At 60.7% G+C, this 57671-nt stretch carries 53 protein-coding genes (1 of these 53 running past the window's edge); 26 read left to right on the top strand and 27 right to left on the bottom strand.

The window, feature by feature from the left end; all coding sequences use genetic code 11:
• The 6 genes from NSE01_RS18270 to NSE01_RS18295 form a co-directional block, all read left to right on the top strand.
• Nucleotides 1-234: zincin-like metallopeptidase domain-containing protein (locus NSE01_RS18270; protein WP_246135287.1), on the top strand; the 234-nt coding region annotated here is incomplete at its 5' end.
• An 11-nt stretch (nt 235-245) separates the two neighbouring features.
• Nucleotides 246-668: a hypothetical protein gene (locus NSE01_RS18275; protein WP_147161107.1), complete on the top strand. Its 423-nt coding sequence runs from the start codon at nt 246-248 to the stop codon at nt 666-668.
• Between the two features lie 301 nt (nt 669-969).
• Nucleotides 970-1923, top strand: coding sequence for a DUF2493 domain-containing protein (locus NSE01_RS18280; RefSeq protein WP_147161108.1), 954 nt, complete (start codon nt 970-972; stop codon nt 1921-1923).
• 117 nt (nt 1924-2040) lie between these two features.
• Nucleotides 2041-2502: a DUF6878 family protein gene (locus NSE01_RS18285; protein WP_147161109.1), complete on the top strand. Its 462-nt coding sequence runs from the start codon at nt 2041-2043 to the stop codon at nt 2500-2502.
• A 10-nt stretch (nt 2503-2512) separates the two neighbouring features.
• The gene (locus NSE01_RS18290; RefSeq protein WP_147161110.1) at nt 2513-2941 is read left to right on the top strand and encodes a DUF6915 family protein; all 429 of its coding nucleotides are present in this window, start codon (nt 2513-2515) and stop codon (nt 2939-2941) included.
• A gap of 302 nt (nt 2942-3243) precedes the next feature.
• Nucleotides 3244-3633, top strand: coding sequence for a single-stranded DNA-binding protein (locus NSE01_RS18295; protein ID WP_147161111.1), 390 nt, complete (start codon nt 3244-3246; stop codon nt 3631-3633).
• A 114-nt stretch (nt 3634-3747) separates the two neighbouring features.
• Here the strand turns inward: NSE01_RS18295 and NSE01_RS21800 are convergent, their stop codons facing one another.
• Nucleotides 3748-3978 (bottom strand): DUF6437 family protein, encoded by a 231-nt coding sequence (locus NSE01_RS21800; protein ID WP_246135288.1) that lies wholly within the window; start codon nt 3976-3978, stop codon nt 3748-3750.
• 323 nt (nt 3979-4301) lie between these two features.
• Here NSE01_RS21800 and NSE01_RS18305 point away from each other — a divergent pair, with 323 nt between their 5' ends.
• Complete coding sequence (locus NSE01_RS18305) at nt 4302-4538, top strand: hypothetical protein (protein WP_062770814.1); 237 nt, start codon at nt 4302-4304, stop codon at nt 4536-4538.
• A 102-nt stretch (nt 4539-4640) separates the two neighbouring features.
• On the opposite strand, the gene NSE01_RS18310 is transcribed toward NSE01_RS18305, so the two are convergent.
• The gene (locus tag NSE01_RS18310) at nt 4641-4835 is read right to left on the bottom strand and encodes a hypothetical protein (RefSeq protein ID WP_147161113.1); all 195 of its coding nucleotides are present in this window, start codon (nt 4833-4835) and stop codon (nt 4641-4643) included.
• Nucleotides 4836-5100: 265 nt separating this feature from the next.
• Here NSE01_RS18310 and NSE01_RS18315 point away from each other — a divergent pair, with 265 nt between their 5' ends.
• Entirely contained in the window at nt 5101-6345 is a 1245-nt protein-coding gene (locus NSE01_RS18315) for a tyrosine-type recombinase/integrase (protein WP_246135289.1), read from the top strand.
• Complete coding sequence (locus NSE01_RS18320; RefSeq protein WP_147161114.1) at nt 6342-7604, top strand: tyrosine-type recombinase/integrase; 1263 nt, start codon at nt 6342-6344, stop codon at nt 7602-7604. The genes NSE01_RS18315 and NSE01_RS18320 overlap by 4 nt, the downstream gene beginning before the upstream one ends.
• Nucleotides 7605-8091: 487 nt before the next feature.
• On the opposite strand, the gene NSE01_RS18325 is transcribed toward NSE01_RS18320, so the two are convergent.
• Nucleotides 8092-9990: a UvrD-helicase domain-containing protein gene (locus NSE01_RS18325; RefSeq protein ID WP_147161115.1), complete on the bottom strand. Its 1899-nt coding sequence runs from the start codon at nt 9988-9990 to the stop codon at nt 8092-8094.
• Nucleotides 9972-12179 (bottom strand): ATP-dependent nuclease, encoded by a 2208-nt coding sequence (locus NSE01_RS18330; protein WP_147161116.1) that lies wholly within the window; start codon nt 12177-12179, stop codon nt 9972-9974. The genes NSE01_RS18325 and NSE01_RS18330 overlap by 19 nt, the downstream gene beginning before the upstream one ends.
• Before the next feature lie 690 nt (nt 12180-12869).
• On the opposite strand from NSE01_RS18330, the gene NSE01_RS18335 reads away from it, so the two are divergent.
• From NSE01_RS18335 to NSE01_RS18365, 7 genes are all read left to right on the top strand, one after another.
• Nucleotides 12870-14321, top strand: coding sequence for a type I restriction-modification system subunit M (locus NSE01_RS18335; RefSeq protein WP_147161117.1), 1452 nt, complete (start codon nt 12870-12872; stop codon nt 14319-14321).
• Entirely contained in the window at nt 14318-15676 is a 1359-nt protein-coding gene (locus NSE01_RS18340) for a restriction endonuclease subunit S (RefSeq protein ID WP_147161118.1), read from the top strand. Before NSE01_RS18335 ends, NSE01_RS18340 begins: the two co-directional genes overlap by 4 nt.
• Nucleotides 15677-15680: 4 nt before the next feature.
• Nucleotides 15681-18005 (top strand): EcoAI/FtnUII family type I restriction enzme subunit R, encoded by a 2325-nt coding sequence (gene hsdR, locus NSE01_RS18345; protein WP_147161119.1) that lies wholly within the window; start codon nt 15681-15683, stop codon nt 18003-18005.
• 649 nt (nt 18006-18654) lie between these two features.
• The gene (locus tag NSE01_RS18350) at nt 18655-18987 is read left to right on the top strand and encodes a YlcI/YnfO family protein (protein ID WP_147161120.1); all 333 of its coding nucleotides are present in this window, start codon (nt 18655-18657) and stop codon (nt 18985-18987) included.
• Nucleotides 18977-21373: a type IV secretion system DNA-binding domain-containing protein gene (locus NSE01_RS18355; protein ID WP_147161121.1), complete on the top strand. Its 2397-nt coding sequence runs from the start codon at nt 18977-18979 to the stop codon at nt 21371-21373. The genes NSE01_RS18350 and NSE01_RS18355 overlap by 11 nt, the downstream gene beginning before the upstream one ends.
• Before the next feature lie 37 nt (nt 21374-21410).
• Complete coding sequence (mobF, locus tag NSE01_RS18360; protein WP_147161122.1) at nt 21411-24338, top strand: MobF family relaxase; 2928 nt, start codon at nt 21411-21413, stop codon at nt 24336-24338.
• Between the two features lie 70 nt (nt 24339-24408).
• Entirely contained in the window at nt 24409-24648 is a 240-nt protein-coding gene (locus NSE01_RS18365; protein WP_147161123.1) for a hypothetical protein, read from the top strand.
• A gap of 23 nt (nt 24649-24671) precedes the next feature.
• Here the strand turns inward: NSE01_RS18365 and NSE01_RS21805 are convergent, their stop codons facing one another.
• From NSE01_RS21805 to NSE01_RS18385, 4 genes are read right to left on the bottom strand one after another with little or no spacing between them, the layout of a single operon-like run.
• A complete protein-coding gene (locus NSE01_RS21805; RefSeq protein ID WP_147161124.1) occupies nt 24672-24869 on the bottom strand; it encodes a DUF6961 family protein in 198 nt (65 codons plus the stop codon).
• Nucleotides 24869-25180: a DUF5818 domain-containing protein gene (locus tag NSE01_RS18375; RefSeq protein ID WP_147161125.1), complete on the bottom strand. Its 312-nt coding sequence runs from the start codon at nt 25178-25180 to the stop codon at nt 24869-24871. The genes NSE01_RS21805 and NSE01_RS18375 overlap by 1 nt, the downstream gene beginning before the upstream one ends.
• A complete protein-coding gene (locus NSE01_RS18380) occupies nt 25171-25596 on the bottom strand; it encodes a thermonuclease family protein (protein ID WP_147161126.1) in 426 nt (141 codons plus the stop codon). The genes NSE01_RS18375 and NSE01_RS18380 overlap by 10 nt, the downstream gene beginning before the upstream one ends.
• A gap of 12 nt (nt 25597-25608) precedes the next feature.
• A complete protein-coding gene (locus tag NSE01_RS18385; protein ID WP_147161127.1) occupies nt 25609-26250 on the bottom strand; it encodes a S24 family peptidase in 642 nt (213 codons plus the stop codon).
• 407 nt (nt 26251-26657) lie between these two features.
• Here NSE01_RS18385 and NSE01_RS18395 point away from each other — a divergent pair, with 407 nt between their 5' ends.
• The 7 genes from NSE01_RS18395 to NSE01_RS18425 all read left to right on the top strand — a co-directional run bounded on the left by NSE01_RS18395 (nt 26658) and on the right by NSE01_RS18425 (nt 35976).
• A complete protein-coding gene (locus NSE01_RS18395) occupies nt 26658-27554 on the top strand; it encodes a BrxR family helix-turn-helix transcriptional regulator (RefSeq protein ID WP_147161129.1) in 897 nt (298 codons plus the stop codon).
• The gene (brxF, locus tag NSE01_RS18400; RefSeq protein WP_170233902.1) at nt 27547-28005 is read left to right on the top strand and encodes a BREX-3 system P-loop-containing protein BrxF; all 459 of its coding nucleotides are present in this window, start codon (nt 27547-27549) and stop codon (nt 28003-28005) included. The genes NSE01_RS18395 and brxF overlap by 8 nt, the downstream gene beginning before the upstream one ends.
• Before the next feature lie 21 nt (nt 28006-28026).
• On the top strand, nt 28027-31758 hold the full coding sequence (locus NSE01_RS18405; protein WP_218033304.1) for a DUF6079 family protein: 3732 nt from the start codon (nt 28027-28029) through the stop codon (nt 31756-31758).
• Between the two features lie 31 nt (nt 31759-31789).
• Nucleotides 31790-32653, top strand: a complete 864-nt coding sequence (locus NSE01_RS18410) for a DNA methyltransferase (RefSeq protein ID WP_147161131.1) — start codon at nt 31790-31792, stop codon at nt 32651-32653.
• 44 nt (nt 32654-32697) lie between these two features.
• Nucleotides 32698-34064 (top strand): IS3 family transposase gene (locus NSE01_RS18415; RefSeq protein ID WP_120222458.1). Its coding sequence is split into 2 segments (ribosomal slippage): nt 32698-33049 and nt 33049-34064, totalling 1368 coding nucleotides; the frame shifts between segments, so codons are not numbered across the junction.
• A gap of 123 nt (nt 34065-34187) precedes the next feature.
• Complete coding sequence (locus tag NSE01_RS18420; RefSeq protein ID WP_147161132.1) at nt 34188-35645, top strand: C-terminal helicase domain-containing protein; 1458 nt, start codon at nt 34188-34190, stop codon at nt 35643-35645.
• Between the two features lie 100 nt (nt 35646-35745).
• Nucleotides 35746-35976 carry a hypothetical protein gene (locus NSE01_RS18425; RefSeq protein WP_147161133.1) on the top strand — a complete coding sequence of 77 codons (231 nt, stop codon included), beginning with the start codon at nt 35746-35748 and terminating at the stop codon, nt 35974-35976.
• A gap of 10 nt (nt 35977-35986) precedes the next feature.
• Here the strand turns inward: NSE01_RS18425 and NSE01_RS18430 are convergent, their stop codons facing one another.
• From NSE01_RS18430 to NSE01_RS18515, 18 genes are read right to left on the bottom strand one after another with little or no spacing between them, the layout of a single operon-like run.
• Nucleotides 35987-38689: a conjugal transfer protein TraG N-terminal domain-containing protein gene (locus NSE01_RS18430; RefSeq protein ID WP_147161134.1), complete on the bottom strand. Its 2703-nt coding sequence runs from the start codon at nt 38687-38689 to the stop codon at nt 35987-35989.
• Between the two features lie 33 nt (nt 38690-38722).
• Nucleotides 38723-40159 (bottom strand): conjugal transfer protein TraH, encoded by a 1437-nt coding sequence (locus NSE01_RS18435; RefSeq protein WP_147161135.1) that lies wholly within the window; start codon nt 40157-40159, stop codon nt 38723-38725.
• A 1-nt stretch (nt 40160) separates the two neighbouring features.
• Complete coding sequence (locus NSE01_RS18440; protein ID WP_147161136.1) at nt 40161-41006, bottom strand: conjugal transfer protein TraF; 846 nt, start codon at nt 41004-41006, stop codon at nt 40161-40163.
• Entirely contained in the window at nt 40987-42714 is a 1728-nt protein-coding gene (locus tag NSE01_RS18445) for a conjugal transfer protein TraN (RefSeq protein WP_147161137.1), read from the bottom strand. Before NSE01_RS18445 ends, NSE01_RS18440 begins: the two co-directional genes overlap by 20 nt.
• Nucleotides 42711-43475, bottom strand: coding sequence for a type-F conjugative transfer system pilin assembly protein TrbC (trbC, locus tag NSE01_RS18450; RefSeq protein ID WP_147161138.1), 765 nt, complete (start codon nt 43473-43475; stop codon nt 42711-42713). Before trbC ends, NSE01_RS18445 begins: the two co-directional genes overlap by 4 nt.
• The gene (gene traU, locus NSE01_RS18455; protein ID WP_291549028.1) at nt 43472-44443 is read right to left on the bottom strand and encodes a conjugal transfer pilus assembly protein TraU; all 972 of its coding nucleotides are present in this window, start codon (nt 44441-44443) and stop codon (nt 43472-43474) included. The genes trbC and traU overlap by 4 nt, the downstream gene beginning before the upstream one ends.
• 53 nt (nt 44444-44496) lie before the next feature.
• Entirely contained in the window at nt 44497-45144 is a 648-nt protein-coding gene (gene traW, locus NSE01_RS18460; RefSeq protein ID WP_218033305.1) for a type-F conjugative transfer system protein TraW, read from the bottom strand.
• Complete coding sequence (locus NSE01_RS18465) at nt 45141-45677, bottom strand: S26 family signal peptidase (protein WP_147161140.1); 537 nt, start codon at nt 45675-45677, stop codon at nt 45141-45143. The genes traW and NSE01_RS18465 overlap by 4 nt, the downstream gene beginning before the upstream one ends.
• On the bottom strand, nt 45664-46071 hold the full coding sequence (locus tag NSE01_RS18470) for a type-F conjugative transfer system protein TrbI (protein WP_147161141.1): 408 nt from the start codon (nt 46069-46071) through the stop codon (nt 45664-45666). Before NSE01_RS18470 ends, NSE01_RS18465 begins: the two co-directional genes overlap by 14 nt.
• On the bottom strand, nt 46068-46460 hold the full coding sequence (locus NSE01_RS18475) for a hypothetical protein (protein ID WP_147161142.1): 393 nt from the start codon (nt 46458-46460) through the stop codon (nt 46068-46070). The genes NSE01_RS18470 and NSE01_RS18475 overlap by 4 nt, the downstream gene beginning before the upstream one ends.
• 29 nt (nt 46461-46489) lie before the next feature.
• Nucleotides 46490-49033, bottom strand: coding sequence for a type IV secretion system protein TraC (gene traC, locus NSE01_RS18480; RefSeq protein WP_147161143.1), 2544 nt, complete (start codon nt 49031-49033; stop codon nt 46490-46492).
• Nucleotides 49033-49842, bottom strand: a complete 810-nt coding sequence (locus NSE01_RS18485; protein WP_147161144.1) for a TraV family lipoprotein — start codon at nt 49840-49842, stop codon at nt 49033-49035. The genes traC and NSE01_RS18485 overlap by 1 nt, the downstream gene beginning before the upstream one ends.
• A gap of 4 nt (nt 49843-49846) precedes the next feature.
• Complete coding sequence (locus NSE01_RS18490; protein WP_147161145.1) at nt 49847-50749, bottom strand: DsbC family protein; 903 nt, start codon at nt 50747-50749, stop codon at nt 49847-49849.
• The gene (locus tag NSE01_RS18495) at nt 50746-52086 is read right to left on the bottom strand and encodes a TrbI/VirB10 family protein (protein ID WP_147161146.1); all 1341 of its coding nucleotides are present in this window, start codon (nt 52084-52086) and stop codon (nt 50746-50748) included. The genes NSE01_RS18490 and NSE01_RS18495 overlap by 4 nt, the downstream gene beginning before the upstream one ends.
• Entirely contained in the window at nt 52079-52837 is a 759-nt protein-coding gene (locus NSE01_RS18500) for a type-F conjugative transfer system secretin TraK (RefSeq protein ID WP_147161147.1), read from the bottom strand. The genes NSE01_RS18495 and NSE01_RS18500 overlap by 8 nt, the downstream gene beginning before the upstream one ends.
• Nucleotides 52837-53409, bottom strand: coding sequence for a type IV conjugative transfer system protein TraE (locus NSE01_RS18505; RefSeq protein WP_147161148.1), 573 nt, complete (start codon nt 53407-53409; stop codon nt 52837-52839). The genes NSE01_RS18500 and NSE01_RS18505 overlap by 1 nt, the downstream gene beginning before the upstream one ends.
• A gap of 10 nt (nt 53410-53419) precedes the next feature.
• The gene (gene traL, locus NSE01_RS18510; protein WP_020819170.1) at nt 53420-53707 is read right to left on the bottom strand and encodes a type IV conjugative transfer system protein TraL; all 288 of its coding nucleotides are present in this window, start codon (nt 53705-53707) and stop codon (nt 53420-53422) included.
• Between the two features lie 27 nt (nt 53708-53734).
• On the bottom strand, nt 53735-54079 hold the full coding sequence (locus NSE01_RS18515) for a hypothetical protein (RefSeq protein WP_147161149.1): 345 nt from the start codon (nt 54077-54079) through the stop codon (nt 53735-53737).
• A 350-nt stretch (nt 54080-54429) separates the two neighbouring features.
• Here NSE01_RS18515 and NSE01_RS18520 point away from each other — a divergent pair, with 350 nt between their 5' ends.
• From NSE01_RS18520 to NSE01_RS18530, 3 genes are read left to right on the top strand one after another with little or no spacing between them, the layout of a single operon-like run.
• Entirely contained in the window at nt 54430-54891 is a 462-nt protein-coding gene (locus NSE01_RS18520) for a transcriptional regulator (RefSeq protein WP_124809554.1), read from the top strand.
• A gap of 45 nt (nt 54892-54936) precedes the next feature.
• Nucleotides 54937-55176 (top strand): AlpA family transcriptional regulator, encoded by a 240-nt coding sequence (locus tag NSE01_RS18525; RefSeq protein WP_202393053.1) that lies wholly within the window; start codon nt 54937-54939, stop codon nt 55174-55176.
• A 48-nt stretch (nt 55177-55224) separates the two neighbouring features.
• A complete protein-coding gene (locus NSE01_RS18530) occupies nt 55225-55917 on the top strand; it encodes a HEPN domain-containing protein (protein ID WP_147161150.1) in 693 nt (230 codons plus the stop codon).
• 22 nt (nt 55918-55939) lie between these two features.
• On the opposite strand, the gene NSE01_RS18535 is transcribed toward NSE01_RS18530, so the two are convergent.
• Nucleotides 55940-57671, bottom strand: the 3' portion of a protein-coding gene (locus NSE01_RS18535) for an AAA family ATPase (protein ID WP_170233903.1). The gene runs 344 nt beyond the window's last position; 1732 of the gene's 2076 nt are visible here — the last part of the coding sequence; the start codon falls outside the window, past its right edge; its stop codon occupies nt 55940-55942.

Genomic DNA, 57671 nt, shown 5'->3' on the forward strand with positions numbered 1-57671 from the left:
GCCGAACTCTCCAGCGCCATGCTGGGCGCCGAGCTGGGGCTGCCGGTCACGCATCTCGACAGCCACGCGAGCTATATCGAGCACTGGCTCAAGCTTCTGAAGCACGACGACCGCGCCATCCTTACCGCTGCGGCCAAGGCCGAAGAAGCTGCGAGCCTGCTGCTGAAGCTCGGCGGGAGAGTCACTCCTGAGCAGTTTGACGACGTGTCAGACGACGCTGCGCTTGCGGCCTGAGGGAGGATGTCATGGGCCGATCCGTCAGCTATCCCAGCGGCGCTATAGTCGCCTTCACGGTGCTCGAGGTCGAAAGCGAGGACGACTGGGAATTTGAGTACGAATGGCTGCGCGACGATCTACGCGAACGGGCATCCAGAGCCTTTCCGTCCCTGATCCCGCATGACGCCTGGCGAGGTCGGGAGGACCGGACCCTCATGCGCAATGCCTACGCCGATTTCGGCGTATCGGTCTATGGCCTGCTGGTGGCCGTCTGGATCGTAGAACGCGATGACGGGGCCTATTGGGACGCCGATTGGCGCACGGCCCGTTCACCCCGCGCACAGCGCTGGCTGTCCCAGATCGCATCCCGTTTCGATGCCACATTCGGCGACTATGATTGCCTCGGGCACATGTCGAACGGCGAGGGGGTCTACACCAAGCGCGCAGCTTGAGCTCCGCGAGTTGGTCACGCCCAAAGCTTTGGGTTGCCATCCCTGACTGAGCTTTGCCGGCCGCACATGGTCTGTCGCCATGCGAGAGAGGCCCTGGGCCAGCCGCCAGCCTTGCGCAACCCGGCTTGGCGGGCCCGTGTTGGCCTTCGCCCTTCAGGCTCAAGGCCTGCCCGCGCCAGCCCGCCAAGCCGGGTTTCCCCTGACGGGTGCGCAATCCTGCCTGAATGCTGGCCCTGACGGGCTCTCGCTGGCGCAGCCATGAACGGATGCGCCCGTGTCACGTCAGTCAGGAGGATATCCCATGCACACGTCATTTGCCGACCAACTCGCCGGGCTCGATCTTGCCGGTTTCTCGATCGGACCCGCTCCCGTATCGACAAGCGATTTCCCGGTCCGGGAGGCGGTCGTCCAAACTCTCGAAGCGGTCTGGTCCGATCTTTTCGCCATGGTGTCCGGGACAGCTCTCGAAGCCGACGCCGAGGATCTTGGCTGGGCTTTCGTCAACATCTTTCACCGCTCGGCCGAACGTAAATCAACTGCCGTCGACCGGGCGACCGACGAGGTCCGCGCGCTGATTTCTACGGCCGATGGATCCGAGGTCCACACACATGAACTCGAGACGCAGGTCGAGCGGGCGCAGTGCGCCGAAAGTGCGATGCTGGCGCTCGAGGAGATGCGCGAGGTTGCAGCAGCTCTTTACCTCAACGAGTTCGGTTCCTCTTGGAAGCCGGTCTCCAGTTCGCGTTTCAATCACAGCGTCATGCTCACCTCGGCGCTCGTCGAAGGGCGCGACTTCCTGCGTGCCCGTGCCGAGGCCAAGCGTCGTGCGGCGGTGCCCGAAGGAACCCCGGTCGTCTTCGCTGGCGGGCGCACCCGTCATGCGACCGAAGACGATGCGCTGACCTTCGGCAACAATGTCTGGGCAACGCTCGACAAGGTTCGTGACCGTGTGCCCGACATGGTGCTCATCCATGGCGGCGACACCAAGGGAGTCGACCGCCTGGCATCTAGCTGGGCTGAACGTCGCGGCATCCCGCAGGTCACGTTTTCGCTCGACATGCGTCTGGGCGCCCGTGCCGGCTTCAAGCGCAACGAGCGGATGCTCTCCCTCGATCCGCGCTACGTCATCGCCTTTCCGGGCAATGGCGTACTCGAACGTTTGGTGATCGAGGCCAAGGCTCGGCGGATCACCGTTGTCGATCGCCGCGGGCCCCTTGGCACCAATCCAAAGAGCAGTTCGGCAGGGACTGACTAAGGTCATGCCTCGCGCCAGCGCCCAATCGGCGCTGGCGTCATCCATCAGAGGAAAGGCGAGCGCCTGTCGTTTGGAGCCAGCGAATGGCCGTTGGCGTCATTCACCAGGAGGTATTCCATGATCGATATCGAGGCCCTGATGGCCGACTTTGCCGTCCGGCAGGCGGAGCGGCAGATGCAAGTGGCCGAAGAAATCCAGCAGCTTAAATCAGCCATTCTTCCGCGGTTGCTGGAGGCTGACATCGCACGCGTCGAGATCCGCTTTGACGGCTGCGGCGATAGCGGTGCCGTTGAAGAATGTGCATGCCTCGATGCAGCCGGCGCGGCGATCCCGTGCCCGGAAGTCTCCCTCATGGAAGGCGAAGCAGACAGCGTTGATCTTACCGGTTCCGAAGAGCTGCAATCACTAGGGCAGGCACTCGAGCAGCTGACCTACCTGGCGCTCGAATGCCACCATCCGGGCTGGGAGATCAATGACGGTGCATGCGGTGAACTGGTGATCGATGTGGCCGAGGCGACCTTCGTGCTCGACTGCAGTCTGCGCTTCACCGCGACCGATGATCACTCGACCGAGCTCTAGGAGAACTGGCATGGCACATTGTTACTACCACGCCCTCTCGTCGGTCCGAAAGTGGGGCGGCACGGTCGATGACTATCTCCCTCTGCACCAGTGGTTCGACCAGTCGAAGGCTATTCTCGCAGACCCCCGTCACCGCGCGCTGCGGCACCATGCCGAGGGGATATTCATGCTCGAAACACTCTTCGGCGAGACCCTCGTCAATGCCGATAGCCGGGTCGTTCCGGTACGTCTGGTCGGCGAACAGCACGTACGTGAAGACCTGGGCTCGATCCCTTCCTTTGCTGATTGGGCGCGCTTGATCACGCCGCAGGCCTGGATGCTTCGAGGCAACCCTCTGGACGGCGCTGAAGGGGTGACTATCGACATGCCTCTCCCTGGCGAAGCAGATGCGTCCAAGAATGAGCCACCTGTTGGAGGAGCGGTCAGTACGATGATCTAAGAAGTGGTTCTCCGGTGGAAGGTCAGCAGGGATGATCCGGCCAAGACCGGAGGGAAACGAGGCAGGGCAAACCTGTTCAAGGCATCCAGCTCCACCCGGCTTCGATGCAAACCTGTCCCTGAATCACCCCCCGTCGAGACGCGCAACCCGGATCAGGTCCGGCCGAGTTGCCGGGCTGTGCCCGGCTGCCCGCACCACCCGAACCAGTTCCGGGTTCCCCTTCGGTGCGCTTCGCCATGGGGCGCTTCTGCTCGGGTTTTGCAGCCGGGATGGACCCGGAATGCTCGATCAGGAGAAAGCCCATGACCAATCTCGTTATCCTCGTTGGCCGCATCGCTCGCGACCCCGAGACCCGCACCACCCAGGGTGGAACCAGCATCACCTCGATCTCGGTCGTGACCGACCGTCCCGCGCGCAAGGATGGCAAGACCTACAAGGACGAAAACGGCTACACCGCCAAGGAGAGCGAATTCCACCGGATCACTTGCTTCAACGGCCTGGGCCAGAACGTCGCCAAGTATTGCACCAAGGGTCAGCTCGTGACGGTCGAAGGGCGCATCCACTACACCCAGTGGGAAGATCAGAGCGGCGCCAAGCGCTACGGCTGCGAGATCATCGCCGACAAGGTCGACTTCCTCACCAAGGGCCGCTCCGGCAGCAACGAAGGTGCTCCCGATATCGACGAGGACTGAATGTCCTCACCCTGCGACAAGGCCCCGGTGGCAGACGCCATCGGGGCCTTTTCTTGTCCACGCCGGCGATGCGGCGGCGCGGGGGATCGAACCCCTTGCCGCCGCCGGGTTGGGCTACGCGGGAGCTATCCGCTTCAGCGTTTCCTCGATCCCGAGTGTCAATGCTCCTCGGACGATTTGACGCAGCTGGGCTGGTTCGATCGTCTCGGCGCCGCACTCGATCAGCATCCTGCCGAGTTCGATTGCTGCCTCCTCGCGGAGACGCGCCTCCTCGTTTTCGAGTTGGGCACGCTGTTCACGCAGCTTCCTCAGCGCATCGCGTGCAGTAGGTTTGGACCTGGCCATAGTGCTTCCTTCTTGCTGGCCGTTGGTCCCCTCCGCTCTCGATCTTGGCACTGCGAGGTCATGTAGGAAAATGGTTTGTGGGGCAGACGTTGCACTTCTTCGCTGACGTTGGAGAGGTCTCTCTCGCAGAAAGACCAAGTCTGATGCGGGCTTTGGGGCTGCGTCAAGGACGACGGGGCCCCACCATTTTTACCGGGCAAGCCCGGCAAAAATCGTTGCCCCCATCGCCGCTTTGCGGCCGCTATCGCGGTCCCTGACCCAGCCCGTCACCCACATCCTTCGCAGCTCCTGATGCGACGCATCGAACATCAGGAGGGAAGAACATGTACGCTTCACTGAACATTGCCGCTGCAGGTTGCCAAGCAGATCAGGCAGCCTTCGTTGCAGCTCTCGATCAGGCCCATGCCCGGTCCTATCACAGCTACTACACGCAGTACGTCCTGACCGATAACGAGGCAGGATACATCGCGGTCGACGAAGGAGATTACGGCGCCTTGCCCAAGGCCATGCTGGACCGTGTCATCGACACTGTGCCGGGCCGTCTCAGCGATGAATTCTGACCCGCCGGTTTGGGAGGAAGTCCGTCAGGGCTTCCTCCTTTCTTTTTGCTCGTAGACCGTTTCGGCATCCCTCAGCCGGTACGGGAAGGCGGGTCGCCAGCGTCAGTCGGGGGTATCGGTACGGTCGAGATCGGCGAGCCGCTCCGGCATGCCCAGGACCTTCAACGCCGCGGCCTCGATTGCCTCTGCCTGCGTCGGGAAAGCCTCGGAAGAACTGATCGACACACCGTTCGGGTAGGTGACCGTCGCCTGGAAACCGTTGCCCTTCGGTGTCGCACTCAACGTGACCTGGCCCATGCCGCGCTTCCTTGCTGCCATCATTAGTGCCTGCAGCATAGGCATCGATACCGTCTGTGCCTATCAGGATCCGAGGGGCGGCAACCTGTTAAGCGCCGTCGATTCTCGGGGTCACAAACCGCATCATCCGTTACAGGCTCAATAGCTGGTTCCTGTCCTCGCAGCTGGGGACTTAGGAGCACACCCTACGCGGAATTTCCGCAAGAGTGCGATGTAAGCATCTGAAAGTCAGTGGATTTGCTCCATATAACGAGGGGCAAAATCAGTGTCAAGAAATGGCTATTCGGTTCCGCACGAGGCGGAGTTGGAACCCGCTTTCAGGACGAATCTTGAAGCGAAATCCGGCGTACTCAACAGCGCCCATGTGCACCTGAACGGCAATGTCGCTCGGCGGGTCGTGAAGGACCGCGAGTTCTTCTGGTGGGACACGGAGCTGCGTGGCTTCGGCCTTCGCTCCTATCGCAGCGGGAGGAAATGCTGGTTCGTGCAGTTGCGCCAGCGTGGGAAGCAGAAGCGGATCACACTGGGCCGTCCTGGCAACATGAATGCCGAGCAGGCCCGTGCCGCGGCGCGTACGGAGCTTGCGAAGGCTGCTCTAGACGGGCTGCCCGCAGCATCGGTGTCAGCGCGAAAGTCGTCCGGTGTAATTCGTTTCAGGGACTATGCTCCACAGTTCTGGAATGACTATTCGCGCCACTGGAAACCATCAACAAGAGCGAGGAGTCACGGCGTGATCTTCGGAGAGCTCGTTACCACGTTCGGGAGTTTACGAGTGGATGCGATACGGCGCGCAGATATTCTCCGCTGGCGGGATAGTTGCGCGGAGCGGGGAGGGGCCTTCAACCGCAGCATCCCGGTAATGTCGGCGATGATGGGTTATGCGGAACAGCTTGGCCTGCGTCCGCGTGGATCCAACCCCTGCAAGGGGACACCGCGATACAAGCGCAGGGCGGTGGAGCGTTTCCTTAGCGCCAGAGAGTTCGAGCGGCTGGGCAACAGGCTGAGGGCGCACGAGGAGCTATTCCCGCTCGCCGTGCAGGCGATCAGGCTCATCATCTACACCGGTGCTAGGCGCGGCGAGATCGAGACCTTGCGCTGGGAGTGGATACAGCCGCCTCGCCTCATGTTGCCCGACAGCAAGACCGGGCCGAAGATCATCTATCTCAATAAGCAAGCACTCGCCGTGATCGACGCCATTCCCGATCGCAGGGAGACTGGGCTGGTCTTCCCGGCCCAGCGCAAACCTGGTGCGGGTATCAATCTCAACCCTGCTTGGGCCGCAATCAGGAAGCATGCCGCACTGCCGGATGTTCGCCTGCATGACCTGCGGCACAGCTTTGCCTCGATCGCTATTGCCGAGGGTATTTCGCTGGTCGTGATCGGCAAGCTTTTGGGGCACGCCTTGGCCGAGACCACCGAACGCTATGCGCACCTTGCCGACGAAGCGATCTCGGATGCGGCGCGCCGGGTGTCCGGATCGCTGGCGCGTTGTCTGGGGCTGGCAGCATGAGTCGGCTCGCATTGGCACGGATCGTTGCCGAGGAGCTGGCAACGGTCCGCGAGTTCGAGCAGGGCTCCGCCATCAGGGGGCGTCCTCGCCGGACCGAGTGGTCGGAGCGTCTCCCGGGCTTTGGCATCCGCTTCTACAGCACCGGGCGAAGCGTCTACATCGTGCAGGCACTGATGAGCGGCGCCACCCGGACCGTCACGCTGGGAAGCACGAACGTCTTGAGCAAGCATGAGGCTCTCAAGGTTGCGCGGCGCGTGTTGCTTCGCGCGCAGATTGGCGACGACCCGGCAAGTGAGCGCATGCGCATACGCGGGGCGCCCAGCTTCGCCGACTTTCTTGACCTCTACTGGAAGCGCGCCTCGCCGAAGTGGAAGGCGCGTACGCTCGACACGCAAACCAACTATTGTCGCCTGTATCTCGGCAACGCCTTTCCCGGTAAATTCATCGACGAGATCGATCAGGCCGATGTGCTGGCGTGGTTCAACCGCGTCTCGAATACTGGCGGGCCTGGCGCGGGCAACCGCTGCTTCGACATCCTGCGATCTATGTTCAACTGCGCAGAGCGATGGGCCTATCGGCCGGAAGGCAGCAACCCGTGCGCCTTTGTCAGGCCCAACAAGCGCCGGAAGTGTGAGCGATTCCTATCTGATCAGGAAATAGCTCGTCTTGGCAAGGTGCTCGACGCAAGACGACAAACCGACCCATTGCGGGCGATCATTATCTACATGCTGCTTCTGACTGGTTGCCGCCGCTCGGAGATCACCGATTTAAGGTGGGGGGAAGTGAAGGGGAGCAGGCTCCTGCTTCACGACAGCAAGACCGGTCCTCGCACGGTCTGGCTGGGCGAAGAAGCGCGCATATTGCTCTCGTCACTGGAGAGGCGCGGCCCCGCTGACCACGTGTTTTGGAGCAACCTCACAAAACGGCCTGTGCGCGACATCGAAGGTTTCTGGACGCAGGTCAAAGCCGAGGCCGGACTGCCCGGTGTCAGGTTGCACGATCTCCGCCATAGCTTTGCCAGCCATGCTGCCGTCCGATCGGAAACCCTGCCCATGATCGGCAAGCTGCTAGGCCATGCCAAGCTGCAATCGGCCGCGCGGTATGCCCATCTTGATGACGCGCCGCTGCTCGATGCCGCCGAGCGGATCGGTGAGCTCATTGGCGAGGCTATGGGCGAATGCTGCTCAGCAAACGGTCACGCAGAGTTAAATGATTGTGGCATCATCCATTCGGCATTGCCTATGCTACCAGCGAATTAATCGAAGAGGTGATGGCGTAGGCTTCGTGAGCCGATCCAAGGTTGTGGTCGCTTTGCGCTTCTATCTTGTTGACAAGGGCCCAAGGCGCTCGGCTGGAAGCCACCAGCCGGCTCACCGTGTTGTGCTGGGCTTTTTTGGTTCCGACGGGACGTATTGTACGGCAGGTCTGGACACAAGCGGACGTCCGATGCAGCCTGACCGGCACCGCAGAGTGACGAAGCTCGGGCCGCTTACAGAATGGCAGAATTCGGGATGTGTCCGGCAGATAATTGACGTTCTGGTATGCCGCTCGTCGGGTAGCTGCCGCAAACATAGCCGCCTTTCACGACGCCTTGCTTGGCCGTCGAAACCGGCTCCTTTGAGCATGCGCCCCCCGGCGATACAGCCATAAGCTTCTCAATATATATATTCGATTACGATCAAGCTTCGAGACTCGCCGCGCGGCAGGGCTGCACTGGAACCAGCACCGGTTGATCAAGAGATCATTTCACATTGGTACGCAATTATCGGCGCCAAACCATGCCTCAGCCTGACTGAGGGCCTTGGGCGATGGATTATGAAAATATACGGCAAGTTCCTCCTTGGCCCGTGTGCAACAGACGTAGAAGAGCTTCTGCGTGCGAGCGAAAACGCTCGGATTGCCATTGCCTTCAAAAAGATAGTTAAAATTATAGTTGTTCCAGCCCCCTGAATCCATCACAACAAGAATCCGGTCGAACTCTCGACCCTTTATCTTGTGCTGTGTCGAGAAGGTGGTTCGTCCTTCGAGATAATCATAAAGATTTTTGAATGAACGAAATGGAACGTCCTTTACACGATCGTAAAGATAACCCTTTGTTTCGGTGAAATTTCTGTAGCGATCATCATTGACGCACAATCCGGTTTCATGGGCAAAACGTATGACCTCCGATGCAGGTGCATCGCCCATCGCACAGATTGCCTCGATGCGCTCCTTCAATCGCGCTTTGTCATCTGAACGAGCGAGCCTGTATTCAGTGTGGCGAAGAAACTCGTTGTATCGACGCTGCTGGTAAAGGTGAACTACCTTTTGTATCTTAAAGACATGTCTAATAAAATCGCAGCGGTTCGAACCCTTGCGCGCGATCTCATCCTCGCTCTGTTTTTTGTCATCGACCAGTTGCTCCTTGTCGACATACATGCGCCGAAATTCACGGAAGTTTCGCGCTTCGGCATTCATCATGAGATCTGGTCGCTCTTCGATAAAACTTCTCATGCCGGCCGTTGGCGAAACAGCATTTAGGGCAGGCCCCGACTTGCCTTTCTGTAGCAACGCAACCGTCTCTCCGAATGTTAGGCCATCATAGTTATTCAGATCGTCAGACTTCTTAATGAAGGCGACGATTCGATCGCGGAAGCTTAGCACTCCATCTCGGTCGTAGATGGCCATTAGGTCGCCAAATCCGGCCTGAGGTGCGATCAGGTTGTGCGTAAGATTAAGCTCTTTCGTTTCCAAAACATCCGAGAAATCCCAGCCGAGATGATTTTTGACATCCTGAAGCCGACTGTCGCCACCCATGGTATAGTAGAAGCAAATATGTCCGTCCCTAACGCTTCCCCCGCGCATGTTGGGCGCGGTGAGATCCTTCGAAGCGTGCTGGACGATTCCATCGGCTCGAAGCTTGTTCGCGAGTTCAAAAACTAGTCGAGGATTGCGTCGGTTCTGCTCCTTCTTGACCTCCGCGACCGCACCAGTCGCGACATAGGATTGTATGTCGCCGACCCCATCTTCATAGATCGACTGCATAGCATCGCCGAAAAAGCCGCAGACTCCCTTGCGTGTGCTTTGCGTGAGATAGTCGAGGAGTATCATGACGACCTGTGGCGCGGTGTCCTGATACTCATCCACAAGAATATATCTGAAGCGATCACGAAGAATGTCGCGCAGCTTTGGATAATTTTCAAACATCGCAGCTGCCAACTTTATAATTTCGTCGTGGGAAATGATGCCTTCGCTGAGTAGCATGTACTCTTTGTACTGGATATCTTTGTGAGCGAACATATCGGCCGACACCAACGTACTGCCAGGCCTTATCATTGGATCATCCCCGCTCAGCAGCTTGATCAGCGTAACCTTAAGCTCCGTTTGGTAGGGACGAATTGTTCCCCAAAGAAAATCGTGGATCGTACTCACGAATAGCCGCGCATTTGACACGCGCGATTCAATTTCGTGCACAGCTGCATTCGTATAGGTAATACATGCGATAAATGCGCTCGGGTCTGTTCGCAGCAGCTCGCCGATCACCTGAACCAGCGAATAAGTCTTTCCGCTACCAGCGCCTCCACTGAGCAGGAAGTTCTGGTTTTCCGCAATATGGGCAAGGACTGACTCGACAGCCGACTCCAATTTCAGTCCTGTTTGATCCACGCTAGGCCTTCCTCGATGTATTTAGGAGTCTTCCAATTGTGGAATTCAATGTCGAACGTTTTCTCTTTCCCTTCAGGATTCTTGATCACCTGTTGGACAGTTTCGCTGTTTAGAAGAATGTCAATTGCGAGCGCTGGTTTTTTGATAATACCGTTCTTCGCCATTTCGAAGGATGAACCATTTTTATCAAGATAATTCCTCAAATGGCGGTCGACGAGACTGGGAAAACCGACTCGGTCTTCGTCAACTTTGCTTGCGGCCTGCATGAACGCTCTGTTGATGTGGAAGAATGCGTCCTCGAAGCTACGTGCGTGATAACTCGTGCCTGCCTCGTCCGCCTCAGCCACCTGGAAAACGCACATCACGCAGCCATCGGGATGTGGACCCCATTTCCCGGTTGCACCGTCTTTCAGTACGGTTTTCTGCGCGAGTGTGAGCCCGATAAAATAGGCGATTTCGGACCCCTTGCCGTGGTAGAATCGAAGGGCAAAGTTGGAGGTATGTGTGGCGCCATCGATCGGATGTGCAGAAACAACCTTTTGCGGTTCTTTATCCGACCTCTCGACGACCTCTTCCTTCCCAGAGTCGATATCGGTGACAATCAGTGTCTTCACACCGATAAAATCGAGAAATATCTCGTAAATATGTGAATGTGCACCGACTTCGATGACCGAGATGTTCTGCGACAACAGGGCGAGAGCCGGGGCCTTACCAGAAGCCCAGGCCGCGCAGGCGTCAGCCTGATCCATCTTGCGCATCATGGCCGGCAGAAGGATACGCTCGGTATCCCCCTCAACTAGGATGGCTTTGTCCGCGAAGAATAGCTGGGAGCGATGGAGGGTAAGATACTGCTTCAGAAAACGATAGTGTCCGGGCTCACCCGAAGAGTCGTAAAGCGCGCGAAGATCTTTGATGCTTCTAGAGCTGGTCTTGGCGGCGTGCTTTCGAAAATATTTGATATCGTCGAAATCACATTCGGCCACAATGTGGGCTGAATGCGTAGATACGATTGTTTGTAGGGGGCGGCTGACACCATCGGCATTGACGATTGTGAGGCCGACAAGTTCCTTAATGTTCTTGATAAACACCGCTTGCATTTGCGGGTGAGTGTGGGCTTCGGGTTCCTCTATGAACAACAGGTTGATATCTGCCGGGCGCGGGGCCGTAACCCGCTTGAACTCATTAAGAAGAATTTTAATCTCGAAAATCATACTGATTAAATTGAGGTAGCCGAGCCCGTTATAGCTTTCGGGCAGTACAGGTAAATCTTCCCCATGCCCGTACATCACGGTCGTATTCTCCTCGAGCAGGTCCCTATGCCGAAGAGTGGATGTGATCCTAATCTGCGTATCACCCTCCCGGATACCGCCGAACTGCCTCACATCCGCAATTACGTCCTTAAATAAGCCGGCGTAGATTGCATCGAGTTGCACGTCGGTGTCCCTGAGCGCAGCCTTATAAGTCTCAATTACGTCGCCGTCACCGGAGTCCGCCGACATCGCTTTATAGATCTTGGCGGACATCGCCGAAAGGCCTCGATCCGAATCCCGGTTGGACACAGATCGGCGCGCATTGATCCGCTTGAAAGAAATTATGTCATCGACCGCGATCTTTTCTTTGATAAGATCGACATAATTCTCCTCTACGACACTGTTTTTTACGTGATCGAACTGAACGCTGCGACGTGCAATATTGAAATAGCGGTGATGCTCCGCGCGCAGGAAATTTGCAGCCGTCACGGCCTTCTCACCCCTTCTAGCCTTCTGCACAGCGAACTCGCGCCGCATAGCAACCAGATTTTCTTGGGTGAGATGATAATGGAAGTCGAGAACGATAGTCCGGTTCGCAGGATCGAGATCCATGATGACCTTGTTTCCGACGTTGGCAAGATCATCGTTCGGCTCGTAGTTGATGAAGAGGCGCAGAGAGATGCCGCAGATATGGGGAGGATCCGCCGCTTCGGCTTCTCCCACCAGAACTTTCGCCAAATAAATTTGGAAATCTAGATTGAAGTCATCGAATTCGAAGCGGGGCGTGACGCCACCGCCGAGGAAACGTTCCAAGGCAAGCAGTAACGAAGTTTTTCCCGAGTTGTTTTTGCCGACAACAACCGAGAGATATTTTTCAAGATCAACTTCGAGGTCGTTCAACGACCGGAAGTTCAAAATCCGAAGCTTTTCTATCCGCACGCCGCCGCCCCGCTAAATCAGAAGTCGTGTCACCCTAATTTGCGACCTTCAAAATGTGAAGTGGGCTGCGCAAAACATCGTCAAAAATGAACCGGTTGCGGCCCATAGATTGGGCGCGGAGGGACCTATTCTCGAAAATTTCCGTGCTTGCCGTTCGGTGCCATGATGGCCGACCGTTGGATGCAAGGAGCATCCGCTCGCCAGTCATCTTGGCAAGGTGATCGAGGACATGACCAACGAATCGAACTGGATTCTGCGACGCCCGCAATGTCGTGCTAGATGCGAGAAGATTTCCTCGAGTGGCAGCTAAGGGGGGAAGCGAAAATGCCGAAAATGATCGAATTGGGCGAGCGCATAGCTGTCGCGTCCTGAGACCTGCCACTGTGGGTAACCGCATCGAAGGGAAGCTATCCGAAAGCTCCGCCCAAGAACCAGCGTTCCGGACTGTCCTATATAGCGGGCTAATCAATCCCGCCGATGCGATGACCCCTTTCAGGCAGTCATCGGTGAAGCTTTGATAACCGAGATCAGGGCGCCTAGCGGACTTTCAACATGAGCTTAGCCTGCCCCATATGACCGAACGCGTGTGGGAGCTGCTAACTCCCTCAACCAGTTTTCATTTGACCGAAGTGCTCCGATCGTCGGAGGAATCGGATTGGCGAGCGTCGAAAATCCCGATACGCCTCACCCATGTTCGAAAACGCTTTCAACAACATCGACCGGGCCATGCGCAACGACGAGGGTCTCGCGTCTGAGCTCGATTACGCCGAGCAGACCAGCTGGCTCCTGTTCCTGAAATACCTCGACGACTTCGAAGCAGCGCAGGAAGACGAGGCCGAGCTTGAAGGCCGCGAATACCAGCCGATCCTCGATCCCGAATACCGCTGGGATGTGTGGGCCGCGCCCAAGCGGGATGATGGCGAGATCGATCATCAAATCGCCATGACCGGGCAGGACCTGATCGACTTCGTCAACGGCGACCTGTTCCCCTACCTGAAAACCTTCAGCGCCGACGCGGACGATCCCGATACGATCGAATACAAGATCGGCGAGATCTTCAACGAGATCATCAACCGCTTCCGCTCCGGCTATTCCCTGCGCGAGGTGATCGACATCGTCGACACGCTCGATTTCGGCAGCAGCAAGGCCAAGCACGAGCTGTCCGACCTCTACGAGACCCGCATCAAGCGCATGGGCAATGCGGGGCGCAACGGCGGCGAATACTACACCCCGCGCCCGCTGATCCGCGCCATGATCAAGGTGGTCGATCCCAAGATCGGCGAGACCATCTATGACGGTGCGGCTGGCTCCGCCGGGTTCTTGTGCGAAGCGTTTGAATACCTGCGCCGGCCGGACCTGTCCGCTGCCGAGTGGGACATTCTCCAGCGCAAAACCTTCTACGGGCAGGAGAAGAAGTCGCTCGCCTACGTGCTGGGCGTCATGAACATGATCCTGCACGGGATCGAGGCGCCGCAGATCCGCCACACCAACACGCTCACCGAGAACGTGATGGACATCCAGCAGGCCGACCGTCACGACATCGTGCTGGCCAACCCGCCGTTCGGCGGGGGGGAGCGCAAGGAGGTGCAGCAGAACTTCCCGATCAAGTCGGGGGAGACCGCCTACCTCTTCATGCAGCACTTCATCCGCAAGCTGAAGGCGGGCGGGCGCGGGGCGGTGGTGATCAAGAACACCTTCCTCAGCAACACCGATAATGCCAGCGTCGAACTGCGCAAGGAACTGCTGACTAGCTGCAACCTGCACACCGTGCTCGATTGCCCCGGTGGCACCTTCCAGGGCGCGGGGGTGAAGACGGTGGTGCTGTTCTTCGAGAAGGGCGCGCCTACCCGGCAGGTATGGTATTACCAGCTCGATCCGGGCCGCTCGATGGGCAAAACCAACGCACTCAACGACGACGACCTCGCCGAGTTCGTCGCCCTTCAGCCGGACAAGGCGGACAGCGCCAAGAGCTGGTCGGTGAGCGTCGATGATCTCGACAAGGCGACGTGGGATCTGTCGGTCCGCAATCCCACTGCACCAGAGCAAGCGCCGCTGCGTGCGACCGAGCAGATCATTGCCGATATACTCGCCCGCGACGAGGAGACGCGGCAGATCCTCGAAGAAATCCGGGGGATGCTGTGAGCGCAAGCCCATTTCCCGAAGTCGCATTGAGTGAACTGGCATCGATCAAATACGGCTACACGGAGAGCGCCTCATCTCAACCGATTGGACCGAAGTTTCTTCGGATCACCGACATTCAGGATGGCTCGGTCGATTGGGAGAGCGTTCCTTACTGCGCGATCGATGTAGCAGATGCGAAGAAGCACCAGCTCGAGGACGGCGATATCGTTTTCGCAAGGACAGGCGCGACAACCGGTAAGAGCTTCTTGATCAAGGAACCGCCGAACGCTGTGCCTGCATCTTATCTCATAAGGTTGCGACTGACTGGGAAGAAACTCCTACCAGAGTTTCTTTCGTTATTCTTTCAAACCGAAGCCTATTGGCATTCGATCGAGAAAGGCTCGTCGGGAAGTGCGCAAGGCGGCTTCAACGCGTCCAAGCTTGGTCAGCTAAAGGTTCCCGTACCCCCACTGGAGGAGCAGAAGCGGATTGTAGCGGTGCTGGGTCAGGCCTTCACCGCCCTTGACCGCGCCCGCGCCTTCGCCGAGGCCAATCTGTCGGATGCGGAGGAAGTCTTTCCAAGCATACTCCGAGCCACTTTCTCGAACACGTCAGAAAGGTGGCTTTCCCAGCTTCCGCCTGAAAAGCCCGAAACTGGTTTGGTCGGGCGTTCGTCTGGGCGTTCGAAGATCGCCACACAAACAGGAGGGCGATCTGCAACCACAAGGCCGATTCAGGGCGACTATGGTCTTTGCGTTCTGAAGCCTGAGGTAGCGGCTAGGAAGGGTTGGGCTTGGACGCCACTAACGGCATTAGCGCGCTTAGAAAGCGGTCACACTCCCAGCAGAAAGCGGTCAGAGTATTGGGGCGGCGAGATCGGCTGGATCGGCATCAAAGATGCTCGGGACCATCACGGTGGCGTCGTTTATGAAACGCGCGAACAGACAAACCCACTCGGCATCGAGAAATCTAGTGCGCGCGTTTTGCCTGCCGGGACAGTATGTTTGTCCAGGACCGCTTCGGTGGGCTATGTCGTAATCATGGGGCGCGATATGGCGACAAGCCAAGACTTCGTAAATTGGATCTGCCGGGCTGCGCTAAGCCCAAATTTTCTCAAATATCTACTACTTGCACAAGGCGAAGAAATACGACGTTTCGCTAGCGGATCGGTGCACCAGACTATCTATTTCCCGGAGGTGAAAGGCTTCTATATTTGCCATCCGACGCGCGAAGTGCAGGATGAGATTTGTACGAGTCTCGACCGAGCATGTGCCGAGGCTAAGAAGCTGACCGCGTTCTATCAAGAAAAAGTGAAAGACATTGCCGACCTCCGCCAATCCCTCCTTCAGAGAGCTTTCGCCGGGGAGCTGACCTGAGCCGATGCAGGAAACCGAAGCCGATACCCGCGCCAACCGCATCGATCCCGCGCTGCGCGCGGCTGGCTGGGGCGTGGTCGAGGGCGCGCATATCCGGCGGGAGGCGATCTGCCCCGGTCGCATCATGCCCGGCGGCCAGCGTGGGGCTCCGCTCTCGGCCGACTATGTCTTCGAATACCGCGGCCACAAGCTCGCCACGATGGAGGCCAAGCGCCACGGCAAAGGGGCAGCCGCGGGCGTCGGTCAGGCCAAGGATTATTCGACTCGGCTGAAAGCCCGTTTCGCCTACGCCTCCGACGGGGCCGAGTGGTATGAAGTCGACATGCACACGGGCAAGGAAGGGGCCATCGCCCCGCCTTTCCCAACGCCCGACGAGCTGTGGCAACGCTGCTTTCCGACCGGCAATGCCTGGCGCGAACGCTTCGGCGCGGTTCCCTTCGAGACCGGCGGCGGCAAGTGGCAGCCGCGCTATTACCAGCACAACGCCATCACCGCTGTACTCGAGGTGATTGCCAAGGATCAGCAGCGCATTCTGTTGACGCTCGCCACGGGCACGGGCAAGACCTCGATCGCGTTCCAGATCGCGTGGAAGCTGTTCCAGTCACGCTGGAACCTGACCCGCGAGCCGACCCGCCGCCCGCGCATCCTGTTCCTCGCCGATCGCAACATCCTCGCCGATCAGGCCTATAACGCCTTCAGCGCGTTCCCGCCCGATGCGCTGTGCCGGATCAGCCCCGAGGAAATCCGCAAGCAGGGCAAGGTGCCCACCAATGCGAGCGTGTTCTTCACGATCTTCCAGACCTTCATGACGGACGGGAAGAGCATTGAGGGCGGTCTGACCTTCGAAGGCTACCAGCCGGACTTCTTCGACTTCATCGTGATCGACGAATGCCACCGCGGCGGTGCACGGGATGAGAGCACGTGGCGCGGGATCCTCGAATACTTTGCGCCCGCCGTGCAGCTGGGCCTCACCGCCACGCCCAAGCGGGACGTGAACGCCGATACCTACCGCTATTTCGGCGACCCGGTTTACACCTATGCGCTGAAGGAGGGGATCGGCGACGGCTTCCTCACCCCGTTCAAGGTGCGTCAGATGGCGAGCACGATCGACACCTACACCTTCAGCGACGAGGACGAGGTGGTGAGCGGGGAGATCGACCCCGACAAGGAATACACCGAGGCCGATTTCAACACGAAGCTGATCATCGACGAGCGCGAGATGAGCCGCGTGTGCGAGTTCATGGATCAGATCGATCAGCGCCAGAAGACGCTGGTTTTCTGCGCAACGCAGGACCACGCGGCCCGGGTGCGCAACTTCATCAACCAGGTGAAGACCAACCCCGACCCGCACTACTGCGAGCGGGTGACGGCGGACGATGGCAAGCTGGGCGAGCTGCACCTGCGCGAGTTCCAGGACAACGAGAAGACGCTGCCGACGATCCTTACCACGTCGCAGAAACTGTCGACTGGGGTCGACGCGCGCAACGTCCGCAACATCGTGCTGCTGCGTCCGGTGAAGTCGATGATCGAGTTCAAGCAGATCATCGGCCGGGGCACCCGGACCTTCGACGGGAAGGACTTCTTCACGATCTACGACTTCGTGAAGGCGTATGAGCACTTCAAGGATCCGGCGTGGGATGGTGAGCCGGAGGAGCCGGTCGAAGGGTCGACCGGCCCGCGACCGCCGATGCCGCCTGAGCCGCCGATCATTGATGATAACCCAGGCGATCCGCCCCCGCCGGTAGAGCGCGTGGTGGTGAAGCTTGCCGATGGCAAGGAACGCAAGATCCGGTATGTCGCCGAGACGACCTATTGGTTCAACGGTCGGCAGATCACGGCGAAGGAGTTCATGGAACAGCTGTTCGGCGATCTCGGCACCATGGTCGCCAGCGTAGATGAGCTCCGCGCGATCTGGACCGATCCCGATTGGCGCACGGCCTTCATCCAGCGGCTCGAAGAGATGGGCTACGACCGCGACCGCATGGACGACATGCGCCGCCTTATCGACGCTCCCAAGAGCGACATCTTCGACGTGCTGGCCTACGTGCGCTTTACGCTCGATCCGCTGTCGCGCTCCCAGCGGGTCGAGGGCGCCAAGGCGACCGGGCTTGGCGGCTACGAGGCCGAGATGCGGGAGTTCCTGAACTACATCCTTCAGGCCTACGAGCTGCAAGGTATCGACGAACTCGCCCCGCACCGTATCAGCGATTTTCTCCAGATACGGTATGGCGGGACCAACGATGCCAAGCGGGTGCTAGGCTCAATCCCGGAGATCCGAAGCGCGTTCATCGATATTCAGAAGCATTTGTTCGAGCTTAGGGATCGTTGAGACACTAAATTTTGCTGCCCGATCACGAGAGTTAACTGGGCCCTCAATAAGGAATCCGGACCCCGCACTCGGGGGGCTCTGGAAGCCGGAGCGATGCTCTGATCGCCTCACATTTTCGCACCGACTTGTACCTTCGCGCCGTTCTGGGAGAGGGTTTGACAAACGAAACTCCACCCCGCAGAGCGGCCAAATTTCTCTCGACAAATCGCCAACTAAAAATGGCTATTTGCTTCCGTGGGGCCAAAATGAGCCCCTCAAAGGAACAGATCTGTGCTTCCCTTCAGGCGCCAATGCGGCTACAAAATCCCCCAGTTCTCGGTAGCTTAGCACAGAATTTAATGCTGAAGTTTACGCCGGAAACTGGTCGAAAATCGGGGACAAATCCAGACACACCCTACGCGACGGGTCGCAGCAAATGTACGAAGGAAAAGCGTTAAATCACAAAGGCATAGATCGAATTTTGCAAAATGGCAGCTTCTCCGTCAAAAGTGACGGGGGCGAGGGCAGTTACGTGGATTTGACCAAGGCCAGGCCGGAAGTGGCGGAATTCCGCAGCCCTCTATGTTCTTGACATGTTCTTGAATCTGACTTAGCTTCGACCTCGCCTTTCGCAGTGTGAACCGGGCTCCTGACCACAAGGAGTCCGTGCATGACACGGCCAATCTGTCTCCAGGTTTACATCTCAAGCGAGCTCAGCTCGCTGATCCGCAAAGCTGCCAAGGCCAAGGGGATCAGCATGAGCGAGTGGGTTCGCGCCTTGCTCGCCAATGCCTGCACCGAGGACGAGCTTGCCTCGCGGCTCGACGCTTCCATCGAACGCATTTCCCGCCGCTCTGTGTTCCTCATGGTCGGTGTGGATGCGCTGCTGGCGGGGCACCCCGATCACGCTTTGCGCGGTCGAGCGCACCAGGCTTACATGCGCAAATGCAAGGAGCTCGGCCTTTCCGCCGCTAGCGGCGAGGGAGGTTCCGATGAAGCGTAACCTCGTCAATTTCACGCGCGGCAGCCAGCTGCTCGGACACTTCAGCTTCATGTTCGCGGCGGGTCTCAAGGGCCCACTGATCGTTGCCGCTCTCGTGATCTCATGGACCTCCTGGTGGACCATTTCGGCAGGGCTCACCGATCACGAAGTCTATCTGGTCTGGATACGGATCTATGCCGCCATCTACGGCTTCATGGAGTTCGATCCCGCCAAGCGTATCACTCTGGAAACCGCCTTTGGCGCGACCATCCAGTTTCCGATTGCCCAGCTCGATCGCTACCCGCCGGTTGCCCATGCGTGGGAGAAGCTGACGGATTTGCTGACCAGTGCCTTGTGGCGTTCCGGGTTCCTGTTGGTCCCCGCCTTTGCCGTCTTCTACTGGTTCGCCGAGCGGTTCGGAGGCCGGTCCAAGGAGCGCAAACACGAGCGCGGCGCGATGCTGGTCACGCTTCCCGAGCTCGTCGACGAACTGACCACCCACAACCGGCGCGAGCGCACCCGTGAGCTCGATTCCGCGCTGGGCTGGAAATGGCGGCTCAGCCTGCCGCGGGAAATTGTCCGGGTCTTTCCTTATAGGCCATCGCATATCGCCACGGTCGCTTATCCCTGGCGGCTCGAGCAGAGCCACGCGATGCTCATTGGCACGACCGGTATGGGCAAGACCGTGGCGATCTCCGACATGATCGCGGAAGCAAGAGCCAAGGGTCAGCGCTGCGTTGTCTTCGATCTGACTGGCGCCTTTATCGAGCACTTCCATGCCGCCCATTGCGACATCATTCTGAACCCGCTCGATGCGCGCTGCCCCCAGTGGAACCTGTTCGATGAATGCCGTTCCGAAGGCGAGTTCTGGGCCGCCGCGGACGCCCTCGTGCCTCACGACGGAGGCGGTGAAGCCCAGTTCTGGGTGATTGCTGCCCGCGCGCTGTTCGTCGAATTCTGCCTCAAACTCGTGGCCGAGGGCAGGGCGACCAACGAAGCCTTGGCGCGCGAGCTGATGACCGCGGACCTCTCGCGCGTTCATGCCATGATGCGCGGAACGATCGCCGATCCGCTGACCGCGCCGGAAGCTGCACGCATGGCGGAATCGATCCGGGCCGTCTTCAACGTGAACGCCAAGGCGCTCAAGCTGCTGCCCACTGCCGGACCTCGTTTTTCGGTTCGCCAATGGATCGAAGACGGGGCCGATAGCGCTCGAAGCGAAGGCTCGATCCTGTTCATTTCTGCCCGCTATGTCGACATGAGCGTCTGCGCGCAGTTGCTCACGCTCTGGCTCGACACGGCAATGAATACGCTGATGACGATGCCCCGTACTCGCGATCTCAAGTGCTGGTTCTTCGTCGATGAGCTGGGGGCGTTGCACCGACTGCCGGCCCTCGAGAAAGGCTTGCAGACGGCGCGCAATTTCGGCGGCGCGATTGTTCTTGGTCTTCACGCTTATGCCAAGCTCAAGGAGGTCTACGGCGAGAACATGGCGATGACGCTGGCATCGCTCGCCCGGACCAAACTGATCCTCGGAACCGCCGACCGCGAAACGGCCACCTGGTGCTCCGACTTCATCGGCCATCGCCAGGTCAGGGACATGGAGGAGGGCTACACTTACGGCTACAACAATGCCCGTGATGCGGTCAGCCTCACCCCGCGCAAGCATATCGAGCCGCTCCTGCTGCCCGACCAGCTGATGAACCTGCCGCGCCTGTCGGGGTACATCAAGTTCCCCGACGGCTTTCCCGCCGCACCGGTCAAACTCAAGCCCGTTGACCGACCCAAGCGAGCGGAGACATTCATCGCCAGGGTCAAGGAAAGCCCGAAGGCGAGGGGCACCGTGCCCCATTCGTCGACAGAGCAGGAAGAGCAGCCGGCAGTGGCGACAGGCAACGAGCATCCCTCGTCCAACGATGACGGAGCGGGCAAACCGGTCGTCCCAAAGCAGGGAGAACTGGCCCTGGATCAGGGTGCGCGAGCCACGCCGAAACAGGAGCCTGACGTGCCATCCAAGGACCTTGAACGGGCAATTGAACGCACACCCGGCAAGACGTCAAAGGAGCAGAAACCGGCAGCTCACTCCGGGCAAGAGAAGGCTGGCAAGGCCAAGAAGGAGCGATCCCACACCAGAACCGATGCCCCGCCGCGAAAGACTGGACCTTCCGCCCGCCCACTTCTCCCGACGGGCGAAGCCGCAGCGATTCCGGATCAGCCAGCTTCTGCCAAGGGTGCAGCCCGGCCCGGCGCGCCCGACACTAAGGCGCTGCAAGAGGACAAGCCGGACACCCCGAAGAGCCGAGGCTCCAGCGATGCCGCCGCGCGCAAGCTGATGCTCGAGGATGGTCTGCGGGAGCATGAGCCTCCGCCGATCACTGGTCCCGATCTTGGCGACATGGAGATGTGAGCATGTCGCTGAGCTCCTCGGTATCGGGGACCGACCCATGCTGTCGGTAGCCAATGTCCGCACAGCAGGCGGCGCGGCCAACTACTTCGCTGCCGACAATTACTACACGCGGGCTGATGCCGATCGCTCGGGTGAATGGCTGGGCAAGGGCGCTGCGGCGCTCGGGCTCAAAGGGGCCGTCGACGCGCGGCAGTTCGAGGCAATCCTCAAGGGGATGTTGCCTGACGGGAGCCGCGTCGGCAGTGACAACCGGGCGCACCGGGCGGGGACCGATCTCACCTTTTCGATGCCGAAAAGCTGGTCGGTCCTCGCTCTGGTGGGCGGCGACAAACGGATCCTCGACGTCTACGCTGCGGCCGTCCGGGAAACCCTGCGCTGGGCCGAGAAGAACCTCGCCGAGACCCGGATGGAGGTTCGCGGCAGGGAGCGAGCCGTTCAGACCGGCAACCTTGCGATCGCGCTGTTCCAGCACGACACCAATCGCAACCAGGAGCCCAACGCTCACTTCCATGCCGTCATTGCCAATGTGACGAGAGGGGCCGATGGCAAATGGCGGGCATTGCGCAACGACAAGCTCTGGCAGCACAATACCCTCCTCAATGCCATGACGATGGCGCGGTTTCGTCTGAGCGTCGAAAAGCTCGGCTACGAGGTCGGTGAGTTCGGCAAGCACGGCAATTTCGAGGCCGTCGGGGTGCCCAAGCCGGTCCGCGATGCCTTCAGCTCCCGGCGAGCTGAAATCCTGGAAGCGGCCGCCCAGATGAACTTCTCAGGGCCAGGCGTGCTCGATGCTGCAACCTTGATGACCCGGGCCGACAAGGGGCGGATCGAAGATCGCGATGCGCTGACGCAGCAGTGGCAGGAAACGTCCGCAAGGTTGGGCTTTGATCCCGCCACCGTCATCGCCCAAGCCAATGCTCGCAGTGCGCAGGATCTTGGCAATGTGACCGGCTTGAGGCCAACGATGCGCGCGCTTGTTCACAATGTTCAGGCCCTTGCAACCTCCTTCGCCGAGCGCCTTGGCCTGCGCGAAGGTGACCCGCTGATACCTAGCAGGCTGACCAATCGCAGCGTCGAGCAGGTCGCCGCAATTCATGCGGTCGCCTCGGCTGTCCGGCATCTCGGCGAGCGGGAAGCCGCCTTCACTCGGCCCGACATCTACCGTGCAGCGCTTGGCTTTGCGCTCCCGACTTCACTTGCAGACATCGAGCACCGCGTCGACCAGCTGCTCCGCCAGGGGCATCTGGAGAGGGGCAGGGGCGCCGACCGGGAACTGCTGACGACACGCGATGCAATCAGCCTCGAACAGCGCATCATTGCTGGGGTCGAAAAGGGGCGCGGTGCCGCGCCGGCGATTGTCTCTCCTGAACTTGCAGGGACCCGTCTGCAGGCCCTATCCCAGATCAAATACGGCCTGACCTTGAACGCGGGACAGGAAGGGGCAGGACGTCTGCTGCTTGGTTCGAACAACCGGATCGTCGCGATCCAGGGCGTCGCGGGTGCAGGCAAGAGCACGGTCCTCAAACCTGTCGCCGATATCATGCGCGAGGAGGGCAAGGCCGTGCTCGGGCTCGCAGTGCAGAATACGCTGGTCCAGATGCTTGAGCGCGATACGGGTATTCCCTCGATCACGGTGTCGCGGTTCCTCGCCCAGCACCGCGATCTCCTTGAAGGGGCGGACACAGCTCGCCTTGCCGAGGCGCGAGGTGCAATGCGCGGTACGGTCGTGCTGCTCGACGAAGCTTCCATGGTTGGGAATGCCGACAAGGAAAAGTTGGTCCGGCTGGCAAACTTGCTCGAACTCGGCCGCTTTGCGAGCATCGGGGACAGCAAGCAGCTGGGCGCAGTCGATGCCGGAAAGCCCTTCGATGTGATGCAGCAGGCCGGCATTGAGACGGCCGTCATGAGCACCAATCTTCGCGCACGCAGCGAAGGCCTTCGTGAAGCGCAACAGGCAGCGCAACAAGGGCGCATCCAAGACGCCATGCGCCACCTCGCTCCCCAGGTGATCGAGGTGGGGAACGATGCTGCTGTCGATGCCGCCGCCGCTTGGTTGTCGCTCTCGTCAGCCGGGCGCGAGACAACTGCAATCTATGCTTCAGGCCGAAACCTGCGCAGCGCCGTGAACGAGGCTGTGCAGACCGGCCTCAAAGCGAGCGGGGAGATTGGGCCAGTATCAATGCGGCTCCAGACCCTCTCGCGCGTCAATGTAACTCGTGAGGAGCTGCGATATGCCAGCACCTATGCCCCCGGCATGGTGGTCGATGTCGCGCGGCGTCAGCGCAGTCAAGGCCTTGCAGCAGGCAAATACCGGGTAGTCGGAACCGATGTGGCTCGCGAGCGGGTGACGCTGGAGAACGAGCGTGGCCGCCAGTTCGAGTTTCGTCCCGGCCAGATCAGGCCGCAAGGTGAGCAGGATCCGCTGCGCCTTTTTGAAGTCCGCGCCCTCGACATTTACACCGGCGACAAGATCCGGTGGACAGAGACCGATCACCAGCGGGGCCTGCTCAATGCCGACCAGGCCCGGATCGTCGCTGTCGACAAAGAGGCTGTCGTGGTGAAGACATCCTTGGGCGCAGAACACAGGCTGGAGCAGGGCGACCCGATGCTCCGCCGTCTCGATCTCGCCTATGCTCTCAATGCCCATATGGCTCAGGGGCTCACATCGGATCGCGGTATTGCGGTGATGGATAGCCGCGAGCGCAATCTCGCCAACCAGCAGACATTCCTGGTGACAATCACGCGGCTGCGCGATGGCCTCACCCTCTATGTCGACAATGCTGGCAAGCTCGAGGCGGCGGTCGAGCGCAATGCCGGCATGAAGCGCTCGGCGCTGGAAACGGTCGATCTCCTCCGCGATGCGGCATCCAAAGGGCAGGCCAAAGATCGTGTGGCTCCTGAGCAGACACGTAAACCGCCAGAGCTTGATCGGTCGATCACAAAGCCCTTCGAAATCGGCATCTAGCGTCCTGCTGTCCCCATGCGTCCGCACATGGCCGGTTGACGAGAAGTTCTTTATTTGTTCTCATTAGCCCATGCTCCGAATCTCCGACGACATCCTCCTTACGCATCTCGAAGTCGCGCTGGCCGTTGCGCCGGAGCACACGCTTATTCGTCTCAATGCCGATGACCCACGCGCCCAGCGTATTGCCAGGGTCGATCTTGCTCGTCATCTGGTCGAACGTATGCGCGGCTTCACCATCGAAGGCGAAAGCAATGGCGGCCCAGGCACGCAGCCGTGCCTATTTCCGGGCGATCTGTCGCCGATCGGATGAACTGGTAGTCTTGTCGAGGAGGGTTACTGGAGTGGCCGGTCCGGGGCGTTGGAGCTCAGCTGGCCAATTCGCTCGGCGATAGCCTGCCATGTCCGAATGCCTGCCTCGTCGCCAGCAAGTGCGAGAGCCCCAATCTGTTCGGCGACGTGCAAGGGTGCCTTGTCCCCATGGGCTCGCAGGACATGGTTGGCGCAGGCCCAGAGCTCCCAGTCGCTGAGCATCAGCCGAGCGCGCTGATGGCCGCGCCAACCGTCGCGTAGAGACCATAGGCGACGAAGGCTGCGGCAAGAATGAATTCGAGGCGGAGTTTGAATGCAGTCGGACGACGATGTCCCGCCGGCCATATCTGGTCGCAGGCAAACCCGTTGAACCCCGAACGCTCCCCGACCACTTCGACACGAGAGCCGATGAATTTGCGTACCTGGCGGGTGTTGTCGAGTTCCCAGGTCCCGCCACCATCGGTTCGCAGCACCGGTCCGTTGGCCGCCCGTTCGACGATGCCGGTCAGATGCGTGGTGCTGCTTACCGGCAAGCCGGGCCTTTCCAGTAGCGATCCCAGCGCAGAACATTGCCGGTCTTGATCATGGCGCATGACAGATCGGCACCTGACGGCAGGCGGCACCATGCAGCGGTCCTGTTTCCGCCTGCGGACCCTTCGGAGCGGCATGTCAGTCGCGGACCTCTTACCACCACGTGACCGGTCGAGATCGTTCCGCGCGCGCCGCCCATCAGCTGCACGAGGGCATCGCGTGCCTCAATCGCCGTGGCATCGGGGCAGGGCTGATTGGTGCGGCACGTGCCGTCCATTTCCCGGGCAGCGATACCGGCGATCCGAAGGTGAGGGCCTTCCGCACACCAGACCGGGCCATCGCCATCCCAGACATGGGTTGGCGTGCAGGTAAAGGTCTGGCCGGAAGCCACGATCGAAGCGGCAAGGAGGGCAAGCATCAGAAGGCCACCTTAGAGTGCCCTTCCAAACCAGAGAACCCGTCCGACGATATTGAGCGTGCGTTTCTCGAGGCCGCGCCAGCTTGGATAGGCCGGGTTGTCGCTCAGGACCGACGCGCGCTTGCCCTGTGGTTCGAGCGCAATGCGCTTTACGCTCAGCATATCGTCCATCCGCAGGACATAGATCCCGTCTCTCAGGCGCGCCTGGCCGTCCCCGAGATCGACCATAACTTCGTCGCCATCATGAAGGGTGGGCTCCATGGAGTCGCCATGCACGGCGATGATCGACAGGCTCGCTGCCTTGCTCGCGGTCAGTCGCCGCAGCCACTTCTCGTCGAAACCAAACTGCGCGGATTTGGCTTCCATTTCAGCCAGAGCGCCGTGGCCGGCTGATGCCTCGACATTGAGCAAAGGCACATGGACGAGCTCGACCACCGGGCCTGAGCGGCGGGCAGGGGCTCCAAGAACCTTCTCATCGACCCCGAAAAATCGCGCCAGAACCGAGCGATCCTGCTCGTCCAGCTGCCGCGGACTGCCGCGCCGAATATACTGCTGTATGTAAGCGGCATTGCGCCCGAGCAGGCGCGAAACCGAGGAGTAATTCACCCCTCGTTGCTGGATCAGCTCATCCAGGGCTCTCCGTGCGTCGTCCATGACTACCAGTCCTATCGCGGGCACCTAGGAAAATCCATCCTAGACTCTAGGAAGCCTTCCTAGTAAGAACATATCAAGAACGCAAGCCTAAAGCGAGTCGACGGCGATGGAGCTACTGGAGCAGATCGAGGCATATCTGGCCCAAACACGGACGTCGCCGAGCACCTTCGGTCGGCACGTCGTGGCAGATCCTCGCTTCGTTCAGGACCTTCGGGACGGGCGCAGGCCACGCCGCAAGACCTGCCAAAAAGTGGCGGAATTTCTTGCAAGCTCAGAGGCAGTTAACCGCAGGTAGGCTAGCGAAATCGAGGCGACTGCCTTCCGAATCTCGTTGCCTCGTCATCAAGCATCCATTACGCTTACCCATACAGAAACTGGTTTAGCCCAGTTTCTTGGGGGATCTGGGAATGGATAGCGATTCGGGATTGAGGCGCGGGGTTGAGAGCCGCCTCGAATTCATCGAATTCAGGCTCTTCTGGGAAGGGCATGTCAACCGGAGTGACCTGATCGAAGTTTTCGGCGTTTCGATCAACCAGGCTTCGACGGATCTGAACAGATATCTCGGCCTGGCCGAAGCCAACATGGTCTACGACAAGAGCGCCAGGACATACGTTCGTAGCTCTTCCTTCACCCCCGTATTCCACCAAGCCGACGCAGCCCAATATCTCTCCCAGCTCAGATCGCTCTCTGATGGAATCATTGCCGCCGACGACAGCTGGATCGGAGGCTTGCCGAGTTTCGCCTGTGCCCCGACTCCCGCCCGGGGTGTCTCGCCCAAAACTTTGAGGGCCATCGTAACGGCGATCAAGCGGCACGAGGCGATCGAGGTCTTCTACCAATCGATGTCATCCCCTGAGCCTGCTTGGCGTTGGATCGAACCTCATGCCTTGGTGTTTGACGGGTTCAGATGGCATACTCGCGCACATTGCCCACGCAGTAACGCTTTCAAGGACTTTGTTCTTTCGCGCATCACCGATACGCGCTCATCGAAGCCGGCAGATGCTAGGCCTTCCGGCGATAGCGAATGGGAAGAGCAGGTTGAGCTGCAGATCGTGCCACATCCCGAATTGAGCGCTGGTCAGCGCAAGGCGATCGAGCTCGACTACGGAATGGAAAGGGGCGTGACGACCATCCCGGTCCGAAGGGCTCTCCTCTACTACGCATTGAAGCGCCTTGGATTGGATACCGATCCGGCAGCACGTAGGCCCCAGGACCAGCAGATTGTGCTCTTGAACGCGGCCGAAATTCGTTCGGGAAGGCATGGCGATGGCGTGTCTCAGCCAGAGGGACCGCAATATGCTTGAGCGGTTGCAACAGCTTGCTGAAGACGCAGCGACATTGAAAAGCAAGCTGATCCTTGTGGTCGCGAATACCGCAGGCGGCAAGACAGAGATACTGTCGCGCCTTGCAAAGAGCGACGGCTTACCCCTGATCAATGTTGGAATTCAGTTGTCGCGCAAGCTGCTGCCAATTCCGTCGCTTCAGCGTAGTTCTGAAGTTATGCCTTTGTTTCGTGAATTGATCGATGAGACTGGTTCTCAAAAGTGCGTGATCTTCGACAATATCGAAATCCTTTTCGAGGAAGATCTTCGCGTTGCCCCCGTTGATGTCCTGAAAAAACTCGCCCACGCTCGCCCCGTAGTGGCAGCCTGGCCTGGTCATTTTCGGGACGGCCGACTGACCTATGCCCGCACAGGGCATCGTGAACACTGCGAGGTGCCAATCGATGGTGCCGTCGTATTCGAGTTGAATTGAGCGTTGAAGGGAATTTCCGAGATGACCATGCAGTATGGCGATCTCATTCAGTTTGAGCCCATCGAGTCGGTTATCCAGCTTCTGGATGCCAATCGCCCTGACGAAGCCAAGAAGCTCGTTTCGACTTATGTCATCTCGGATGACATGGCCGAGCGGATCGCCATGCAGATGATTCCTCAGCTCTCGTTCGACGAGGCTGTCGACCACAAGGGTGTCCTGGTCGTCGGAAACTATGGCACCGGTAAGTCTCACCTCATGTCCGTGCTCTCGCTCGTCGCGGAAGATGCCGACTATGTGTCGATGATCCGCCATCCCAAGGTGGCCGACGCGGCAAGCGCGATCGCTGGCAAGTTCAAGGTTCACCGGATCGAGATCTCCAGCCAGATGTCGTTGCGCGACATCATCACGCAGCAGCTTGAGGTTTTCCTCGACAAGCAGGGGGTCAGCTTCTCCTTCCCTGCGGCCGATAAGGTCATCAACAACAAGGCTGCTTTCGAGGAGATGATGGCGGCATTCGCCGAGGTCCATCCCAATCACGGTGTACTGCTGGTGGTGGACGAGTTCCTCGAGTATCTGCGGTCGCGCAAGGATCACGACCTCGTTCTGGATCTTTCCTTCCTTCGCGAGATCGGAGAGGTCGCGAAGCACCTGCGCTTCCGCTTCGTGGCGGGTGTCCAGGAAGCCATCTTCGATAGCAGTCGTTTCCAGCACGTTGCCGACAGTTTGCGGCGCGTGAAAGACCGCTTCACCCAGATCTTGCTGGCCCGGCAGGACGTGAGTTTCGTGGTCGCTGAGCGACTTCTCAAGAAGACCACAGACCAGCAGGACAAAATTCGCTCGTACCTGACGCCTTTCGCGAAATTCTATGGCTCCATGAATGAACGCATGGACGAGTATGTCAGGCTCTTCCCGGTCCATCCTGATTACATTGGAACGTTCGAGCGCTTGGTCTTCACCGAGAAGCGCGGTGCTCTTGTGACACTCCGCGACCAGATCCAGGCTATTCTGAAGGATCAGGTGCCGAACGATCGGCCGGGTCTGATCGGTTATGACAAGTTCTGGGAAACCGTGACGTCCAATTCTGTTCTGCGCGCAGACCCCAACATTGGCCCCGTCCTGAAAGTCTCCGAAGTGCTTTCGGAGCGTGTCTCGAAGGCATTTACTAGGCCTGCGTACAAGCCGATGGCTTTGCGCATCATCGATGGTTTGTCGGTCCACCGGCTGACCACCGGCGGAGACATCTATGTTCCGGTCGGCCCGACGGCGGAAGAGCTTCGCGATACGTTGTGCCTGTTCCAACCTGGCATAGAAGACATGGGCGGCGAGCCGGAAGCAGACCTGCTTTCGCTCGTTCAGACTGTGCTGCGGGAGACGCTGAAGACGGTCAATGGCCAATTCATCTCCAAGGCGGCCGATACCGAGCAGTACTATCTCGATCTGAAAAAGGACGTCGACTACGATGCCCAGATCGAGAAGCGTGCGGAGGCGCTGTCAGACGATGCGCTCGATCGTGCTTACTACAGCGCGATCCGTCAACTCATGGAGCGTACCGACGACACAGCCTACGTAACCGGGCATCAGATTTGGCAATACCAGATCGAATGGCAAGAACGCCGTGTCGAACGTAGCGGGTATCTCTTCTTCGGCGCCCCAAATGATCGGCCCACAGCCCAGCCGGAGCGCGATTTTTATATCTACTTCATCCAGCCATTCGAACCTCCGCGGTTCAGAGACGACACCAAGGGGGATGAGGTCTTCTTCCGCTTGAAGGGCCTGGATGAGGCGATCAAGCGGCATCTCTCCTTCTACGCTGCGGCGCAGGAGCTCGCTTCGACCGCCAGCGGCGGTGCGAAGACAGTGTACCTCGATAAGGCCAAAGATGCCCTGCGGGACATGAGCAAGTGGCTGCAGGAAAAGCAGATGGCGGCCTTTGAGGTCACCTATCAGGGCAAGAGCAAGACCCTGCAGGAGTGGACCAAGGGTGTCTCGCTGCGTGACAAGGCGCGCCTGGGGCCTGACGAGCGCATCAATTTCCGTGACGTCGTGAATGTCATCGCCGGCTTGGCGCTTAACAATCAGTTTTCTGAAGTAGCCCCCGAATATCCGACCTTCTCGGCGCTTGTCACCGAAGCCAACCGCAAACAGTTGATCGGAAATGCGCTGCGCGCCTTAGCAGGCGGAAATCGAACGAAGGACGCCGTAGTAATCCTCGATGGCCTCGAGATGCTGGACGGCGATCGCATCGATCCGACCCAGTCTCGGTATGCCCAAGAAGTATTGGCTCGGCTGAAATCAAAGGGGCATGGCCAAGTCCTGAATCGGTCAGAGCTCGTCAACGGCGAAGCCGAAGTCGAGTATTTTGCACCGATCAAGTTCAGGCTCGAGCCCGATCTCCTCGTCGCTGTGTTGGGTGGACTTGTGTACGCTGGCGACATCGTCCTGGCGGTCACGGGTGACAAGATCGACTCCGGAAAGATCACGCTGCTTGCCGAACGACCGCTCGATGAGCTCAGGCAGTTCAAGCACGTCGAAGCGCCGAAAGAAATCAACGTCGCGGTTCTGCGCTCGCTCTTCGAGATGCTGGGCCTGCCTCCCGGTCTCGCGCAGCAAGCAACGCAAGGCTCGGACGAGCCGGTCAAGCTGCTCCAGGAGGAAGTTGGGAAACTGACGCGGCGGGTACTCAGCGCCGCTACGGACATGCCTGGTCGGTTGAGCTTCTGGGGTCAGTCGCTGTTGCGGGATGAAGAGATCCGCGACTGGCGCACTAAGCTCGATGCGCTCAAGGAGTTCTCGGAAAGCTTGGCACCCTACAACACGGTCGGGAAGCTCAAGAACCTTCGTGTCGGCTCTGACGATATCAGCAGCCAGAACAAGAACCTCGAGGTCCTGCAGGCCGTTGAAGGGATGCTGGAGCTGGTCGCCGAGCTTGGCACCACGGCCAGCTATCTGTCGCAGGCCGAGATGGTCCTGACGGCGGACCACGCGTGGGTTGTGCAGGCTCAGGAGGCGCGAAAGAAAGTCCTCGAAAAACTCTCTGGTGATCGGACTTCGCAACACGCTGCGGAATACCGACAGACGCTAGCCAAGCTGAAGAAAGATTACATCTCGGCCTATGTAGGCCAGCACAGCAAGGCGCGCCTTGGGGGCACAGAAGAGAACACGAAGTCGGCGTTGCGGAAGGACCCGCGGCTTATCGCGATGCGGGCATTGGCCGGTATATCTTTGATGCCGACTAGCCAGCTTACGACCTTTGAGGAGAAGCTGGACAAGCTCAAAAGCTGCGCATCGCTCCTAGAGTCCGATCTATCGGCCAGCCCAGCGTGCCCGCATTGCGGCTTCCGGCCTGCGAACGAGCAAGGGGATCTGCTACCGGCTGCGAGTGTTCTGAAGCAGCTGGACGATGAACTTGATCGACTGATCGACGGTTGGAGGCAGACGCTGCTCGACAACCTCGATGACCCGATCATCCAGGAAAACTTTGATCTTCTAAAGCCTGCTGCCCGTGGCATCGTCAACGGCTTCATTTCATCGAAGGCACTGCCGGACCCCGTGACACCCGATTTTGTAGCCGCTGTTCAGGAGGCACTGTCTGGGTTGGAGAAGATCAACGTGAGTGGCGAGGATATCAGACAAGCGCTGCTGCAAGGTGGGTCACCCGCGACCCCGGAAGATCTTCGCAAGCGCTTCGAGTCCTTCCTGAACGACCGCTGCAAGGGCAAGGACACGACCAAGCTGCGCTTCGTGGTCGAATGATCACGCGCCCAAATTCCGGAGATACGAACAGATGAGCGACCAGTTAAAGATGGACAGCGGGAAGATAGGCGGTGCGGTCGAATGCCTCGGCTTGACGTTCCCGAGTGATGCGGCGCGGCGGGAGCATTTCTTGGGGCTGTTGGCCGAGAAGCTCAAGGATCCCACGTTCCGGAAGCAGGAGGGGTTTCCACAAGGGACGGATGAAGCAATTTTGGACTTGTCGGATCCGCCTTATTACACAGCGTGCCCGAACCCATGGTTAGCTGAGTATGTTCGGCATCATGGAACACAATACGATGTATCTGATGATTATAGGAAAGAGCCCTTCGCCGCAGACGTGAAGGAGGGTAAAAATGCGTCGGTCTATAATGCCCACAGCTATCACACGAAAGTGCCGCACAAGGCGGTAATGCGCTACATCCTTCACTACACACGGCCGGGTGACGTGATACTGGATGCTTTCTGCGGTACCGGCATGACGGGCGTCGCAGCACAATTTTGCGGAGATAGGCGCGAAGTCGAGTCATTGGGTTATCGAGTTGATGATCATGGCAACATTTTCGAACAGCAGGACCAAGTTGGTCAGTCAAAATGGGTGCAAATTTCTCGGCTCGGTCGACGCTTTAGTTTGCTAAATGATCTCTCTCCCGCAGCGTCTTTCATTGCGCGCGGTTTTAATGCTAGCGTCGACATCCTTGATTTTGAAAAACGTGCTCAACTAATTCTAGATTCCGCAAGCGAGCGTTTCTCATGGATGTACCAGACGCTCCATCAACCGAGCGCGGAGAACGCAGAGCGCGCTGCAGCCCACGTTGAAGTGGAAGCGAGGCCGGATCTGAGCCAATTTGGCCAGGTGTCCCCCGTCAGCACCAATGGCACAGATTTGAGGTTGTGATTTAAGGAGGGTTGGGGCTTCGTCGTAGTGACGAAGGAACGAAGATGAAGACCCAACCCTCCGTGAAAAAATCCCCTCCCAAGAAGGCCCCAGCTGAGCGGGTGGTCAAGGATATCCGCCGAGCAACCCGGCGCCATTTCTCTGCCGAAGAAAAGATCCGCATCGTGCTGGACGGCCTGCGTGGTGAGGACAGCATCGCAGAGCTGTGCCGCAAGGAAGGCATCGCCCAGAGCCTGTATTACACTTGGTCGAAGGAGTTTATGGAAGCAGGTAAGCGCCGGTTGGCCGGTGATACCGCCCGTGCCGCGACCACTGGCGAGGTGCAGGATCTGCGCCGCGAAGCCCGCGCCCTGAAGGAATGCGTGGCCGACCTGACGCTGGAAAACCGTTTGCTCAAAAAAAGCATGATCGCGGATGGGGGCGACGAAGAATGAGGTATCCCGCATCCGAGAAGCTCGAGATCATCAGGATCGTCGAGCAGTCCCACCTGCCTGCCAAGCGAACGCTGGACCAACTCGGCATCGCCCGGCGGACGTTCTACCGCTGGTATGACCGCTACCTCGCAGGCGGCCCGGAGGCGTTGGCGGATCGGCCATCGGCTCCAGGCCGGGTGTGGAACCGGATCGCGCCCGAGGTGCAGGACCAGATCGTCGAAATGGCGCTGGAGCAGTCCGAGCTGTCACCGCGCGAACTGGCGGTGCGATTTACCGATGAGCGCCAATACTTTGTGTCCGAAGCTACGGTTTACCGCCTGCTCAAGGCCCACGATCTGATCACCAGCCCGGCATACGTCGTGGTGAAAGCGGCTGATGCGTTCCATACCAAGACGACCCGGCCGAACGAGATGTGGCAGACCGATTTTACCTACTTCAAGATCATCGGGTGGGGCTGGATGTATCTCTCCACCGTGCTCGACGACTTCTCGCGCTACATCATCGCCTGGAAGTTGTGCACCAACATGCGGGCCGAGGATGTGACCGACACGCTGGATGTAGCGTTGGTCGCATCCGGATGCGACAGCGCCACGGTGTTGCACAAGCCCCGGCTGCTCAGCGACAATGGTCCCAGCTACATCGCGGGCGAACTGGCTGAATACATCGAGGCCAACAAGATGAGCCACGTGCGCGGCGCCCCGATGCACCCCCAGACCCAGGGCAAGATCGAGCGCTGGCACCAGACCCTTAAAAACCGCATCCTGCTCGAGAACTACTTCCTGCCCGGCGACCTTGAGGCCCAGATCGAGACCTTCGTCGAGCACTACAACCACCGCCGATACCACGAGAGCCTAAACAACGTGACGCCCGCAGACGCCTACTTCGGCAGGGCACCAGCCATCATCAAACAACGCGAAAGGATCAAGCGACAGACCATTGAACATCGGCGCTTGCAACACCGTAAGCTCGCCGCCTAAAACCCAACAACAGACGAGGCCCGCACTCCGCTAATTTACGCCGCGACCTGTGCCAAATGTTCTGACGACGGACAGGCTCGTACACCTGCGGTGGCTATAACGGATAGCGACGACGACGAGACATTGGATGACCGTGCCCGGGCAGACGAAGAGGCTTGGGGCAAGATGCTTGCTCAACTGATGGAGGGCGAGATCGCCCGCCTGGACGAGCTGCTTGAGTTGGCTGAACCCATTCAGCATGAGCGCAAAATCGAGCGACTAGTCGACCTCATCGAGACCGATTTGCCCACCGGCGAGCCAGTGCTGCTTTTCACAGAATACAAAGCAACCCAGGCTCTCGTCGTAGATGCCCTGCATGATCGATTTGGTCACGGTTGCTGCGGCTTCATCAATGGTGATGAACGCTTGGACGAAGTCACCAAGGCGGACGGTTCGCGGGGCCCGAAGAGTTGGTCGCGCGATGCGGCAGCAGAAGCCTTCAACCAAGGCACGATCCGCTTTCTGGTTTCAACCGAGGCAGCGGGCGAAGGGATCGATCTTCAGGAGCGCTGCGCGACCCTTATTCATGTCGACATGCCATGGAATCCCATGCGCCTTCATCAGCGTGTCGGCCGGCTGTCGCGCTACGGTCAGACAAGACCGGTTCAAGTGTTCATTCTGAGGAACCCAGACACGGTGGAGGCGCGCATTTGGGACCTCCTGAACGCCAAGCTCGAGCGGATCCAGCGCACCTTGGACGAGGCAATGGATGAGCGAGAAGACATCAGCCAGCTCGTCATTGGCATGAGTGGTCCAAGCGCTTTTGAGAAGATCTTTGCTGCAGGCCAGACCCAGCCGCGAGAAAGCCTCGATCAGTGGTTCGACCGGGAATCTGCTACGATTGGCGGCGAAGACCTAGTCGATAAGGTCAAGACCATGCTTGGCAATGTCACTCGCTTCGACTTTGCTCAAGTTGGACGAAATCTTCCGCAGGTTGATCTGCCGGATCTCGAACGCTTCTTCTCGATGATGATGGAATCGAAGGGACGGCGGGTGTTCCGGAGAGACGATGGTCTCGACGTTCTGACGCCCGAGAAATGGGCCGATGAAGACTACGCCATGCAGGATCGGTACAAGGGGCTGCTGTTTGATCGCAATGCTCGCTTGGGCAACGGCGAAGGCCCAACCCGTCTAATTGGCGTGGGGCACACACTTTTCGATCGTGCGTTGAAGGAAGGGGAAAGCCTCCAATGGGCTCTGGCGACCTGCACGCGATTGCCCGCTCCCCTACTTATCGCCTCAGTCCAGGATCAGATCACTGGCCAGGACCACTCGGTTACTCAAATTATCCTAGGTGCTTGGCGCGATAACGCAGCTCAGATCCATGTTCTCCGGGACTGGGAAGTCCTTCAGTTATTGAACACGTTAGGTCGCTCGGACAATCCGAAGTCGCCTGAAATCGATATCTCGCAGATGCGGGCGTTAGAGGCTGATCTCCTTGATGCAATGTCGCAAAGTTTGCTGACTGTCGCGGACATGATGACCCGTCCTGGCATTCGAAGCGAGATAATGCTCTTGCCGGATCAGAATGCCGATACGTGACGGCCTGGACCGATTGGAGGAGAGGCTGCGCACTCTCCGCTGCGGGGCATGTTTTGCTGGTTACCGTCCTCGTTTCTGCTATGTTCCAAGGAGCAGCGAGATGAATGCGATCATGAGCAACTTTGACGTCGATACTGGTAACCGACCTGCATCCCGGAATTGGGAAGGCCTGTCGGAGCTTGATCAGGCGCTCCGCGAGAATCGCCTGATGGAATATCGTATCAAAAAGTCGTGGGCCGACCCTTGGGCGCGCAGTCTGACGATAGCGGTCCTGTTCGTCATTGCCGCTGGTTTTTCATACTTGGCTGGCGCGTCTTTCGGACTGTGGTGACTGTCGCAGGTCACCACTCTTTCACATCATCCGCTGCTTCCGCACTGGCACCTTGGGCACCCTTGGTGATCGCGTCCAGACGTCCCCTGGAGCCGGTAATCTTCTGGCGACCGGCCGCCTGAGCTCTTTGCACCTCTTCATGGAGACCGTCGGCACCCACCCGGGGCACTGAACCGGAACCCCCGCCGCCGGTGTGTGCCCGACCGCGCACTGAGTCTGCGCTTGAGATAGCCGGTCTGGATACGGGCAAACCGGGGGTGAGTACGAGACGATCGTCGATCCCGTCGCGAAGCTGTTCAGTATAGCTTTCAATGAACTTTGCCTGCAAAGCCTGCCCTTCCGGACTGAGCTGGAAAGTGATGTCATCGAACCGCGCATTGCCATAGAAATCGCGGTTGCTTTCGATCTCGGCAAGACCCCATTCGCGGTAGGCTTGGGACAGATTGAGGCTGCCTGCAGCGCTGTTTCCTTCGAAGAATGACGCCTGGCTCTCGAGACGATTGGCAAGCTCCTCGGATCGGCGAGCCTCGATAGTGAAGCTCTGCGCTTCCGTCAGAGAAGCATTCATCCCGTTCGCGGTGCTTGAGATCGACGAGCTTGATGAGGTGCTGACCGAGCGGACGAACCCATCGCGGGTGCTCGACCAGTTTCGGCTGTCAGACATCTGGGACAGGCTCCCAAAGATCCGGGAACGGTCTTCGGATGCGATGCCGATGTCGCTGTCGGTCCATGTGCGTGTCCCGCCGCCCTTCAGGCCGACGTTGGCAGAAGCTACTCCGTTTGAAATGCCAGCTTTGGCACCGGCCTCACCACCTAGGAACCAAGCCGTAGAGATGTCATCGGCCGCTCTGCGCGATAGCCCGAATTGCCGCTGCAGATTGGTCGATGCCTGATCGACCTCACTGAATGCGGTCTGGATGCTGTCGGAATTGGAGGTGCCGGTCGCGCTTTCGAAGGATGCGCCTCGGCTGAACTGGTCTCTCAGCTCGCGGAACTTCGTGACAGCGCTGGCCGTCGATTCCGTGGCAACATTGGCATAGGTCTCGCTGTTGGCACGGGCCTGAGATGCCATCGTCGACAGGCGTGCCGTGAACTCCTGGCCCAGCGTTGGCGTGAATGGATAGCTGGAGGTCGGAATCTGGTCGTAGCTGCTGTCCGGAAAGCTCGTGGTCATTGCCCCGGTATCGCTGAAGGTCCTTGTCTGCGGCGCGCCGTACGTGAAGCTCGGCGCAATCGTTCCTTGCGCAAACTGACGAGTGAGAACGCTCGAGTTTTCGAAGCTGGTGTTGCCAAGCGAAACATTGCCAGTGCTCGCCTCCCGGGCCGCTTCCTCGGCCGCGTTCTGGCTCGGATTAAGGTAGCTCGTCGCGTGGTGGGAGATTGCCATGGCGCCCTTGGCCACACCGCCTGCCAGAAACGGCACCGATGCGATGAGATAGCCGGCTAGCAGTCCGATATCGCTGTTGACGTCGGCCATGCCGGTAAAGCTTGCCAGGCTGAGCCCGTTACTGCCCGTGACCGCGCTCATGTCAGCCGCGCCCTTGTACATCAGCATCATGTGGAGGATCACAAACAGCGGCCCCCAGGCCGCTAGGTAGAAGAAGCCTGTCACATAGCCTTTGAGGGCGACAGGTCCCGTCTTGGGGAGCAGGAACAGCGGGAAAAGCACCGGAAACAGCGCGTAGAAAAGCACTGTCAGCACGACGTTCAGGAGCGGAACCCACTTCATCGCGTTGCTCGCGATTGAGCCATAGGTCCGTTCGGTCTGAATGTCGGCGCGGGTCTGGGCGTAGACGTCGACATTGCCCGTGCCGCTGCTGCCGGACATCGAGTGCATGGCCTGGCTCATCGCGTTGATGGTCAGCGTCTGCTTGAAAATCTCGGACGCGTTGGCCGAGACGCCGGTCAGGTACTGATAGGCTACCGGCAGGTCAGCAAAGAGCTTCGCCTTGGCGAGCGCGGCTGTCTGGTTGGGGTAAAGCTGACGGCCGAAAACAGATCCCATCGCGTCGATCAGCCCGGTCCATTGCGCATTGAGCGTGTCGAAGGCCTCGCGGCAGGTGACAATGTTCGAGCTCACCTGGCCTGAAGTGGCATCCCGAGTCAGGAAGCGTTGCGCGCGCGCCTGGCTCCCCGGCGCGATCGTCGCCCAGATGTCGCCAGTTTCCGCGAGCTCCTTCATCGAGTAGCGGCCGAGCAGCACGTCGTAGAACACGCATTGCCGGAAATGCTCGTCGAGATTGGCAGCAAACTCCGGGTCGGAAACCCGCAAGGACCGCGTCGCATCGTAGAGCCGGGCGCCGTAGATCATGCCGTTCTTCGAATAATTGAGATCACCCGGCAGGCCGAACACCACCTCGGCCGACCCCGTAAGATAGTCGCCGACCTGGCTGGTGAAGCTCGCCATCAAGGCGAGGCCCAGCGGCACGTTGCTGACATTGGCCGGGGCAAGGCTCGGATTGAGCCGGTCGGTCACATGGACATCGAGCCGCGGCACCATGAGGCAGGAGTAGATAAGGGTTGCACCAAGGAACCAGTTGATCCAGGCGCGCCAGTCCTGATTGAACGCAAGGGTGATGGCGGACAGGCCAAGCCCCATCACCATCACCACCTGGAGCAGGCTCTTGTAGCCGCCGTTGCCGGTCCAGGCGGCAACCGCCTGGAAGACGTTGACCAGATAGTCCCCGCCGCCGACCGTGAAAATCTCGACCATGTCTAATGTCCCGCCTGGATGTGGTTGGCCCGGTCAGTGGGTGAGGGCGCGGCTCTGGACGCCGCGCGACCAGTCCAGCGATGCGGCCATTCCGGGCGACATCGAGGAGGCCAGCACGTTCTCGATGAACGCCGTCTTCTCGATGATCTGCAGCACCGCACTGACCTTGAGATGCGTGTTGGCCTGCCGGTCAGCGAGCGCCTGACGCACGACATTGACCTGGTTCTGCCACATCGCGATCTTGGCTTCGTCGGCCCCGATGAAACTCGACATCGAGCGGCCTGCCTCGCTGACGATCCGGTCGAGCACGGCAAACAGCAGGTCGACACTGGCGATCTCGGCCAGAGTTTCGCGGTCGTCAGTCGGCATGCCCCGGCCATAGGCCGCCTGGACGGTCAGGATCTTGTAGAGCGGGATGGACGCGACTTGCAGCAGTTCCTTCTGCTCTTCGCTGATCGCGGTATCGTCGCGGATGGCCTGAACCATGCCGCCGATGAGCGCCGCCACGCGCGGCCGCAGCGCTTTCGATGCCGGCAGGCTCAGCGACTTGAAGCCCGGGTTGAGGCACTTCTCCGTCTCGTCGCAGTCGAAAATGAGGACGTTGCCGTTCGTCGTGCCATCCAGCAGCGAGGTGACGAGCGTGGACGAGGCTTCGCCGACGATGGGCACGAACTTGCCCGGCTCATCGTCCTTGGGGGGCACGTAGATGATCGTGCCCAGCAGCGTCATCGCGTATTCGGCGAGCTCTTCGTCGAACCGGCCGCCCGGCGAGAAGAACGCCGACTTCTTCAAAATCGTCCAGGTGTAGTTTCGCGGCACGCCGGGATTGACGTCATCGTATTTGCCCGAGCCTTGCGCGGTCGTGCTCGAGCGCTGCCCCCTGGTGCCGCAGCCATGCTTGGCAGCGGCATAGTCGGTGAAGATCCCTTCGGAGTTGCCAATCGCTTCGCAGATTGCCTTGTCGGCAAGGTCGCCCTTCGGCCAGATCCCGCCCACCAGACCCTGCGCCATCTCGCAGGAGTTGATGTTGAGATTGTTCATGAGCTGAGCCTTCTGGCTGAACTCCTGCATGATCTTCGAGCATTCCGGGCAGACCGTGTCGATCGCCAGGCTGAAGGCGAAGCCGACCGCATTGTTCGCGACTGCCTTCAGCATCGCGACGATCTCGCTCGCGTTGATGAAGCTGAAGGACCCGGCGAAGATGTCGATCCCGCCGCAACCGGCGCGAGCGCGCGGCAGCTGCAGGTTGGCAATGTTGGTCGTCTTCTGCGGAAACCGCGTCCAGACATTGCCGAGGCTGTAATAGCCGGCCGACTGCCCCTGGAACGCGGTCGGTCCGTTGACGTTGGCAGCGCCTCCGACGTCGTTCAGAAACGAGTCCATCGAACTGCCAACATCGGCCGATGCGCCCGAAAGCGGAAGGGTGAGGGGGATGGCGGCGGCAAGGAGCGCAGCGACGGCTCTTTTCATCCTAGTAGTCACGTCCAGCTTCCTTCGATGTGAGGAGGTAAATCCGGTCCTGCAGCTCGTCGGCGCTCATGACGCCGTAGCCGATCGGTATGGGGCGGCCGGTCTGCGCGTCCCAGAGCACGACCGCTGGCGTGACCTTGGGCTCAAGCCCCATGCGGCTGCGCTGGTTGGTCTCGACCGTGTAGTTCGGGAAATGCCGCGACGGGCCGCCGTCAGTGGAAATCGCGCGCACCGCGATATGCCAGGTTGAGGCAACGCTCTGCACGATCGGTGACATGACTTCGCAGGCGCCGCAGCTCTGGGCGAAGAAGTAGAAGAGCCCGTAGCGCTCGGAGAGCTGGGTCATCGCGGCGTTCCGTTCCGCGCTTCGCGAATCCTGCCATTGGCGCTTTCCGAGCGTCGAAACCGGGCGCTGCAGCGTGTAGTCGAGCTCGGGATCCTGCCAGATCGCCCGCTGCCAGACGTCGCTGAAGAGCGAAGCTCGGTCGAGCTGGGCGCGCTGGAAGCGAATATAGGCCGTCACATTAGCTGGCGTCGGCTCGAGGATCGCCCTGGCCTTCAGTTCCCGCAATGTCGCCGTGATTGCGTCCAGTTGGCTGGTTGCGCTGGCTGCAGGCGCGGGCTCATCCTGCTCCGGCGGTTTGGGCCGATCGCAGTAGAACCAGTATCCGAGCCGCCGCTCCTCGCAGTATAAGCTGTCCTGGCGTTCGGCAGACTGCGCATTGGGCGGCGCATCGGCTCGGGTTGCGGCACTCTGGGCGAGCGCCGGGGATGACAGGGAAACGGCGTTGGCAATCGCACAGGCGGCAAGCAGCCGCCACGCGGCCTTACTGGCGGGCGCGGGCATAGTAGTCCTCGATCTTCTGTTGGATGTCCTGGGTGGCCTGCAGCTCGTCAGGCAGGCGAGCGGCGTCGGTGAACTCGGCGTAGACCTCGCTGAAATCCATTTTCGAGAGGTCGAGCCGGGCAAACTCGTCGATGGTGAAGCCCTGGCATTGCTCGGCCTTCGGCTTGCCCCAGGGCTTGTTCAGCTGCTGGCGACCCTGTTCCTGCAGGATTCGCGAAAGCTTGGATTCAAAGCAGCAGTAGACCTTGCGCTTGGTCAGGCACACGCCAAGAAAGGAGGATGAGCAATAGGTGCCGACATAGGCGCACAGACCTTGGGCATCCTTCTGATGCAGCAGCATCTCCTCGCGGCTGCAGCCCAGCGCTACGAGCAACTGGATGCCCGGGATAAGCGGGAAGCCCTTGCCCTTGCAGCAGTTGAGAATACCAAAGACCTTGGACGAGCAGCTTTCGCGCGTCCCTTTGAACAGGGTGAGATTGTCCGGATCGAATTCGCGGCGCGCCTGGTTCATCGCGTTCAAGGCGACGGCCGCGTCCTTGAACTCGTCGTTGGCCTCGCGCTGGATGGTCTCGCATGAGCCATCGATACAGTAGACATCGCCGTCGCAGATAAACTGGTTGGTATTTGCAGGCTGGTCCGGAACCGGGCAATCATAGACCCGCTCCCAGGTGCGGCAGGGCTCGCCCGCGAGGCAGTCTTCGCGCACCAGCTTGCAGCCCGGAGTGGCTTCAAGCGTCTGGCAGTCCTGTGCCTCGGTGAACTGTGCGCAGCTGTAACTGCGGCTCCACGCCCAACAAGGCTGCGTCACTGCAATGCCATCGATGATGCGGGTGACCGGATCGCTGTCTGTGCACGTCTCGGTGTCCTGCTGACATGAGGTGTCGGCAGCGAGACCAGCACACTGGCTTTCATCGCGCGTGGTGGTGACGACGTTCTCGCCCGTCACCGTATAGGGCGTCGCGCCCTCGACCGGTGCGGTGCAACTGACGAGATCGACCCTCAGATCGCCGGAGTTGCAGCCCCAGTAGATCCCGAAATAGGGATCGCACAGGTTGATCGGGTAGGACTGCGTGACCGTGCACTGCGGCGCGGAGTAGCGGTTGCAGTTGTAGACCGAAGCCGGATCAACCCCGCTGCCGCCAACGCAATAGTAGCCGTATACCTGCCGCTGCTCGACCCGCGCGGTCAACGTCACGGGGCAGGTCCGCGTTTCCTGTGTCGCCGTATAACCGACATTGCAGGTCGCCATGTAGCGCGCCGCGGTTCCGCTGGCCGGCGGCAAGGGCACGCAGCGTCCCTGCGAGCCGCCGATGGCCATTCCGCTCGTAAAGGCGAGCGGGTCATCGCTGATCACATTGCTGCGCGCGATCGTTGCATCGAGATCCTGCGGCGCAAACCGGGCGCGCCGGTCCATCGAATCCCGCATGGCCTTGTAGCCGGTGTTGGTCGTCGCCTGGCTCGCCGCCTCGCGGCTCATCCGGTCCGGATCATCAAAATAGCCCGATTGGCTTGGCGTTCCGCCAAAATTGGGGATGCGGTTTGCATCGGGGTTGGTCGTTGCCGCGCTTTGCGCCGAGGCAGCCTTGTCCCGCCCAAAAGCTTTGCCGTCGGCCTTGGCGGCATCGGTTGTGGTCTGGGCGTGGAGCGGCCCGGTCAGGGTGACCAGGAGCGCACTCAAGCACGCGACAGATAGGAATTGCCGTTTCATGGAACCTGCCTTTCAAGCCGGGCGAGGTGCTGGGCCGCAAGCAAAGCACCGGGGCCACCGCCGCGCGCGAAAGTCTCGAGCGCGTAAGAAGCGCTGACATTGCCGCTCATCCGGTCGTGCGGTGGGACCTGAGTCCTGCAATCGAACCCGTCGCACAGATCGAAGTCGCTGCTGGTGACCACGTAGGTGGGCACGGCCTCGATCCCGAAAGCACGGAAGAGCCGCGGGTCGATGCCGACGCCGTTCAGTTGCTCGCCGGGCTTTGCCACTTTGGCCAATGCGGCCGTGAGGGCCTTGGCGCTGTTGCCGGGCAGACCGCGCAAGGCGACGATACCGCCAGCCTTGGTCACGTCGTAGATCATCGCGCGCAGCGCTGCCGGCGGCATCGAAAGCGAAGCAAAAGCGATGAACCTTGGCGCTTCGCCCATGCCTTCGCTGGTCATGGTGCCAGCGTCGGCCACCATCCGGTCAAAGTCGAATGTGATGGCAGGATCAGGCTTCGCACTTGCGGCGGCCTCACGGGCGTAGCGGCGAGCATGCACCTCCGCCTCGTCGGAGCTCGTCCTCGCCTCGCGCGCCAGAGTTTCGGCTCTGGCGCTGGCATTGGCGGACAGCGCGTCGGCATCGCCGGCGCTCGCACTGGCCCGCGCCCGGATAGCGGCTAGATCGAGGTCCGGTTCGGCCGTCTGTGCAGATGCTCCCGCCAAAGCGGCAAGGCTTGAAAGCGAGGCGACTACAAGAAGATCAAGAAGCTTTTTCATAGCGCGCAGCAATTCCGCTTGCGCCAGACCAGGTAGCCCATGTCCTCGCCAATGGCGGGATAGACCTGACCTGCCGACATGAAGGTGGTGGAGGCACCAATGGGCGCGCAGGCGTAGCGGCCCTTGGTCTGCGGATTGGGATTAGTGGCCTGGAAGCGGTATTGCTGCTTGCGCATCACCGGCATCAGGTACTTGCCGCAAAGCCCTTTGCTGCCCATCGTCCCCCAGGCGACGAGCTCACGGTGGAGCTTGTAGGAGAAGCGGGCGAGCGCGAGCCGCGACGCCTGGACATGGCCAATCGTTGCTGAGACATTGCCGTTGAGCGGATACATCGTGCCCTGGCAGCCCGCGCACCAGAACAGCTCGTCGGTCGGCAGCTTGGCCGTTGCCGCCACACAGTCCGCTGCACAGGCCGCAAGCGCCAACGGATTGGCGAACAGCACCGCCTCGGGATTGATGATCGCGGTTAGCTCGCTGTCCTGCCAGAGCGGATCGATCTCGGTGATATAGAGGATGTCGATCGAGCCGGACTCGAGGCACAGGAAATCGGCGACGATCTCCATCCAGTAGATCAGCGGATAGGCATACCAGTGGACATGCCACTGCGAATTGTACTGGGTGTTGCCGCCGACCGCCGATGGCCCCGCCATCGATTTGAAGCCGATGTCGAAACCCGGATCAAGCTTCATCCCGCCGAGATTGACGAAGCACCAAGGCTTCATGCTGACGTCGGCAAGCCGGACCGGCTCCCAGAACCCCATGGCGATGCCGGGCCGAAGCCCGCAGAGGCAAACGGGGAGAGCTGGGTTGCTCGTATCGGGACGGCTCGACGGCCAGATCTTCAGGCCACCGATCGAGATCGGGAACAGGCATGACCAGCAGATGTCCGTGATCGGATTGACGAACTTGCCGGTGCAGCGGCCAGGACCGGCCGCAGCCTGGGCCGGAGCGGCTGAGATGATGTTCATGCTGGCGAGCAGAAGTGCTCCGCAAAGCCATGACAGAAGGCGATATTTCCTGCTCATGATGGCGCCCGCTCTTTGGGAGTGACCGGCTGTTCGGTGATGAGAAGCGCGCGGCCCTGCTGCTCGACGGTTGCCGGCACCGCGCGAATGCCGAAGTGCTTCACCAGCGTGCCGCCTTGGTCGAAGTAGAAGCGCCGCTGGCGGGCTTTCATGAGTTCGAGCGGCGCGCCCCGCACGAGGATGAGCTTGGCCTTCGTGCTGGCGTAACGACGGGTGGCCCAGGCAAGCTGTGCCGTGTCGTCGCCATCTAGGAAGACGAGCGGAGCCCGCAGTGGCACGGTATCCAGAGGATTGACCCGAGTGCCTGCGGCAATGATGACGCGGCCCTTGTCGTCGGCAATATCGCGCGGGGCGGTGATCGTCGGATCGAAGCGCCAGCTGCGCAGAGCCGAGGCTAACGCTACGCCGGCGACAGGCTCTGGTCGGTTGACCCGGGCAATTGTCCGCCGCTTCAGCTCCTCATTGAGGCGGGCGGTCTCGCCGGTCTTCTCAAGCTGGGTGAGCCTGGCATGAATCTGCTGAAGCAGGTCCGGTTCGATGACCGGCCATACCGCGCCGTGCTGGCCGTAATCGCGAGCCATTGCCTGTGGTGCGATGGCCAGCGCAAGCGCAGTGGCGCAAACGGGCAAGGTGAGCAGCCTCACAGGATCGGCCTCCCGACCCCGAGAATGCGTGGCCCACAGATCCAGCCAATCGCAGCGTAGCGGCTATCGAAACCATCCTTGTGTTCGGTGGTGACGAAGTAACAGCCTTGCGGAACGCGGCCCGTCGGTCCGAGCGCCAGCGGTTCACCGAGGCGGCTCTTCAGCTTAGCCTGCGCGACGGCCTGCCCATTGACGAAGTAGATGCGGTTTTGCTCGGTGACGAGGTCGCCCGGCACACCGCTTACACGCTTGCCGAATGGTTTCGGCTCCGCCCCGAAATGCTTGGATAACAGCGGCGAGGCAGGCGGATCGAACAGGATGATGTCGCCGCGGTGCACAGGCGCCCCCCGGGTTACCCAAACGGCCCAGTAAGGCAGGCTCGGGCTCACGTTGATCATGAGGGCATGGCCCTGCGCGAAGGCGGCAAGCGAGGAGAGCGCCAGCGCCCCGGCGCCCAGCCCGCCCCAAAGCACGAGGCGGCGCGCGAGCAGGCGCGCAGACGCCGAGCGGGTCAGGCGATCAGCGGGCTGCATCGGGAAGGGCTCCCATCCGGCGCACAACATCTGCGCGCACAGACCCGGTCAGGTCCGGCGTGCTCCCGGCCACCACGGCTTCGGCAACCAGAACCGTCCGGCCTTCGCGTCCGAGCTTCTGCACCGAGGCTTCCACGGCCTTGAGGTAGGCCTGGACGCGTTGCCTGGTCTCTTCAGGCGGCCGGCCGGCACGCGCTTCGGCTTCGATGAAGTCGCCCATGATCCGGCTCAGCTGGACCGTGACGACCTCGCGCTTTTCGAGGGTGAGCAGCTTGTCCGTCGTCCAGACACCCCACAGCACCTGACCGATCATGCCGGCGCCGACCACGACGGCGGTGAGATTGATCGATGCAAGCCGCCCGCGCAGGCCCGATGTTACCAGAATGTTCTTCACAGCTTTTCTCCCGAGAGTTCGCGGTCGAGGTCGCGGATGAAGCGCGGCATGCGCCACACGACGACGAGCGTCGCGAGACCGATCAAAACGAACTTGCACTGGCCGAGGAAGCTCACGCGCCGCGCGAGGTCGGCCGCCAGGAAGCGGTCACCGAGATTGGCGACATGGGCGAAGAAGGCATCGGGATTGCCACCCGACAACAGCAGGAAGAACAGCAGCGGCAGGCCCAGCGCCATCAGGTAGGACGAGCCGAGAAACAGGCAGCCGCGAAGCAGAATGTAGCAGCCATCGGCCACGCGCGAGCGCAATGTCCGCACCGGCGGGCTGACGGGCTGTTCGTCTTCGGACGGGTCGGTTCGGTCGAAGGGGGTCACGAGGTGGAGAGGCATGAAGATAGGAATCCTTTGGTGATGGGGTGTCAGCGGTTGGCGAAGGCGATGCGCTCGATCGCATCGGCGAGCTGGTGCCCGCGCGCGACCTCTGCATCGATGGCGGCGAAGGTCTGGGGCGAACTCGAGAAGAGCGTTGCCGAATAGTCATCGAGCACGAGCCGCCCGATCGCCTCGGTCTCCGGCCCCTTGATGAACACCTCGGAATAGTCGCTCCCGGAGCGCTTGAGGCTGCGGATCAGCGTCTCGGTGCGATCATCCATGTCGAGGCGCTTGCTCGCCTTGAAGTCGGCAATAGTCTCCGGCTTCTGCTGCAGGATCAGCATCCAGTCGCTGTTTTCGAGCGCCGCTGTAGCCCCGTCGGACTTGTAGTAGTCGTTGAGCGACTGGGTTGCGGTCGCCAGCGCACCGCCATATTTGCGGCAGGTGCGGGCGTAGGTTTCGACGAATTCACCCATCGAGCCGCCCTTCAGCATCGACCAGGCTTCATCGATCAGCAGGAGCTTGCGCAGCGACCGCGGGCTTCGCGTCATCGCCTGGCTGGTCATGAACATGATCGCGGAGAGCACCACGCTGCGCAGATCCTCACGGCTCGCGAGGTCCGACATCTCGAAGACGGTAAAGTCGGCATCGAGGTCGAGGCTTGCCTGGCCTTCGAAGAAGGCCCCGTAGGTCCCGCCCGCCATGTAGGGGGCAAGCGCAGTCGCAATGTCTGAGGCGGTGTCATGCCCAAGACTGGCCAGCATCTCGCCAACTGTGGTGACCGTCGCAGCGGCACCATGTTCCGCCCAGACGAGATTGACGGCCCGGTCGATAAGCCCGCGCTCGGTATCGGTCAGCTTCGCGCTGTGGCGAGCCATTTGCCCGACGATCGCCTTGATCATCCCGAAGCAGTCGAGACGGTAGTCTTCGTCCTCGGCCGCGCGGGTCCCATCGATCATCGAAAACGGGTTGAGGCAAAAGCCCGCTTTCATCGTGAACTCGACAAAGCGGCCGCCCTGCAGCTTGACCGAATGCTCGAAGCTGCGGCCGTCGTCGATCACGACCACCTGCGCGCCGGCGCCGCGCAGGGCCGCGCACATCTCCTGGAGCAGCACCGATTTGCCCGATCCCGACTTGCCGCAGATCGCGACATTGTGGTTGCCCGCCTCGTTCTCGAACGGCGACCAGAAGAAGGGCTGGCCGCGCCGCCCGACGAACAGCAGGTGAGGATGGGCGCTTCCAAGATACTCACCCTGCATCGGTGCGATATTGGCGGCAGTGGTCGACAGGACGGTCTTGAACCGCTTCAGCCGCTCCATGTCGGCCCCGAGCCCGTCGGCTAGCGTCAACGGCATCGCCGCGAGAAGCCCTTGGAGCTGGAGATAGCGCTCGTCGGTGAGATCCCAGCCCGCGGCCTTGTAGATCGACTTGATCGCGCGTTCGTGGCGATCGCCTTGCCCTGCCGGCGAATAGGTCGTCACACCGTAGAACACCCGCACGAGGCGGCGGCCTTCCTGGAGCTCGGCCTGAACGTGTTGCCACTCGGCGGCCTGTTCCCCGATCCGGGGCAGGAACCGCGCGCTGCGGGTCCCGGCGAGGCTGGTCGTCCGCATGAACTTGAAGCCGGCCTTTGCCGATGCCGCTTCCTGGTCCGGATAGACGAGACAGAGCATGGTGGCGGCCGGGCAGGGGAAGCGCAGCTTGTCGGTGAAAAGGTCGCCGATCAGCCGCGCGCATTCCCACGGGGCCCAACGCGATGGCATGTTGCGCACGGCAAAATGCCGGACGTCGAAGGCATCAGGATAGACCGTCCCGATCTCGGGTACTCCGTCGTTGACCTTGCCGGTGGGACGAAAGCGCTCGGTCACGAGCCGCATGCGGTCTTCGGCCACGACCAGTTCGATGTCGTGGCGGATCGCCTGGGAGGCGATTGGATCGTTCGGATTGTAAGGCACCGCATCGTCCTGCGGGGCGGTGGTGGGCGAGGTCAGATCATCGATGACAGCGATGAGCGCTTCCGGCCCGACTTCGACCACGCCGAGGTTGAGCGACTTCAGCATCGCCATCAGGCCCTCGCGGGTCTGCTTGAGATCCTCGTTGCTGACCGACTTGGACGTCGGCACGCCGACCGAGACGATGACCTGGTGATGCCGCGCGTGGAAGGGGGCGTCCGGCGAGCCGGATTCCCAAACGAGCGAATAGAGCCGCCGCGCCCGGTGCCGGGCAATCGCCTCGTAGACGCCGCCCTGGATGTATCGTGGGGCGAACCACGGGGCGATGATCCTGCTGATGCGCGGGCTTGCAAGGTGGAGTACCTGAAGGCAGGCGCCTGCTGGCAGGCCTTCCGAGAAGAACTGTCCCAGGATTTCCCCGGTGCGCTCATCAGCGCCGATGAGCGGCGTGACCGAGAGGACAAAGCCCTTGGAGCGTGCGTTGAAATAGAGCCGGGTTGCCGGATCATAGACCCGGTAGGGGAGCCAGTCGGAGAGCATGTCGACCATGAGCTGCGGACGGGCCTTCTCGGCGTGCTCGGCATCCCCCAGCAGTCCGCTGAGCAACCGATCGACGACGGACTTGAGTTGCTCGGCCATCACTTGGGCTCCTTGGGCTGCGAGGTGCTGTCGGTCGGCAGAGCGCCGTTCCGGATTGCTGGGCGGATTGCGGCCTTTGCGGCTTCAATCGCCGCCGCGCTCGGGAACACCGGAGCGCTCTGCCCCGCCTCAGGCCGAGGGGCTCGATCACGCGGGGGAGGCGACGTGTCGAACCCCTCGACCGCCGGTGCCTTGGCACCGGCAACGGCCTCGCGCGCCGTGGAGGGGAGGACCAGCGGCGAGGCATCCGAAGTTTCAGTGAGCAAATTGGGGGCTTCTGCGGCCAGGGGCTGGACGGCCCTGGTTTCGGCAGTGACGGCAGACGAGAAGGGCGACAGGTCGTCAGAGGCGTCCGTGTGTCCGTCCGCGCCAGCTTGTGATGCGACTGCCTGAGCAGCCTTCAGTTGCCGACGCACCTGGCGCATCAGGGATCCGCCCTGATCCTCGCCCGCCTTGCGGCGCAGCTCGGTGGCCCAGCGCGGATTTTCGACAACCGTCCAGGCGACCGCTTCGTCGTGCAGTGTACCAGCTTCATCGACATGGGCGGGGAAGACGACGCGCAAGGTGCGTTCCGCCGTGCGGGCAGTGTCGGCATCCACGACGCCAGACCTCTGCTGCACGTCTGATTGCGTGAGCACTTCAGCTGACCGATTACCGGTTGTCTTGGCATCGATCACATGGGTCGGTGCGCAGCCGCCCTTCGGAGCGCGGCAGGTGAAATCGCCCTCGACGTTGGTGCCGAACGTGGCGCAGCCACTGGCGAAGCCGGCCAGACAGGCGCAGACAAGAAGACGTGTTGGAAACCGCATGGGTTTATCCTTTCGGAGCAGGAATAGGGGCAGCACGCAGGAATTCCCGGAGCACGGCGGCAGGCCGGAAGCCCTCGAGAACAGCGCCATCGGCGGGGCGCACGATCACAGGCGTGCCGCCAAAGCCGTGTGCACGGGCGAAGGCCTCGTTGGCATCGAGCCCGCTCGTGTCGCAGGGTTTGGGATTGGCGAGCGCCAGACCCGAATAGGCCATGCGAAGCGCCAGCTCAGGCCGCGGCGAGCACAGCACCCTTTCAGAATCGCGCCGGCTTTCGGCCCCGAAGATCGAGATCGGCCGTTCTTCGACCCGCGCTCCGATCGCCGTCAGTTCTGCCTCAAGCTTCTTGCAGTAGCCGCAGTGGAAATCGGAGAAGACAACGACGCGCGGACCATTGGCAGGTCCCCAGGTGATCGCGCCTTTGGCCGGCAGTTCTCCGAGGGGAACATGGCGCGGCGGGGTGTTCCGGGCTGACGCTGCGGCTGCGCTCGGGCCGCCTTCCGCTTGTGTTTCAGGATTGCTTCGCCGCGCTGCCCCCGCTGCCAACAGGTCCGGATTTAGGGCAAGCAATCGGGCAGCCGTCAGATCCTGACGGGCTTCCATGTCGTAGACCCGGCCGATCACCAGATACTTTGCGGCCCGGTCGACGTAGAAGAGCGTCGACTTGGACGCGACCTCGCACAGGCCGCCAAGGCCTTTGCAGTTGATCGCGTCGATCGGCGTCTTGGGCAGGCGCAGCTTGAGCGCCTCTCGAACCTTCGCCGTGTCAGGAGCGGCAGCAGGGGCAGCAAGGCTTGCCACACCCCATCCCGTCGCGGCTGACACGGCGATGATCGCTGCCAGTCCGGCCGCCGGGCGCAACCAGCGGCGCCGACGATTGACCTGCTCGAGGAGAGTATTTTCGATCATTGGGAGTTCCTCACGTAGACGCCGTCGAGGAACACGATCTCGACATCGATGCCGGTCGGCATCTCGACGACGGGTTGGTACTGTTCGGCGCGCTCGATCAGGTATTTGCTGACCGTGTCGGCAGCATCGGCGGCGCCCTGGCCAAGCCCGCCGCCGAGGATGTCGCCGGCAGACAGCTTGGAGCGGCTGCCGTCGGGGTTGGTCGTGACACCCGAAAAGACGCTGTTGGCGTTGGCAGAGAAGCCGCGCCCGAAGCCGCCGACAATTCCGGCGAGTAGCGCCTGGCTGACGAGGCTGCCTTCGCGGCTTACGACGCGGCCGCGGACCCCGGACTTGCCGGCGAAGCTGATGAAGCCTTTGACCTCACTCACCGCGACCCGGCCGCCGGGCTGATCGCAGGTCATGCGGGCGAGTTTCACATAGACCTTCTCGCTGCTGAGATCGCCGCGCGCTGCGCCGTTCACCACGCAGCCCTGGATCCGGGTGGTGAGAACCTTCCCGTTCTGAATGACCGACCGGGCAGGCCCTGTGATCCTGAGGACCACGGGCAGCGGATCGGTCTGGCTGACGACGCCTGCCGAGGCATCGACGCCGACAATTACCCGTGCCGAAGCGTAGGAGTTGGGGGGCAGGTAATCCGGCGAATCCTCGACGACGACCGGCGGCGCGTCGGGGCGACCCACCCGGAGACCGCTGCTCCCTGCCTTGTCAGAGCTGAAGCTCATCAGCTTCACCTCGCCAGGCGACGAGATCATGCCGCCCTGCGGATCACCCCCTGTGGGCGCAGCTCCTGGCTGGGACGAACGGGCTCGCGCGTCGTAGCCGCCTGCCTGCGGCCCATAGGCCGGAGGCGGTACAACGGGAGCCGTCGTTGCGGGCTGCGCGGCAAGCCGGGTCTTGAGCTCGGCGTTCTCTGCGGAGATGGCATCGATCGCGGCCTGTCCATCGACCCGCATGGCCTGGTTTTCGGCCTTGAGAGCCGCCAGCTGAGCTTCAATCTCCGTCCGCGGGATGCTCCCATCCTTCAGCGCCTTCTGTTCGCGGGTGACTGCATCGAGCCGGTTGCCATAGGTCGCGACGAATTCGCGCTGGGACAGATCGCGGTTGACGAGGCCTGCCGTGTCGATCGTCTGCGCCGCATTGGGATCGCCGATCTTGGGCTTGTCATCGCCGCCAAGAATGAACCAGCTACCCCCAAGGAGTGCGAGTGCTCCCAGCGATCCCAGCAGCAGCTTCTGACGGCGCGCGGTGCGGGCGTTGAGTCCGGAAAGTTCGGACGGCGCGGCGCTCTCGGCCTGCAGAGGGGCCGTGCTTGGCGCATTGGCTGCATCAGTCATTACCCGTCTCCCCGCTCGCGCCGATAACAAAAGCCGTGGTGCTGGCCCCGGGTTCGAGCTTCGGTTCGGCGATCGAAAGCGCGAGCGTGTCGCGGGGTGCGAGATCGCGCTCGGCGAGCGTCACGGGTTTCGATCCGCGATTGTGGATGCGGACGACCTTCCCGGTGAGGCTGGCACCGCGATAATCGGCGATGAGCTGGATCTCGAGATCGCCGACCCGTGCAGGAATGGCCGCCCTTTGCCGGACCTCAAAGCCGTCGACAGTCCGGTCATTGGCCATCGCCTGGATGAGCCTGACGGCGCTTGTTTCGAGCGGCGTCTGGTTTTCCCAATCCGCGGCGCGGTTCTTCGCGATCGCCGGGTTGGTCACGAAGATTTGCGCCGCCGGGATCTGCTCGACCCGGCACGCGATCTTGTACACAAAGCCCTTCTTGGTGGTGGCGAAGAAGCTGATGGACCGTGCCGCGTAAGTTTCCGGCACCGACACATAAATGTCGCCGCGCACCGGCTCGTTGGTCACCGCAAAGTCGTTGTAGGGCGTGCCGGTCGAAATCTTCGAGACGCTGGCAAACTGGTCGTCGACCAGCGCAAAGCGGGTCAGTTCCCGCGCCGAAACGCTGCATTCGAGTCCAGCGCCATCTGCGGCCTGTTTGAATTGGTCGGCCGCATGGGCGGGGGTGGTTGCTACGGCGAGCAGCGCTGCCGCGCTCAGAAGTGAGACCCGTGCTTGGGCCCCTGATTGGTAAGCCATCACTGGGCCTCCTTCGATTTGTCCTGTGGGGGGAGCTGGGCGAAGCCAGCCAGCGCCAGGCGCAGGCCGCGGTAAGTCCAGCTGAAGCGGAAGCGGCGCTCGTCACTCGCAATCACCTGCGCGCCGACAAACGTCTTGAGCGTGCCCGTAACATCCGAGGTGAGGCGCTTGGGATCGACAGTCATCGACCGGATCACGAAAGCCTGAGTGACGTCCGATCCCCGTTGCTCTTCGACTATCCGCACCAGCTCGGCCTTGAGGCGGCCATAGCTTGCGGGATCAGCAAGCTTCAGGATCTCGTTCATCCAGTAATCGAGACCCTCGGGGCTGCGATTGAGCAGAACAAGGGCCGCATCGCGGGTGACGAGCTCGAGATAATCGGCCTCGACCCCGGTACTGCTCACGGTGAGCGTTTTGGGGACGGTCGGAACCAGCACCACTTCGCGGTCCCGGGTAGCGGCAAGGCTCCCGGCGATGACCAATGCGAGGCCAAGGCCGGCGCTGGTCAGCGCAAAGAGGTTTCGCTGGCGCAGCAGCGATTGCTGACGTTCGTGGGATATGTCGGAAAACATGGGCTTCCCCTCAACCGGCAAGCAGTCGGCAGTGAGAAGGCGGCGTTGCCTTGAGACCCAGAAATCCTGCAGGCAGATACCAGTATGCGGCATGGGCTACCCAGGAGCTGGCGCGTCCTGCTTTTGCCTTTCGCAATGCGAACCAGGCGCCGAAGGCGACTATGATGCCGATAAAGATATGCTGGGTGAGGATCCCCCAGGTGAAGGGGGCTAGCATTCCCGCGAACTCGTCGATGGTCCAGAAGCCGATAAGCTCCGGGTCATCGAGACGCCGGGGAATGATGTAAGGGTCTGCCATGGCGACGCCGCCTTCCCGTCCGACCGTTCAGATGACCGCGGTCACGACCGAGGTGACGATCGGAACACCGGTGCCGACGCCGATGCCGACACCCACCGGAACGGCGACCTGGCCGAGCGAAAAGCGCCCGGACGCCAGACCGATCAGGCCGCCAGCGAGGCTGAGAACCGTGATGATCTTGCCGCCGGAGCCTTCCAGAAAGTCGGTGAACTTGGTGAGGGCAGGGGTGAAGGTCGTATCAGCGCCAGCATAGGCGGCGCTCGCCGCAAGCGCCGCGACTGCGACCGGGATGGCAATGCTGAGGGCACTGCCAAGTTTCTTTGGGCCGAGACCCGTGGCGCTGGCGCGCCGGGGGAGGGTGAGAGACTGCATGTGAAGCTCCGGTTGGAGGGGTTGTCACAGCGTTCTTGCGTTCGCTGTGTGTTCCACATGCATCTAGGAAATGTTTGTAGGAAAGTGTCGAGCGGGAATCCCGCCTGGATGTGGAAGGATGCGGACGCATCTTTCGCAGACCGACGCTCCAAACCAGCGATAACGACGCTAAACCAGATATTTTATGTCGGTAGATACCGTCGCAACTGACGGGATTCGACGACGACTCGGGTAGAGGAACGGAGTCGCCTCTAAACGAGATGTTCCGCGTCTGTTCTTTTTAATTTCCTACATGGGATGCTTCGCGTTATGCCTGTGAGTCGCACCAGTGCAGAAGCTAGGAGACAACCATGTACCATCCAACCGCTGCCGCCAGACCAGCCAATGAAAGCCTGGCCCGCGTTCTTGCCCATGCGATCGAAGCCGCCGGCAAACCCCGCCACAGGATTGCCAATGAATGCGGCATGCATCGCGAGACCCTGCTTCGCCTTGCGCGCGGCGAGCGGCCTATCGGGCTCGACGAAGCAGCACGCGTGCTCTCCGCCTGTGGAGCGCACCCCCGCGCATCGATGATTCTCGCGCTCGCCGGGCAGGAAGATCTCGCTTGCGAGTGGATGCATGGCGAGATGGGCGAATTTCTCGAAGAGTTCTTCACCAGCCTGCCCCTTCATCTGCAGCGGACGTTGGGACGCCGGATTGAGGATCTGCGGCCGCGGTGGGCTAACGGCACCTCACAGCTCGTGGCGCGAATGCTGGCTAAGCACATCGATGATTTTGTGGGCCGCGACATCGCAATGTCGCTGTCCCGGTAAATCCTTGAGTTCGGAGGGGACCGAACCTTGCGAATGAGACCAGCAATGCCGCATGCAACACAAGATGAAACGCAGACGCCTCAACCGCCCGAAGTATTGCCGCCGGCAAGGCTTTTACGCCTGCCGGAGGTTATCGCCCGCGTCGGACTACGCCGCTCCGCGATCTACCAGCGTATGAGCGAAGGGCGCTTCCCAAGGTCGCGATCGCTCGGCCCCAAATGCGCAGTTTGGGTTGAGGCAGAAATTGACGAGTGGATCCGCGCTGTATCGCGAATTCCAAACTGATGACGCAATGATCTATTCGGTTAGGATTCCTCGCGCTAAGCTGTGCCAATGGTTTACCGTTACCCCCTTGGCAATTCTCTCCATCCCGAAGCCCTGAAGGAGAAGCAGCGCTCATTGCGCGAGGGCTTTCAAACGCCCTTAGCACTTCGCGTTCACCGGGCCCTATCATGGCTTCGGCGTGCGGAAGCAGAGGATCAAGACCATGACGTCCGCTTCATCCTTCTCTGGATCGGATTCAACGCGGCCTATGCCGGTGATGTCGAGGCGTCAGCCAGCAGCTCTGCACCGGAAGGCGAACGCGGCCTGTTTCAGGCATTCTTCTCAACCTTGGTGAAGTTCGATGCGCGCCACCGTGTCTACGATGCTGTTTGGCAGCGCTTCAGCCAGGAAATCCGGCTGCTGCTTGACAATCGCTATGTCTATCACCCGTTCTGGCAGCACCAGAACGGGGCGGCTGGCCATGCGGATTGGGAGCAGAAACTCGACCGGAGCCGAACTGCGATCAACCATGCCTTGCGCGAACATGACACCGCGCGGATCCTTTCGATCCTCTTCGATCGGCTATACGTTCTGCGAAACCAGCTGGTACATGGCGGCGCAACCTGGAACAGCGACGTCAATCGCGATCAAGTCAGGGATGGCGCATCAATCCTGGGTTGCCTGCTGCCAATCTTTATCGATCTGATGATGGATAACCCGGAACAAGCGTGGCCGATGCCGAACTATCCGGTGGTCGACTGACTTTAATCGTTCCAGCTCGGTTTCATGCTGCTTCGTCCAACCGCTCTGGTCGTCGGTGTAGCGCAGTATCCGAGTGGATGTGAAACCCCATCATGCCCCTCGCATGGTCGCCGCGGGCTTCGATCTCGTCACGCAGCCAGCGCACCAGGACAACAGGATCTCGTTCCGCGAGCAGATTTGCGCGGTGCGCAACGACGGCAAAGTCGCCGGGGGTTTGGCCGTGGTGGATGGGCCACTTCAAAGGCCAGTCGAGCCCGAACCTGGCTTTGAAAAGCTGGCTGGCCTGAGCAGGAGTCATGGCATTGAACGCGGCGCGGATCGTGAAGCGGCGCTGTGTCGCCGGATCGAGATTACCAGCCAGATTGGTCGTAGCGACGAAGGGAGTGCGGAGGTGTTCGAGCTGCACCAGCATCTCGTTGACCTGGCTGACCTCCCAGCTCCTCTGACCGGCTTCGCGGCGATACAGGAAGCTATCGACCTCGTCGATCAACAGCAGTGCGCCGCGCTCGGCCGCCCTGGCAAAGGCTTCGGCGATGTTCTGTTCGGTCTCACCTACATAGGGGCTCATGAGGTCCGAGCACCGCCGCTCTTCGATCTCCAACCCCATGACCTCGGCAAGATGCCTTGCAAAGGCGGACTTGCCAGTACCTGAAGGCCCGGACAGCAACAGGCTCCAACCGCGGTTGGGGGCAGCGGCCAACCGCTCTGCAAGACGAGACAAGTCCGTGTCCGCACGCGACAGATTGGGGTCGTAGACTGAACAACCGGACGCTTCCGGCGTGCAGGACTGTCCCAGAACGCGCATTACGCTATGGATCGCAGTCTTCGCGACATCTGCCCCGCCATTGGCAAGATGGGCAGCCTTCATACCTGCAGCCACCACGGCAGGGGGCGCTTTCAGGCAAGCGATATCGCGCAGTTCAGCATTGCTGAGGTCAACCGATGCAGCTTCAGCGGACCTTTTGGCTACTCGCTCTCGGACAGCCAAGCGCGGGCGATCGAAGCCGATCGCAAGGGTCATGCGTCGCAAGACGGCGGGATCCAACCGCGAACGCTGGTTGACGATCCAGATCGTGGAAACCTGCGGTGCTTCGACGAGACGGTTAATCCACTGCTTTGAACTCCCTTTGCGCTCGCTCAGCATCAGGACATCGTCGGCTTCATCGACGACGATAACCCTGTCCCGATGATGACGGCACATCGCCCGCAAGATCATCAGATGATCGAGGCGCTCGGAGCGATCGGGCTCGTTGCCGAAATCGTCGCTTAGACCGGCAAAGATCGCGCCGCTTCCTGCCTCAGTTGCAAGGGTGCGCGCGAACTCGGTCTTGCCAGTTCCGGGTTCCCCGAACAGCAAGATGCTGACTGGTTCCTTGCTCGAGAGGACTTTGAGAGCGATGCTCCGCAACGGATCGAGGTGCTCGAAATCGTCCCACAGCAATCCCCCTTGCTCCGGTTCAGGCATGAGCCAGCGCAGCATCTCGTCCCGGGTCTCCGCATGGACCCGAATAAGGCGCCTGAGCAGGGGGCTCAGGCTATATTCCCCATCGCGGTCGTCATGAAGAAGGCGAGAGGAGAACAGCGGTGCACCAGGCACCAGTTTCCGTTCGACGGTGTTGCCGGCGAGGCCAGAAAGTTGCGCGACAGCGCTCGGGGTCAGGTTGCTGCAAGAGATGGGGGCCCGGCGCACGAGCTCTCGCCAGCACTCAAATTTCCCCCAGCGGGCAAAGACGGTGAGGATGGTAACCTCAGCG

It is taken from the genome of Novosphingobium sediminis, assembly GCF_007991615.1.
Taxonomy (GTDB): domain Bacteria; phylum Pseudomonadota; class Alphaproteobacteria; order Sphingomonadales; family Sphingomonadaceae; genus Novosphingobium; species Novosphingobium sediminis.

What these genes read in the sequence shown, in the direction of transcription:
- NSE01_RS18320 (WP_147161114.1), top strand. Translation starts at nt 6,342, where the DNA reads ATGAGTCGGCTCGCATTGGCACGGATCGTTGCCGAGGAGCTGGCAACG.
- NSE01_RS18365 (WP_147161123.1), top strand. Translation starts at nt 24,409, where the DNA reads ATGCTCCGAATCTCCGACGACATCCTCCTTACGCATCTCGAAGTCGCG.
- NSE01_RS18430 (WP_147161134.1), bottom strand. Translation starts at nt 38,689, where the DNA reads ATGGTCGAGATTTTCACGGTCGGCGGCGGGGACTATCTGGTCAACGTC.
- NSE01_RS18500 (WP_147161147.1), bottom strand. Translation starts at nt 52,837, where the DNA reads ATGGCTTACCAATCAGGGGCCCAAGCACGGGTCTCACTTCTGAGCGCG.
- trbC (WP_147161138.1), bottom strand. Translation starts at nt 43,475, where the DNA reads ATGAAAAAGCTTCTTGATCTTCTTGTAGTCGCCTCGCTTTCAAGCCTT.
- NSE01_RS18305 (WP_062770814.1), top strand. Translation starts at nt 4,302, where the DNA reads ATGTACGCTTCACTGAACATTGCCGCTGCAGGTTGCCAAGCAGATCAG.
- traL (WP_020819170.1), bottom strand. Translation starts at nt 53,707, where the DNA reads ATGGCAGACCCTTACATCATTCCCCGGCGTCTCGATGACCCGGAGCTT.
- NSE01_RS18275 (WP_147161107.1), top strand. Translation starts at nt 246, where the DNA reads ATGGGCCGATCCGTCAGCTATCCCAGCGGCGCTATAGTCGCCTTCACG.
- NSE01_RS18280 (WP_147161108.1), top strand. Translation starts at nt 970, where the DNA reads ATGCACACGTCATTTGCCGACCAACTCGCCGGGCTCGATCTTGCCGGT.
- NSE01_RS18435 (WP_147161135.1), bottom strand. Translation starts at nt 40,159, where the DNA reads ATGAAAAGAGCCGTCGCTGCGCTCCTTGCCGCCGCCATCCCCCTCACC.
- NSE01_RS18475 (WP_147161142.1), bottom strand. Translation starts at nt 46,460, where the DNA reads ATGCCTCTCCACCTCGTGACCCCCTTCGACCGAACCGACCCGTCCGAA.
- NSE01_RS18350 (WP_147161120.1), top strand. Translation starts at nt 18,655, where the DNA reads ATGACACGGCCAATCTGTCTCCAGGTTTACATCTCAAGCGAGCTCAGC.
- NSE01_RS18290 (WP_147161110.1), top strand. Translation starts at nt 2,513, where the DNA reads ATGGCACATTGTTACTACCACGCCCTCTCGTCGGTCCGAAAGTGGGGC.
- NSE01_RS21800 (WP_246135288.1), bottom strand. Translation starts at nt 3,978, where the DNA reads ATGGCCAGGTCCAAACCTACTGCACGCGATGCGCTGAGGAAGCTGCGT.
- NSE01_RS18520 (WP_124809554.1), top strand. Translation starts at nt 54,430, where the DNA reads ATGTACCATCCAACCGCTGCCGCCAGACCAGCCAATGAAAGCCTGGCC.
- brxF (WP_170233902.1), top strand. Translation starts at nt 27,547, where the DNA reads ATGCTTGAGCGGTTGCAACAGCTTGCTGAAGACGCAGCGACATTGAAA.
- NSE01_RS18285 (WP_147161109.1), top strand. Translation starts at nt 2,041, where the DNA reads ATGATCGATATCGAGGCCCTGATGGCCGACTTTGCCGTCCGGCAGGCG.
- traU (WP_291549028.1), bottom strand. Translation starts at nt 44,443, where the DNA reads ATGAACATCATCTCAGCCGCTCCGGCCCAGGCTGCGGCCGGTCCTGGC.
- NSE01_RS18490 (WP_147161145.1), bottom strand. Translation starts at nt 50,749, where the DNA reads ATGATCGAAAATACTCTCCTCGAGCAGGTCAATCGTCGGCGCCGCTGG.
- traC (WP_147161143.1), bottom strand. Translation starts at nt 49,033, where the DNA reads ATGGCCGAGCAACTCAAGTCCGTCGTCGATCGGTTGCTCAGCGGACTG.
- NSE01_RS18440 (WP_147161136.1), bottom strand. Translation starts at nt 41,006, where the DNA reads ATGCCCGCGCCCGCCAGTAAGGCCGCGTGGCGGCTGCTTGCCGCCTGT.
- NSE01_RS18505 (WP_147161148.1), bottom strand. Translation starts at nt 53,409, where the DNA reads ATGTTTTCCGACATATCCCACGAACGTCAGCAATCGCTGCTGCGCCAG.
- NSE01_RS18335 (WP_147161117.1), top strand. Translation starts at nt 12,870, where the DNA reads ATGTTCGAAAACGCTTTCAACAACATCGACCGGGCCATGCGCAACGAC.
- NSE01_RS18380 (WP_147161126.1), bottom strand. Translation starts at nt 25,596, where the DNA reads ATGCTTGCCCTCCTTGCCGCTTCGATCGTGGCTTCCGGCCAGACCTTT.
- NSE01_RS18515 (WP_147161149.1), bottom strand. Translation starts at nt 54,079, where the DNA reads ATGCAGTCTCTCACCCTCCCCCGGCGCGCCAGCGCCACGGGTCTCGGC.
- NSE01_RS18485 (WP_147161144.1), bottom strand. Translation starts at nt 49,842, where the DNA reads ATGCGGTTTCCAACACGTCTTCTTGTCTGCGCCTGTCTGGCCGGCTTC.
- NSE01_RS18445 (WP_147161137.1), bottom strand. Translation starts at nt 42,714, where the DNA reads ATGAAACGGCAATTCCTATCTGTCGCGTGCTTGAGTGCGCTCCTGGTC.
- NSE01_RS18385 (WP_147161127.1), bottom strand. Translation starts at nt 26,250, where the DNA reads ATGGACGACGCACGGAGAGCCCTGGATGAGCTGATCCAGCAACGAGGG.
- NSE01_RS18410 (WP_147161131.1), top strand. Translation starts at nt 31,790, where the DNA reads ATGAGCGACCAGTTAAAGATGGACAGCGGGAAGATAGGCGGTGCGGTC.
- NSE01_RS18310 (WP_147161113.1), bottom strand. Translation starts at nt 4,835, where the DNA reads ATGGGCCAGGTCACGTTGAGTGCGACACCGAAGGGCAACGGTTTCCAG.
- NSE01_RS18525 (WP_202393053.1), top strand. Translation starts at nt 54,937, where the DNA reads ATGCCGCATGCAACACAAGATGAAACGCAGACGCCTCAACCGCCCGAA.
- NSE01_RS18295 (WP_147161111.1), top strand. Translation starts at nt 3,244, where the DNA reads ATGACCAATCTCGTTATCCTCGTTGGCCGCATCGCTCGCGACCCCGAG.
- NSE01_RS18465 (WP_147161140.1), bottom strand. Translation starts at nt 45,677, where the DNA reads ATGCAGCCCGCTGATCGCCTGACCCGCTCGGCGTCTGCGCGCCTGCTC.
- mobF (WP_147161122.1), top strand. Translation starts at nt 21,411, where the DNA reads ATGCTGTCGGTAGCCAATGTCCGCACAGCAGGCGGCGCGGCCAACTAC.
- hsdR (WP_147161119.1), top strand. Translation starts at nt 15,681, where the DNA reads ATGCAGGAAACCGAAGCCGATACCCGCGCCAACCGCATCGATCCCGCG.
- NSE01_RS18495 (WP_147161146.1), bottom strand. Translation starts at nt 52,086, where the DNA reads ATGACTGATGCAGCCAATGCGCCAAGCACGGCCCCTCTGCAGGCCGAG.
- NSE01_RS18425 (WP_147161133.1), top strand. Translation starts at nt 35,746, where the DNA reads ATGAATGCGATCATGAGCAACTTTGACGTCGATACTGGTAACCGACCT.
- NSE01_RS18395 (WP_147161129.1), top strand. Translation starts at nt 26,658, where the DNA reads ATGGATAGCGATTCGGGATTGAGGCGCGGGGTTGAGAGCCGCCTCGAA.
- NSE01_RS18355 (WP_147161121.1), top strand. Translation starts at nt 18,977, where the DNA reads ATGAAGCGTAACCTCGTCAATTTCACGCGCGGCAGCCAGCTGCTCGGA.
- NSE01_RS18530 (WP_147161150.1), top strand. Translation starts at nt 55,225, where the DNA reads ATGGTTTACCGTTACCCCCTTGGCAATTCTCTCCATCCCGAAGCCCTG.
- NSE01_RS21805 (WP_147161124.1), bottom strand. Translation starts at nt 24,869, where the DNA reads ATGCTCAGCGACTGGGAGCTCTGGGCCTGCGCCAACCATGTCCTGCGA.
- NSE01_RS18405 (WP_218033304.1), top strand. Translation starts at nt 28,027, where the DNA reads ATGACCATGCAGTATGGCGATCTCATTCAGTTTGAGCCCATCGAGTCG.